A 57671-nucleotide genomic window follows, 5' to 3' on the forward strand; every position below is an offset into this window, starting at 1 on the left:
CCGCCCAGGTCGCGTCCACCAGCTCGTCGACGCTCACCCAGGCGCCCGCGTGCCGCAGCAGCGTCGCCAGCACGGTGACCGGCTTGCCCGGCCCGAGCTCGAGCGCCGCGCCGTCGCGGCCACGCGCCGTCACCGGCCCCAGCACCTGGAAGAGCACCGTTTCCCCCTCGCGGTCCGGGCCGTCCGGCCCGTTGTGCCACCACCGTGCCGCGGCCCGCATGAGGTTTCGATGACATGATCGGCCGGTGAGCCGGGTGCTGGTGGTGGAGGACGACGAGGACCTGCGCACGGCCGTCGCGGTCGAGCTGCGGGCGGCCGGGTTCGACGTCGACGAGGCCGGCGACGTCGCGAGCGCCGACACGGCGTTCGCCCGCGACGCCTACGACTGCGCGGTGTTCGACCGCAAGCTGCCCGACGGCGATTCGCTCGGCTACGTCGCCGAGCGACGGCGAACCGGCTGGACGGTCCCGGTGCTGTTCCTGACCGGCCACGCCGGGGTCGCGGACCGCGTCGCCGGGTTCGAGAGCGGCGCCGACGACTACCTCGGCAAGCCGTTCGCGGTCGCCGAGCTGACCGCCCGGGTGCACGCGCTCTGCCGCCGTCCGGCCACCCGGCCGCCGCTGCTGCGGGTGGCCGACCTCGAGGTCGACACCGCCCGCCACGAAGCTCGCCGCGGCGGCACGACGCTGGCGTTGAGCGCCCGCGAGTTCGCCGTCCTGGAGTTCCTGATCTCGCGGCCCGGCCGGGCCGTCGCCCGCGCCGACCTGGTCGAACACTGCTGGGACACCGCGGCCGACCCGATGTCCAACGTCGTCGACGTCGTCATCCGCCGGATCCGCCGCAAGCTCGGCGAGCCGGACCTCGTGCACGCCGTCCGCGGGCTCGGCTACCGGCTCGGGGCGCCGGCGTGAGCGCGACGTCCGCGGCCCGGCTGCGCCGCCTGCGCTGGCTGCTCGTCTGGCTGTTCACCGGCCTCAACGCGGTCGGCTTGATCCTCTACTGCTGGCTGCTGGTCCGCGACGACGGCCGCAGCCGCGACCTCGCCCTGGACGCCCAGCTCCAGCGCGTCACCTCGACCGTCACCCGGCTGATCCACTACGACGGCGCGATCGTCACCGCCGACGTCGCGCGCGACCCGATGAACGCCGGCTGCCCGCAGTTCGCCGTGCTGCCCGGCGCCGACGTCCGGTTCACCGGCTACCAGTCGGCCCGCACCTGCGTCGCGGTCGACAACGCGACGCTGACCGGGCTCGCGCGCCAGGCCACCGAGTCCGGCACGCTGCTGAGCGGCACGGTCCAGGGCGGCGACGGGCTGGTCCGGGTGTGCGCGCAGCCGTTCCTCGAGCCGGGCGGCCGGTACGTCGGCGCGGTCGTGGCCACCCTTGACGCCCAGGAATCGGCCGACGCGCACGACGAGCGCGTGCTGCTGCTGATCGGCGGGTGCGTGCTGCTCGTCGGCGTCGCCGGGGTCGCGGGGTACCTGATCGCCGGGCGGGCGTTGCGGCCGGCCACGAAAGCCCTGGCGCAGCAGGAAATCCTCATCGCCGAGACCGCGCACGACCTGCGGACGCCGGTCGCGGCGCTGCGCGCGCTGGCCGAGACGGCGTTGCGCAACCCCGCGCACAGCGCCGACCTGCTGCCGCGCACCGTGCGGCTGGCCGGGCGGATGGGCGAGATCATCGACGGCCTGCTCGTCCGCGCCCGGCTGTCGGCGGGCGCCGACCAGCTCGCCGTCCGGCGCGTCCGGCTCGACGAGCTCGTCGCCGGCGTCGTCCGCGAAACCCCGGCCGAGGGCGGCGAAGTCACGCTCACCGCGGCCCCCACCGAGATCGACGCCGACCCGGTCCTCGTGCAGCGGGCCATCGCGAACCTGCTCGACAACGCCCTGCGCTACGGCCACGAGCCCGGCGCGCGGGCGGTCGTGCACATCACCGTGGCCGGCGGCCGGGTCACCGTCGCCGACCACGGCCCCGGCGTCGACGCGGCCCGCGCGGAAGCGGCGTTCGAGCAGTTCACCGGCGAGGGCTCGTCGAGCGGGCTCGGGCTGTCGATCGTGCGGTGGGTCGCCCAGGCCCACGGCGGCGAGCTGCGCGTCTACAACGCCGAACAGGGCGGCGCGATCTTCGAGCTGGTGCTGCCGCTCAGCGCACCGTGAACGGCGCCCACGGCGGCAGGCTCAGCGGGCCGTCGCCGGTGTCGTAGGCCAGGTAGGCGAAGTAGCGGCCGGGCGCCGGAAACGCCGTCGTGACCACAAAATCGGCCGCCGACGGCGTCAGCGGGAAGTCCGGGCGGGCCGGGAAGTCGTGGAACGCGCCGCGGTCGTCGCGGACCTTCACCACGAGCGTCCGCAGCCGGACCGAGCGATCGCCCGCGACGCGCACGCGGGCGGTGACCGGCTGCCCGGCGGCGGGCGTGGCCGGCTCCAGCGTCACCGAGCCGACGACCGTCAGCGGGCCGTCCGGCGCGGCCGCGGGCAGCACCGGGTCCTCGGCGGCGCGGGCGAGCGCGAAGGTCAGCAGCCCGGTCAGCACCGGCACGGCCAGCAGCCCGGCCACCGCCGTGACCGGCCGGTTCGCCGCCATCCGGACCCCCTCGGTGTACGCGGAATGGACCAGGACTGTATCCGATGGCTTACGCTGAGCGGGTGCAGGGAAGTGGCGTGAAGGGTGGCGCGCCGCGGGGGGCCGGCCGTGGTTTGCGGTCGAGACTGCCCGTGGCGCTGGTCGCGATCGGCGGGGTCGCGGTGGTGACGCTGGCGCTCACGGGAGCCGTGAGCCCGACCTCCGGTCTGTCGTTTTCGCCGTCCGGGCACTGGGTGGTCAACCCCGGGCTCGGGCTCGTGCTGCACGTCAACGGCGCTTCGCGCAGCGTCGACGCGAAGGCCGCGGTGCCCGGCCTCGCACCGGGGGATTCCGTGGTGCAAGGGGATTCCAGCGGGTACGTCGTCGGGCCGTCGCAGGCGACGCAGTTCGGCAAATCCGACCTCGCGGTGACCGGCAGCACCCCGCTCCCGGTCACCGGGGAACACCCGGTGCTGCTCGAAACCGACGGCGGGCCCTACCTCGTCTTCCGCGACGCCGGCAGCGTCGTGCGGCTCGGTGACACCATGACCGTCGTCCCCGCGGGCGGGAAGCTCGGCGATCCGGTGGCCGCGAAGGACGGCACGGTGTGGGTCAACCGCGTCGACACCGGCTCGGTCTGCGACCTGCCGAAGGCCGCCGACCAGCTCGCCTGCCCCGCCGCGGCGCCGCCCGGGCACGCCGGCGCCCTCACCCTGGTGGGGGAAAAGCCGGTCTTCGTCGACACCACGGCCGGCACGTTCAGCGCGGTCGGTCCCGGCGGTCTCGAACCGGCCGTCGCGCTCGGCGTCGACGTCCCGCCCGGCGCGCGCGTCGCGGGCTCGGACGCGCAGGGACGCGTCGCGATCTTCGACCCCTCGGCCAACCGGCTGCACCTGGTCGACACGGCCGCGCTGACCCGCGACCGGCCGGGCGTCCCGCCGATCACCGTCGACGTCCCGCCGGGTGACTACGCGACCCCGGCCGCCACCGGCGACACCGTCGCGCTGCTCGACAAGCACGGCCGGACGCTGCGCACCTACGGCGCCGACGGCCGCGGCCGCGACGTCACGCCGATCCCGGCCGAGCCGGGCGATCCGCGGCTCAGCAAGGGCGAGGACCAGCGACTCTACATCGACGGCGACGCCGGCAAGCACGTCGTGGTCGTCGACCCGGACGGCTCGGCCGCCGACGTCCCGGTCGTCGCGGACCCGCCGAAACAGGCGCCGCCGGTCGCACCGCCGCCGGTCACGCCGACCCCGCCGCCTCCGTCGCCGTCCTCCGGGCGGCCGGATCCGCCGCGGCCGCCCGCGCCCCCGAAGCCGGCTTCGACGCGGCCCGCGGCCCCGCCTTCGCGAACCACACCACCGGCGCCGCCCGCGCCGCCTGCCTCGCCGCCGGTGGTCGCCGCGCCCGCGACGCCGCCGGGCGTGCCGGGCGGGCTGTCCGCCTCGGTCAGCGGATCGACCGCGGCGGTCCGCTGGTCGGCCGCGGCTCCGAACGGCGCCGCCGTCACCGCGTACCACGTGAGCTGGGCCCGCACGGACGGCTCGGGCGCGGGCTCGCTCGACACGGCCGGCCGCTCCGCGTCCATTCCGGGCCTGGTCGCGGGCGCGACCTACCGCGTCCAGGTCGCGGCGCAGAACAGCGCCGGGCGGGGCGCGGCGGCGTCGACGACGTTCACGCGGGCGGCGCCGAAACCGTCGATCAAGATCAGTCGCGGGACCCGTCCCCAAGGTGATGAGCGAGACTGCGACCAGCCGGAGGACACCCCCTCCTGCGCGTGGATGCACGTCGTGCTGACCGGGTTCCAGCCCAACACGAGCTACCACGTCCAGCCGAACGCGAGCAACAGCGGTTACGACAACCCAGGCCTCACGAAGAGCACGGACGAAAACGGATCCATGACCTTGAACGCGTTCTACTACTACGGCGTCGGCAACACGGTGTGGGTGACGGTCGGCTCGGTCAGCTCCAACCGCCTCGTCTGGCGGGCGTCTTGAGCACTCGCGCCGCCGAGGTCTACCGCGCGATCGCCGACAACGTCAGCCAGGTCGTGCGCGGCAAGCCGGAGCTGATCCGGCTGACCGTCGCCGCGTTGTTCGCCGAAGGGCACCTGCTGCTGGAGGACGTCCCGGGCGTCGGCAAGACGACGCTGGCGCAGTGCCTCGCGCGCAGCGTCGGCGGGACCTGGCACCGCATCCAGTTCACGCCGGACCTGATGCCCGGCGACATCACCGGCGTGACGGTCTACCGGCAGAAGGACGAGGACTTCGTCTTCCACCCCGGCGGGGTGTTCGCGAACGTCGTCGTCGCCGACGAGATCAACCGCGGTACGCCGAAGACGCAGTCGGCGCTGCTGGAGGTGATGAGCGAGCAGCGGGTCACCGTCGACGCCGTCGGGCACGACGTGCCGCGCCCGTTCCTCGTGGTGGCGACGCAGAACCCGATCGAGATGGAGGGCACCTACCGGCTGCCCGAGGCCCAGCTCGACCGGTTCCTGATGCGGCTGACCGTCGGCTACCCCGACCTCGCCTCGGAGGTCCTGGTGATCATGAGCGAGGCGGCCGGGGTGAGCCCGCGCGACTTGCCCGCGGTCGTCGACCTGCCGACCGTGACGGCGGCGATCGCCGAGGTCCGGGCGTCCCACGTGGACCGGGGGGTGTGCGAGTACGCGGCGCGCCTCGCGGCGGCCACCCGCGGTCACCCGGCCGTGCGGTTCGGCGCCAGCCCGCGCGGCAGCATCGCGCTGGTCCGCGCCGGGCAGGGGCTGGCGGCCACCGCCGGCCGCGCGTACGTCACCCCGGACGACATCAAGGACGTCGCGATCCCGGTGCTCGCGCACCGGCTGGTGCTCACCGCCGAGGCCGAACTGGGCCGGCGTGGTGCCGACGAGATCGTGCGCGAGGTGCTCGACGCCGTCCCGGCACCCGGGCCGCTGCCCGTCGCCGCGCGGTGAACGTGCGGCTCACGCCGCGTGGCGTGGCCTTCCTCGTCGTCTCGCTGCTGCTCTTCGGCGGCGGCCAGTGGGGTGGGTACCCGCTGCTGCGGGCGCTCGGCGCGGCCGGCCTCGGCGCGGTCGCGGCGGCGATCGCGCTGACCGCGCGCCGGGTCCGGGTCGACGTCACGCGGGCGGTGCACCCGGACCGCGTCGAACGGGGTGAACCCGCGCTGGCCCGGCTGACCGCGACGGCGCCCGGCCGGCGGCAGAGCGGGTGCTACGCCACCGACCGGGCCGGCCGGTTCCGGCGGACCGTGCGGATCCCGCCGCTGCACCCCGGCGTCAGCCGGACCCTGCACTACGAGCTGCCGACGTCGGTGCGCGGGCGCCAGACCGTCGGCCCGCTGAGCCTGCACCGGGCGGACCCGTTCGGGCTGGCGCGCAACCGCGTCGCGACCGGCGAGACCGCGACGTTGTGGGTGCACCCGCGCCGGTACGCGGCCAAGGCGCCGTCCGCGGGCCATCCGCGTCACCACCACGAAGGCGTCACCTCCGACGACTCCCTGCGCGGCTCGACCGACCTGCAGGAGATCCGCGAGTACCAGCCCGGTGACGAGGTGCGGCACCTGTACTGGAAGGCCACGGCGCGCACCGGCCGGCTGATGGTGCGCGACTACGCCGACCCGGAGCAGCCGCGGTTCACCCTGCTGCTCGACACCCGCCGGGACGTCTTCGGGCCGGAGGTGTTCGAGGAAGCCGTCGACCTCGCGGCGTCGCTGCTGGTGGCCGCCGCGCGGGCCGGCCGGCACACGCGGCTCGTCACGCCCGGTGGCACCGATCGGCCGTCCGCGGGCGGGATGGCCGCGGTGCTGCCCCTGCTGGACGAGCTCTGCGAACTCCGTCAGTCCGAAGTGGACACGGCGTTGGTGCCGGCCGGGCTGCTGCACGGATCGGGCGGCGGCTGCCTCGTGGTCGTCACGGCGACGGCGGACCCGTCGACGCTGGCCGAGCTGCGGCCGCGGTACCGCGCGGCGTACGTCCTCGAACTCGGGCCGCCCGCGCCGCCGCGCGCGGGTTCCGGCGTCCTGGTGTTGCGCGCGGGACAGGCTCGCGAAGCCGTCGCGCGGTGGAACGAGGTCGCGTGACGACCCGGTTGGCCGTGGTGGCGGCCGTCGCCGTCGCGGGCCTGTTGTTCGGGCCGGTGTTCGGCTGGACGCCGCTGCTGCTGCCGGTGCTCGTCACGGCGGCCGTGCTGTTCGGCGTCGCGCAGCTGTGCGAGCTGCGGCCCGGCCTGGCGACCTGGCGACCGGTGCTGGTGGTCGTGGCGGGCCTGCTCGCGGTCGTCGGCACGGTGCTGGTCCCGATGTCCGTTGTGGACATTCTCGGTGCGCTCGGCACCGGCGTCACGCGGTCGTGGCGGCTGGTGCTGCAGTCGACGTGGCCCGCCCGGCCCGAGCCCGCGCTGCTGGTGTTCGTGCCGCTGCTGGTGGTGCTCGCCGGGACCGCGGCGCTGGAACTGCTGGCGCGCCTGCGCCGTCCGCTGCCCGCGCTCGCGCCGAGCGCCGTGGTCCTGGTGCTCAGCCAGCTGTTTTCGGCGGCGTCCGGGCTGACGGCGCTGATCGCCGCGGTCGCGTACTTCGCGTGCGTGCTGACCGCGTGTGTCACCGCGCGGGCCGGCGCGGTGGCGGTCCCGGTGACGGCGTTGGTGGCGGTGGTGCTGGCCGGAAGCCTGCCTTCGGCGGCGGCGTATTCGCTGCAGGAGCAGGAGGTGCCGCGCGTCGACGTCCGCACGGGCAGCCCGCTCGACGAGATCGCCGCCCGGCTCGCGCGGCCCGGCGAGCCGGTGTTCGACGTCCGCGGCGCGAGCCCGGACCGGTGGCCGCTGGTGGTGCTCGACGCCTTCGACGGCGTCGAGTGGACGGCCGGCCACGACTACCGCCGGCTGGGCCGCGAGCTGGCGCCGCCGCCCGCGGTGCCGGTGCGGCGGGACAGCGCGGAGATCAGCGTCCGGCCCGGGCAGGGCCCGTGGCTGCCGTCGCAGCCGCTGCCCGCGGCCGTGACCGGCACCGATCCGCTGGTGGAGGCGGCCGAGGGGTCGCTGCTGGCGCCGGTTCCGGACGCGGCGACGACGTATTCGCTGAGCTGGTGGACGCCGGAGGTCTCGGCCGCGGCCCAGCTGGACGGCGCCGCGCCGGGCGGGCTGGCCGACGTCGGCGCGGTCCCGGACGGCATCCCGGAGCTGGCCGCGCAGGCGGTGCACGGCCTGCGTCCGACGTTCGAGAGCGCGCTGGTCCTGGAACGCTTCTTCCGCGACGGCTACCGCCGCGCGACGGGCACCGCATTGCCCGCCGGCCACGGCTGGCCGCAGCTGAGCGACTTCCTGCTGGTCACGAAGAGAGGAACAAGCGAACAGTTCGCGGCGGCGTACGTCGCGTTGGCGCGCATCCTCGGCATCCCGGCCAGGCTGGTCGTCGGCTACCGCCCCCCGCCGGGCGCGACGACGGTGCACAACGGCGACGTCCTGGCGTGGCCGGAGGTAGCGGTGACGGGCGTGGGCTGGGTCCCCCTGGACCCGAGCGGCTCGGCTTCTTCGGCGACGGGTTTAGCCGCCATGACCGACCGGGCGCGGGCCGCGTTGCCGCCGTCGCAGGAGCTGAAGGACCCCCCGGTGGCCCCGCCGACGGTGCCGAGTTCGCAGGCGGTGGCGTCCGGCTCGTTCCCGTTCGGTGTCTTCTTCGCGGGTCTGGGCCTGCTTCTGGTGCTGTGGCTGGTGGGCGTTCCACTGGCGAAGACGCTGCGGACTTGGCGACGTCGTTCGAGGCAGGGGGCCGGGGCGGTGCGGGGGGCTTGCGAGGAGGTCCGCGACCGGTTGCGGGACCTGCGGGTCCCGCTGCGGCCGGGGATGACGCTCCGGGACTACGCCGGGTTGGTCCCCGCCGCTGGGGGCGGTCTCACGGAGCTGAGTTCCATTGTGGACAGTGCATTGTGGTCTGGTCACCCGGCGGGCGACGAGAGCTCCCGAGCCTGGGCGGCGGTTCGCGCGGTGCGCGCCGGGCTGCGGGGCAGCGGTGTTGTGGCCCGGATACGGGGTGCGCTGAACCCTCGGTCGCTGTTCACGCGGGGTTGACGCTCACCGGCCGCAGGTGGCGCCGCGGAGGGGTTGGGGCTGGCTCTCCACGGTGTGGGTTCCGTCGGTGGCCTGGACCAGGAAGCAGTACTTGCGCCCCGGATCGACGGGGACCCGCAGTGTGCGGTTCCGATCGGCGTACCGGGTTCTCGCCGGTTCACCTTCGGCCGCCACGATGACCGCGAACTCCAGGGTGCCCGTCGCGTGCCAGGTCAGGTCGACGTAGCTGCCGCCATCGGCCGGGGGATCGAGCACCAGAGCCGGACCGCTCGCGCTGCTGGCGGCCGCCGAACTGGGCGCGGGCGGCGCCGGGGGCGGGGTGAGCGGGGCGGGATCGTCACGCAGCAGCACCACGGCCACCACCACGACAACCGCGACCAACGCGGGAACGCCGAGCAACACCCCGAGCCGCCCACTACGCCGAGGCCGCGAGGCCGGCCCGGAGACGGCAACGAGAGAGCGACCCGGCTCATCCCGGTCCCCGGCGAACGACCGGACGGAGTCGCCACGGTCCCCAGTGAACGAACCGGTGAGTGCGCCGCGGTCGCCGCCGGGTGCCCGGCCCGGTTCCGGACCGGATCCGGCGGCTGAGTGGTCGGGTTCGAACTGGTTGCCGTTGAACGAGCGGGTGAGTTCGCCGCGGTCGCCGCCGGGTGCTCGGCCTCGCTCCGGACCGGATCCGGTAGTCGATTGGGTGGAGTCGGCTCGGTCGCCACTGAACGAACCGGTGTGTGCACCACGGTCGCCGCCGGGCGCCCGGCCCGGTTCCGGACCGGATCCGGCGGTCGGGTAGTCGGATCCGAACCGGTCGCCATTGAACGAACCGGTGTGTGCGCCATGGTCGCCGGTGGGTGCTTGGCCTCGTTCTGGACCGGATCCGGTGGTCGGGTGGGTGGAGTCGGCTCGGTCGTCGGTAAAGGAACCGGTGTGTGCGCCACGGTCGCCGGTCGGTCTGGCAGGTACCTGGCCCGGTTCCCCGCCGAACCCGACGGGCGTGCGGCCGAAGTCGGGCTCCTCGCCCGCGGCCGAGCGGCCGAGTGCGGGCTGATCCCCGGCGAATGAGCGCCCCGGCCCGGCAAGCGGGCCGCCGCCCGGCCTGGGAGCCGCTGTGTCGCCCGGCGTCTGCGTCACCGGGGTGCCCGGCGTCGAAGCCTGGTCCGCCGCCAACTCTGCCAAGCGCCCGGCGACATACGCGGCGTCGATCGGACGGTTCGCCGGATCGGGCGAAAGCAATCCCGTCACCAGGTTCTCCAGCCCCGGCGGCAGGTCCGGCCGTCCGATCGGCGCCGGAAAGCCGTGCAGGATCCGTAGTACGTGGTCCGGCGAGCCGTCGCCGGGGAACGGTGGCCGGCCCGTTGCCGCGTAGTACAGCAGTGCTCCCAAGCCGTACAGGTCTGTGCGCTCGTCGGTGATCGCGTCGCGGACCGTTTCCGGGGCGCGGAATCCCAGCGCCGATGTCTCGCCGCCGAACGCTGTTCGCAGGGCCAGGCCCGCGTCCGTCAGGACCGGTTCGCCGTCCGGGCGGAAGAGGACGTTCCCGGGGGTGAGACCGCCGTGGACTACGCCCGCCGTGTGGATGGTCGCCAGAGCCGTGGCCAAGGCCTCGCCCAGGGCCGTTGTGTCCGCCGCGTCCAGGGGGTCCAGGTCCGCCAGGGACTGCGAACACAACGGCAGCCGCAACACCGCGCGGCCATCCGGCAACGCGTCGATGTCCGGGAGCAGTACGGAAGTGCTCCGCAGCCGGGCCAGTTCGCGCTCCAGCGCACTCCGCGTCGGGCGGTCCAGCGGGCCGGGGAAGATCTTCAGTGCGAACGCCGTGTCCCCCTCGACACCCGCGTACACCTCGGCGACCGGTCCGGTCCCGACCAGCACCAGGTCGTCGAACGGCGTGTCGATCGTCATCGCGAGCGTGGTCCCCCGGGGTCGTGCGAAAGTTTCCCCCGAATTCTCCCACGGCGACCCTCGTGCGCCATACCGTCCACAGTGGTCGATCAAGAGTCCGGTTTGTCGGGTATGCAGACCTCGGAAAACGCGGTTTCGAGGTAGCAATCTGCACTTTTCTGGCTTCTTCTTGCCCTTCTGGACAACACATTCGAGTTAACGGGGACACCGGAAGTGGCCCCTGTGAGGTCCATGTATGCTCCGGTGTCGCTTGACCGGGTGATCAGTCACCCGAATTGGTGGCCGTCGTGATCGGGGCTTGGTCTCACGCGGTCATTGACTTCGTGATTCGGGCTTGGATAGGAGATTTATGCAGGTCAGGTCAGGACTCGTGCGTGGCGGGATCGCGGCTCTCGCCGCGGCCGCCGCTGTCATGGTCGGCGCTCCGGCCGCCCTCGCCGACGACGGTGCCGCTCACGGCCGGGTCGACGGAAACAGTGGCACCGTCGGTTACCGGCTCAACCTCGGGAAGGGCGGCGACTACATCGCCGAGCTGTTCTCGATGAAGCTGTCCGACGGCAGCACCCTCAAGCTCTACTGCGTGCAGATCACCGTCGGCCTGCGGACCGACGTCGACATGGTCGAGCGCCCGTGGAACAAGTACCCCGCCAAGGGCCCGTTCAACGAGAACAGCCCGAAGATCAACTGGGTCCTGCACCACGGCTACCCGGGCACCGGCCTCGACGCGCTCGGCAGCGCGCTGGGCAAGGCGGGCGTCACCGTTCACGGCGGCGTCTCCGAGCGTGAGGCCATCGCCGCGACGCAGGCCGCGGTGTGGCACTTCAGCGACGGCGTGAACCTCGACGCCACCAAGCCGCTGGCCGAGGAGAACTCGGCCGACGCCAACGCCGACGTCGCCGCGCTGTACGGCTACCTGACCGGTGACCAGAACAAGGGTCTCGCCGCGCAGCCGAAGCCGACGCTGAACGTCGCCGCGGACAAGACCGAAGGCACCGCGGGCAGCAAGATCGGCCCGTTCTCGGTCGCGACCTCCGGTGACATCACCGCGCTGACCAGCCAGCTGCCCGACGGCGTCAAGATCACCGACGCCGACGGCAAGGAGCTGAAGGCTTCGGACGTCAAGGACGGCACCAAGCTCTACGTCGACATCCCGGCCGGCACCAAGCCGGGCAAGGGCGCCTTCGAGCTCAAGGCCAGCGGCGAGCTGGACACGGGCCGTCTGTTCGTCTCCGAGAACTACGCGCGGCAGCCGGCCCAGTCGCTGATCGTCGCCGACTCGGAGAAGACCGAGGTGACCGCGAACGCGGCCGCCAGCTGGACCGAGGCCGGCGCGCCGGCCACGAGCCCCGCGCCGACCACCCCGGCCGGTTCCCCGGGCGGTGGCGGCGAGCTCGCCAACACCGGTGTCGACGCGGCCGTGCCGTTCACCGTCGGCGGCCTGCTGCTCGGTGGCGGCGCGCTGATGCTGCTGGTGAGCCGTCGCCGCAGCCGTGCGTGAGCTGAACTGATCTGAACTGATCTGAACGAAACGGGGCCGGTCCACAGTGGACCGGCCCCGTTTTCGCACCCGACGAACGGATTGCGACCTTCGGGGCGAAAGCGGCGAACCGTGCACGCAGTGGTCTAGACTTTTCCGCCGACCGGCGAAGGGACGAGATCATGCGCGGTACGACCGTTCCGCCCGGGACGCCGTGTCCCTCGCCGCGCGCGGGGGAGCTGCCGGTGCACCGGCTGGAGCTGCCGGCGCCGCACGCGGTGCCGTTCGCCGTCGGGACGTTCGACACGATCGGGCCGCTGTCACGCGCGGAGTTCCCGCACCGGCACACCTTCCACGAGCTCGTGCACGTCACCGGCGGCACCGGGACGCACGTCGTCGACCTGGCCCGCTGGCCGCTGCGGCCGCCGCACCTCGGCGTCATCGCCGCCGGGCAGGTGCACCACTGGGCCGGCGTCCGGGGCCTGTCCGGGCACGTCGTGCTCTTCACCGACGACTTCCTGCTCGACTACCCGGCCGACCGCGAGCTCCTGCGACGGCTGGGCGAACGGCCGTGGCTGGAGCTGGACGACCGCGCCGACGCCGACGTCACGCGGCTCGTCACCGAGCTGGAGGCGGAACACCGCCGCGGCGCGGACTCGGTGGTGCGGGCGCTGCTGCACGTCCTGGTCGTGCGCGTGGGACGCCTTCCCGGGACGCCGGACGCGCCGCCCGTGCGCGCCGGGGCGGTGGCGGCGGAGTTCGCCCGGCTCACCGGACGCGCCGACCTCGGGCTGTGGTCGGTGCACGCGCACGCCGAACGCATCGGCGTCACCCCGGGGTACCTCACGGAAGCGGTCAAGGCCGCGACCGGCCGCACGGCCGCGCAGCTCGTGCGGGAGGCGCGGGTCCGGGAGGCCAAGCGGTTCCTGCTCCGCACGGACCTGACCGTCCGGCAGGTCGCGAGCCGCGTCGGGTTCGCCGATCCGGCGTACTTCTGCCGGTTCTTCCGGCGGGAGACCGGGCTGAGCCCAGGCGACTTCCGCCGCACCGGCGAGAAGCACCACGACTGACGGCGCCAGTCCATCGTCGGCGGCCCGGGGCGCTCCTACCGTCGAAAGCATGGACGAAGAGACCAAGCTGAGCCGCAAGACGGTGCTGCGGGCCGCATTGGCCGCCGGCGTCGCGGCGCCCGTCGCGCTGCTCGGCGGCCCCGCGCTCGCCCGTACCGCGGCCGTGGGCGGCTAGGCGCCGGAGCTGACGCCGTCGTGCCACGACGACGACGATCCGACGCCCGAACAGACCGAAGGTCCGTACTTCAAGCCGAACTCGCCGGAACGGACCTCGCTCGTCACGCCGGGCACCCAGGGCACGCGGCTGACCGTGACGGGCTACGTCTTCGGGCTCGCGTGCCTGCCGGTGAACCGCGCGCTGCTGGACTTCTGGCAGGCGGACGTCAACGGCGCCTACGACAACACCGGCTTCACCTTCCGCGGCCACCAGTACACCAACGCCCAGGGCGCGTTCACGCTGTCGACGATCGTGCCCGGCCTCTACCCGGGCCGCACCCGGCACATCCACGTGAAGGTCCAGGCGCCGGGCCGGCCGATCCTGACCACGCAGCTGTACTTCCCGAACGAGCCGCGCAACAACACCGACACGATCTTCGACGCGCGGCTGCTGATGACCGTGCGGGACAACGGGAACGCGAAGGAGGCCGCGTTCGACTTCGTGCTGAACGTGCCGCAGACGCCGACCACCACCGGCACGCCGCCCCCGACCACGTCGACGCCGCCCGGCGGCACGACCTGGGCGGCGGGCACGAACTACGCGGCCGGCGCCCGCGTCACCTACAGCGGCCGGGATTACGTGTGCTTACAGGGGCACACGGCCCAGCCGGGCTGGGAGCCACCGAACGTCCCCGCGTTGTGGCGGACGGCCTGAGGCTCCCAGCGTGGGGTCGTGAGTGTTTAGGGCGGTTCTAACCGCCCTAAACACTCACGACCGGGGTCAGCAGTAGAGGTTGGCGCCGGGGTCGACGCCGAGGACCGAGCTGATCGAGCGGTACTTGGAGACGCGGCTCTCGACCTGGGCCGGGTTGCCGCCGTTGCACTCGATCGAGCCGTTGATGCTGCGGATCGTCTCGCCGAAGCCGCGGCCGTTGACGATCGCGTTGTGCGGCGTCATCGTGCCCGGGCCGGTCTGGGTGTTCCAGTACCAGAGGCCGGTCTTCCACGCGACGGCCGAGTTCTGCTCGACCTGCCAGGGGTTGCCGAGCAGGTCGATGCCCAGGGCGTCGCCCGCGGCCTTGTAGTTGAAGTTCCAGCTGAGCTGGATCGGGCCGCGGCCGTAGTACGCGGCCTGGCCGGCCGGGCAGCCGTAGGACTGGCTGGTGTCGCAGTAGTGCGGGTAGTTGGCCGTGTTCTGTTCGACGATGTAGACGAGGCCGCCGGTCTCGTGGTCGACGTTCGCCAGGAACGCGGCCGCCTCCTGCTTCTTCACCGTGTCACTGCCCGTGTTCGCGAAGCCGGGGTAGGCGGACAGCGCCGCGGTCAGGCCGCTGTAGGAGTAGAAACCGTTGCGGCCCGGGAAGATCTGGTTGAACTGCGCTTCGCTGACGACGAACGAGCCCGGGTTGCCGGGGTTCGTGCCGCCGCCGTCGCAGCTGTAGGGCTCCCAGTACCAGGTGCTGATGATCGGGTCGTAACCCGGGTTCGCGTTCTTGGCGCGGTAGTAGCCGCCGTTGGTGTACTTGACGATCGCACCGACGTCGTACCACTGGCCCGCGACCCAGTTGGGCGCGTTGCAGGTCGTCCCGCCACCGCCGCCGTCACAGCTGTAGGGCTCCCAGTACCAGGTGCTAATGATCGGGTCGTAACCCGGATTCGCGTTCTTGGCGCGGTAGTAACTGCCGTTGGTGTACTTGACGATCGCACCGACGTCGTACCACTGGCCGGCGACCCAGTTGGGCCCGCTGCACGCCGCGGCGGCGGCCTGCGGGGCGGCGGTGGACAACGCGGGCACACCGAGCACGAGCGCGGCTGCGGCCGCAAAAGCGGAAATCACCGCGACAAGACGTCTTCTCAAGGCTCGCTCACTCCTTCGGCCACGACAGGGTCCGGACGTGGGGAGGCGTCCGGGTGTCGAAGAGGGGGTGCTCATCCGGCCGGGAAGAACGTGACACCAGTCACTAGAGCAGATTGGTCTAGTCCAGTCAAGAAACCTGGCCCGCGCGGGCAACGGGTCTGCGCGAACGGCCCTGGCATGATGCGGCCATGACCGGACATGTCACGCGCGCCGCCGCGGGCAGCGACGTCGGACGCCGCTACTCCGCCAACTTCGATGTCGTGCACCTGACCGAGGATCCGTTGCTCGCGGTGGTCGCCGACGGAATGGGCGACGGCGAAGGCAGCCGGATGGCCGGACGGACCGCGGTCGACGTCTTCGTTGCGGGCGCAGGTGATTCCGCGGACTCGTTGCGGGAGGCGGTCGCTTCGGCGCAACGGCAGGTGAGCGAGTCCGGCCGGCGGATCGGCGGCCTGGCCGGGTGCACGCTCACCGCGCTCGTCGAGTCCGGCGGCGGGTACTGGCTCGTCCAGATCGGCGACTCGCGCGCGTACCGGCTGCGCGAGGGCCTGCTGGAGCTGCTCACCACCGACCACACGATGGCCTGGCTCGGCGCGGTCAACGGCTGGTACGCGTTCGACTCGCCCCAGGCGTCGGCCGCGCGGTACCAGCTGACGCGCTACATCGGGCACCCCGCGCACCCGGAGCCGGACGTGCTCAGCCTCGCGCTGCGCCCGGGCGACGTCCTGCTGTTGTGCAGCGACGGCGTCGCCGAGCAGGTGCCCTACGAGCGGATCCGCGAGATCCTCGGGCGGCCGGTCGAGCCGGCCGAGCAGGTCCGGCGGCTGCTGGCCGTCGCGGAGGCGGCGGGCGGCCAGGACAACGCGACGGCGGTCGTCGTCCAGGTGTCCTAGCTCGCGCTTGTCACAGCGATCGCGGTAAGCCGAACGCGGGCAGCACGGTGTTCTCGAAGCGGGTCATGGCGCTGATCCGGTCGCCCGCGAGCGTGAGGACGTACAGGCCGGTGCCGTGCCGAACGCCGGTGGCGTCGCGCAGGTAGGCCCCGAACGCCGGCTGGCCGTTGGCGCGGGTGGGCACGAGGTGGAACCGCCGGCCCGCGCCGAAGAGGTCGGCGCAGAAGCCGGCCACGACGTCCCGGCCCTGGTATTCGAGCGGCAGCGGCGGCATGGACATGAACACGTCGTCGGTCAGCAGGGTCACCAGCGCGCCGACGTCGGCGGCCTCCCAGGCGTGGACGAAGTCCGCCAAGATCGCGTTCTCGGCAGGGGAACCGGCCGCGGGAGGCGGGTCGTCGGAGGCGGGCTGGTGACGCCGCAGACCGGCGCGCGCTCGCTTGAGCGCGCTCTTGACCGAGTCCACGGTCGTGTCCAGCATCCCGGCCACCTCGCTCGCGGGGAACCCGAGGACGTCGCGCAGGACAAGGACGGCAAGCTGGCGCGGCGGCAGGACCTGGAGCGCGGTCACGAAGGCCAGCGACACGGATTCCGCCCGCTCGTAACGAGCTTCCGGGTCGAGGAGGGCGTCGGGATACGGCTCGAGCCAGACGACCTCGCCGAGGCGCGTCGGTTCCGGCGGTTCGACGCCGGGGATGTCCCATTCCTTCGCCGGGCGCCTGCTCGCCGCGCGAAGCGTGCTCAGGCACCGGTTGGTGGCGATCCGGTAGAGCCAGGTGCGGAGCGAGGCGCGGCCGTCGAAGCCGCCGAGCCCCCGCCAGGCGGCCAGCAGGGTGTCCTGGAGCGCGTCTTCGGCGTCCTGGAACGACCCGAGCAGCCGGTAGCAGTGCACCTGCAGCTCCCGGTGGTGCGGCTCGGTCAGCGCCCGGAACGCGTCGCCGTCCCCGGCCCGGGCCCTGCTCAGCCGGTCGGTGCTGGTCGGTTCCACACTCGCCACCCTTCGTCCGTTCATCTTGTACGGACGCCGCCCGCGTGCAGAAGGGGGCGCTCGGCGACCGCCCCCTTTCCCGGTTTCGCGGCGTCTCTCCGGTGGCCGACAACACGACGAAGGAGATCCGCCATGGGGAAGATCGTCATCAGCGAGAACGTGTCGCTCGACGGGGTCGTCCAGGACCCGGTCGGCACGGAGGGGTTCCGGTTCGCCGGCTGGTTCGACCGGCTGGGCGGCGAGGACCGCGAAGCGTGGGCCGCGGTCGAATACGAGGAGGCGCTGGGCACCGAGGCGCTGCTGCTCGGGCGGCGGACCTACGAATGGTTCCTCGCGCAGGGGTGGGCGACCCGCGACGGCGCCTGGGCGGACCGGCTGCGGGCCGTGCCCAAGCACGTCGTGTCCTCGACGCCCGGAGACCTCGAGTGGAACTCGACGGTCCTGAAGGGCGACCTGGTGGACGCGGTCTCGCGGCTGAAGCAGGAGGTGGCCGGGGACGTCGTCCTCTACGGCAGCGGCCGGGTCGCGCACGCGCTGATCGAGCACGACCTGGTCGACGAGCTGCGGCTGATGGTCTGCCCGTTCGCGCTCGGGGAGGGCGAGCGCCTGTTCGGCGGGACCGGTGCCGTGAAACCGGTGCGGCTGGTCGGGAACCGCACCGTCGGCACGGGCATCGTCCGACTTACCTACCGGCCTGTCCGCAACGCCTAGTGCGGTTGCCGGACACGCCCCTCGACGTGTCCGGCAAGTCCGCGGTCAGCGCGTTTGCGGGATCCGCACCTTCGCCGGCGGCGCGAGCAGCAGCAGCCGCTGCAGCCGGGCGCGGCCCAGCCGGTGGAGCATCTCCCCGAGCTCCTCCGGCGCGATGCAGCTCTCGAGGTCGATCCGCGTCACGTGGATGACGCGGTCGATCTCCGTGACCGGGAGCCGTGCGCCGAACTCCCCGGTCAGCCACACCCCGACCTCGTCGACGACGTTGTCCGCCCGGTGGCTTCGTACGGTCATCGCTTTCCTCGTTTCGGCTCGCTGAGTACCCAGGTCGAGGCCGGGAAATGCCGGCCTGACGCGGGTTCGACGACCGAGTGCGGGAGCCATGACGCCGAACGGCGAAATTGGTCGCGAGAAAGCTTTCCGTGTTCGAGCGGGTGGGATGCGTGACGACCCGCGTCACTCACATGGGCGGAACTCCGACCCCAGTTGTCGGCCGATCGGGTGGAAATCCGGGGAACGTCCCCGATCGGCCGTACGTCCCAGGACGCTGGAGAGGTCTGGTGGGGTGCGGGTGTTCCCTTGCGGGACGCGGAAACGGAGACACGATCGATGGGCCGGTACGACCGGACCGACCTCGGGGCCTACAGCCTGGGCCTGCTCGACGACGCCGAGACGGCGCGGGTCGAGCGGCACCTGGCGTCGTGCCCGGACTGCCGCCAGGAGGTCCGGGAGTTCGAGTCCGTCCGCATCATGCTGGACAGCCTGGGGAAGTCCACTTAGGACACTCGTCGGAAACTGTCGGTGCCCGCCGCTAGCTTGCGGACGTGACCGATGACCAGTTCCTGAGCCCGACCCGGGCCACCTACGCCATTGTCGCCGAGAACTACGGCGAGTTCGTGCCACCGGTGCGCGACGACATCGAGGACCGCGCGCTGCTGGCCGCGTTCGCCGACCTGGTCCGCGGCGGCCCGGTCGCCGACCTCGGCTGCGGCACGGGCCTGGTGACGGCGTACCTGGCGTCGCTCGGCGTCGACGTCTCCGGCATCGACCTGACGCCGGAAATGCTCGCGGTCGCCCGCCGCAACTACCCGGAGCTGCGGTTTTCCGAGGGCTCGCTGCTGGAACTCGATCTCCCGGACGGCGGTCTCGCCGGGGCGGTGGCGTGGTATTCGATCATCCACACCCCGCCGTCGCGGCTCCCGGTGGTGGCGTCGGAGCTGTTCCGGGTGGTGCGCCCGGGCGGGCACCTGCAGCTGGGGTTTCACGTCGGCGACCGGCGTCACCACCTGTCGCGCGGGTACGGGCACGAAGGGTTTTCGCTGGACGTCTACTGGCTGCCGGTGGACGAGGTCAGCGACCTGCTGAGCGGCGCGGGCTTCGAGATCCTGACCAAGGTGGTCCGCAACCCGGCGGCGCGGGTGCCGCAGGGGAGGGTGCTGGCCCGCAGACCCGCCTGACGCGCGGGTCAGGTCAAAGTCCGTGAATGCCACATTGAGGGACCTAGTGTCCCTCAATGTGGCATTCACGGACTTCGGAAGTGCGGGTCAGCGGGTCGCGGCGGCCTTGAGGGTGCGCAGCACCGGTGCCGTCTCCAGGGTCCGGATCTCCTCCAGTGAGCCCAGGCGTTCGGTCAGGTACCGGTGCAACGCCGCCGCGTCGGGGCACAGTGCGTGGGCCACCAGGTTCGCCGGGCCCGTCGTGGCCAGGACCACCGCCAGTTCCGGGTGGGTCGCCAGCGCCTTCCCGACGCGCTCGACGTGCGCCGGCGCCACCGACATCCACAGCAGCGCCTGCGTCGTCGCGCCGAGGACCGTGGGGCTGATCTCCAGGTCGAAGAACATCGTGCCGCCGGCCTGGAGGTCCGCCAGGCGGCGGGCGACCGTCGCGGGGGACCAGCCCGTGGCCGTGGCCAGCTCGGCCAGGCCCGTCCGGCCGTCGTGCTGCAACGCGGCCATCAGGGCGTCGTCGTCGGGCGTCAACGGCTTGCCGTCGCCCGCGTGGGCCGGCGTCAGCGCCTCGATCTGGGCCGGGGACAACGTGGCCGTCCGGCCCGACCACGCCGTCGGGCCGCCGAAGTAGCGGTGCAGGACCTGGTGCGCCGACACCGCCGTGATGCTCGCCGTGCGCGGGATGTCGCGCAGCAGCAGCGCGTGCGCGCCCACCGGGGTCTGGACGTTCACGCAGATCTCCGTGCTCCCGGACATCAGCTTGATCCACGCCGTGTCGGCGCGCCGCGCGAGCTGGTGGGCGAGGTCCTGCGCGGTGTGCGGGGTCGCCGTCAGCCGGACCATCCACTCGGCGTGCCCGGCGCGGTGCGGGTCCGGCAGGCCGACCACCCGCAGCGCCGCCTCCGCGCGGAGACGGCGGTAGCGCCGCGCGACGGTCTGCGCCGACACCCCGAGGACGTCGCCGATCTTCGTGAACGGCGCCCGGCCGTCGAGCTGCAGCGCGTGCACGAGGGCGTAGTCGACCTCATCCAAGGCGGTGGTCATATTTCTCAGTCAAGCGCACCCGGTGGCAGAAATCAGCCAAGTCGGAGCAGTACCTGGAACCAATCGACGCCCGAACTGCACAGTGGGCCCCATGCTGACCAAGACCCGCTGGGCCGCGCTCGCCGTGCTGCTCACCGCCGAGGCGATGAACCTGCTCGACGCCACGATCGTCCAGGTCGCCGGCCCGGTGATCCACGCGCACCTGCCCGGCCCCGCCGCCGACGTCCCGTGGTTCAGCGCGGCCTACACCCTGCCGTTCGCGGTCTTCCTGATCACCGGCGGCCGCCTCGGCGACGTCCTCGGCCGCGCCAAGGTCTTCAAGCTCGGCGTGACGGCCTTCGTGCTCGCCTCCCTCGCCTGCGCGGCCGCTCCCGGAGCGGGCTTCCTGATCGGCGCCCGCGCGGTGCAGGGCGCGGCGGCGGCGTTGATCATCCCGCAGACCGTCGGCCTGATCCGCGCGCTCTTCGACGGCGACCAACTCGCGAAGGCCCTCGGCACCATCGGCCCGGTGATGGGCCTGTCCGCCGTCTCCGGCCCGCTGCTCGGCGGCCTGCTGACGCAGGCGGTGTCGTGGCGGGCGGTGTTCCTCGTCAACGTCCCGCTCGGCCTCGCGGTGCTGGTCGCGGCGAGGCTCCTCCGGGAGGACCGCGCCGAGACGCGGCCGAAGCTCGACGTCGCCGGCACCGTGCTCGTCGTCGCGGGCACCGGACTGCTGGTGTACCCGCTGATCCAGCCCGGCGCGACGCCGTTGCTGGCCGCCGGGGCCGTGATCCTCGTGGCGTTCGGCTTCCACCAGCGCCGGACGCGCGCGCCGCTGGTCGAGCCGAGCCTGTTCGCCCACCGCGGTTTCCCGGCCGCGCTCGCCGGGTCGCTGTTGTTCTTCGCCGTGATGACCGGGCTGATGCAGGTGGTGCCGATGCAGCTGCAGCTCGGGCTCGGCGTGGACGTCCGCACCGCCGGGCTGACGCTGTTGCCGCTGTCGGCCGGGCTCGCCGTGTCGTCGTGGTTCGCCGGGACGTGGCTGGTGCCGAGGTTCGGCGCGCGCGTGATGTACATCGGGCTGGCGCTGCTGCTGGCCGGGCTGCTCCTCGCCCTCGGTGGTTACCCGTGGCCGCTGCTCGGCGCGATGGCGTTGTGCGGCTTGGGGATGGGGACGTTCACCGTGCCGTTCTTCAGCACCGCGCTGCACCGCGTCCGGCCGCACGAGACGGGCTCGGCCGCCGGGTTGCTCAACGCCGTGCAGCAGCTGGGCGGCACGCTCGGCGTCGCGTTGCTGGGCGGGCTCTACCTGAGCAGCGGGACGGCGACCGCGGCGCTCGGCCTCGCGGCCGGGCTCACCGTGGCGGCCGCGGTCGCCGTTGCACCGATGCTTAGTAGTCGTCCCGTCCGGTGAACTGCTGCTCCAGCAGCTCGGCCGCGCCCGCGACGAGTTCCAGCGGGTCGATGAACTCGTTGATGTCCAGGTTGATCAAGGGCAGTGAGTGCCGCAGCACGATGTGGTCGCCCATCACCGCGACCCCGCCGACGATGGTCGACTCGCCGACTTCGGTGAGCACCGAGAGGAGGTCGACCTCGTCGTGCCGGGCGAACGGCGTCGCGATCTGCACCCAGTCCTCGCGCTGGTCCAGGATCTCCCGGGCGATCACCATGATCTGGGCGCGGTTCTCGGTGTCCGGCTCGTCGCCGAAGATCAGCCGGATGCGGATCTCGTCGGGCTCGTCGCGCACCACCCGGTAGGCCTGCCTGATGTACGCGACCAGGTCGCCCCACTCCGCCATCAGACGGCTCCGATCCGGTCGAGGTCGGCGAGCACGTCCGCCGGCAGCTCCAGGTCCGCGGCCGCGAGGTTCTCGCGCAGGTGCTCCGGCGACGACGTGCCCGGGATCAGCAGCATCGACGGCGACCGCTGCAGCAGCCACGCGAGCGCGACCTGCATCGGCGTCACGCCGAGGCGGGCGGCGCAGTCGTCGAGCAGCCCCGACTGCAGCGGGCTGAAGCCGCCGAGCGGGAAGTACGGCACGAAGGCGATCCCTTCGGCGGCGCACTTGTCCACGAGCGGGTCGTTTTCGCGGTGCGCCAGGTTGTACTGGTTCTGGACGCACACGACCGGCGCGATCGCCTTGGCCTCGTCGAGCTGCTCCGCGGTCACGTGGCTGACGCCGAGGTGCCGGATCAGCCCCTTCTCCTGCAGGTCCGCGAGCACCCCGAACGGCTCGGCCAGCGACATCGCCACGGGGTAGCCGCCGGTAGCGTCGCTCAGCCGCAGGTTGACGACGTCGAGCGCGTCGAGGCCCAGGTTCCGCAGGTTGTCGTGCACCGCCTGGGTCAGCTCGCCGGCCGACAGCGCGGCCGGCCACCCCTTGTCCTCGCTGCGGCGCGCGCCGACCTTCGTGACCAGGTGGACGGCTTCGGGGTACGGGTGCAGGGCTTCCTTGATCACGGCGTTCACGGTGTGCGGGCCGTAGTAGTCGCTGGTGTCGATGTGCGTGACACCCGCTTCGACGGCCTCGCGCAGCACGGCGACCGCGGTGTCGTGGTCCTTCGGCGGTCCCCACACGCCGGGGCCGGCCAGCTGCATCGCGCCGTAGCCCATCCGGGTCACGGAAAGTTCGCCGCCGAGAAGGAAAGTACCGCCGGGATCGGACATGTCACTCCTTGCTGTAGGTGCCGCGAAGGAGTCTAGGGAGGATCCGGCTCAGCCGCAGACACCCTTGCCGCGCAGCACCCGCGTCACCGACTGCTGGACGCGCGTCTTCGGCAGCTCGCCCGATGCGACAGCTTTCTCCAGCCGGTCCAGCACCTCGCCGATCCGGCCGCCGGAGGACCACAACGCCTGGTCCGCGCCGGCCTCCAGGGCCTTCAGGACGGCGTCCGGCAACGAATACTGCGCCGTGATGGCCTTCATCGCGCCGAGGTCGTCGGTCAGGATCGGCCCGGTGAAGCGGAATTCGCCGCGCAGCAACTGGTACGCGGGCGGCGAAAGTGACGCCGGGACGCCGTTCGTCAAGTCCGGCACGTCGAGGTGGCCGACCATCACGGCGACCGGGCCGTAGTCGGCGATGTTCCGGTAGGGCGCGAGGTCGACGGTGCGCAGCTGCGCGAGCGGCGGCGTGACGACGGTGCCCTTGTGGGAGTCGCCCGAGCCGTGGCCGTGGCCGGGGAAGTGCTTCAGCACCGGCTGGACACCCGCGTCGCGCAAGCCCGCGGCGAACGCCGTGGCGTACGTCTTCACGCGGGCCGGGTCGGGGCTGAAGGACCGGTCGCCGATCACGTCGTCGTCCGGGGCGTCCGTGACGTCGGTGTCGGGCGCGAAGTCCACCGTGACGCCGCGGGCCTTGAGCTGACGGCCGCGTTCGGCGGCGATGCCGCGGACCTGCTCCGGCGTCTTCGTCTTCGCCAGCTCGCGCGCGGACGGCATGTCGCCGTCGAGATCGTCGATGCGCTGGACGCGGCCGCCCTCTTCGTCGACCGAAACGGCCACCGGGAGCTTCGCGACGCCCTGCACCGCGTCAAGTGAGTGATCTTTCAACAACGCTGTTGCGTTACCCCCGATGAAGATCCCGCCGACCTGGTTTTCGCGCACCAGCGCGACCGTCGAGGCCGGGTTGTCCCCGGTCACGCCGACGACGACCATCTGCGCGACCTGCCGGCGGACGTCGAGGCTCTTCACCAGCGACGCGCAGTCGCCGGGACGCGCGAGACCCGAGGTCGGCGCGGGTGCGGAGGTCGCGGCGGGTGCGGGCGGAGCCGCGGAAGGCGGCGTCCGCGGGATCGCCAAACCGGACACGATCCGCGGTTGCAGGCCGATGACCAGCAGACTCACGACCACGACGCACAGGGCCACCCCCAGGGCAGCCAGACTTCGGCGGTTCATCGGTCCCTTCACTCGTCGGCGGGCCCCACGACGGTAGTCGACGCCCCTTCTTCGCCGTGTGAAGGACCGTGAAGAGGGCCGTGAAGAAGACTCTGAAGAAGCGGCACTACGCCGTTAGAGAATTCGTGAAGGCGGTCTCACCAGACTGGGCGGCGTCAAGAAAATCGATGACGGTTACCAGGAGGCACGATGGACCAGGTGCGCGTGGCGGCGTGGGCGTCCGACCCGATCGCCCTGACCGGGCTGATCAACCACCTGCGATCCCGTCCCGAGCTGCTGGTCGTGCCGCGAGCCCGCCGTGGTGAGGCCGCCGTGCTGGTGTTCGCCGCGAACCAGGTCGACCGGGACGTCATCGCCGCGCTGCGCGCCGCGGCCGCCGAGTCGCCGGCCGCGATCGTGCTGGTCGCCGGGCACGTCGACCCGGCGCACCTGAGCCTGCTCGCCGACTGCCACGTCTCCGCCGTGCTGCCGCGGACCGCGCTCGACCGCGTCACCGACAGCGTGCTCGCCGCCGCGCGGGGCCGGACGACGTCGCTGCGCGACCAGGTCGAGGCGCTGGCCCACGAAGGTGCCGGGGCGTCGCTGACGCCGCGCGAGGTGGATGTGCTTCGCTTGATGGCGGAAGGCTGGGACACTGCCGAGATCGCGGGCAAGCTGTGCTACTCCGAGCGGACCGTGAAGAACGTCATCTACGCCATGACCAACCGGCTCAACTTGCGCAACCGGCCGCACGCGGTCGCGTACGCCGTGCGCGCGGGTGTGATCTGAGGGAAGCTCACGCACGTGGGAACGATCGTCCGCCGGACCGCCGCGGCGGCTGCCGCGCTGGCCCTGCTCGCCGCCTGCAGCCCGAGCGACGCCGGGGGCAAGACCAAGCTCACCATCGCGACCTTCGGTGAGTTCGGCTACGCGCCGCTGATCGCGGAGTACGAGAAGCTGCACCCGGACGTCGAGGTGCAGAACCGCGTCACCGACTTCGACACCCACCACAAGGGTCTCGCGACCCAGCTCGCCACCGGCCACGGGGCCGCCGACGTCGTCGCGATCGAAGAGCAGTACATCCCGCAGTACCGGAAGGCGAAGGACAAGTTCGCCGACCTCGCCCAGTTCGGCGCGCGGGACCTGCAGAACCAGTGGGCGCCATGGAAGTGGGCGCAGGGGACGGACGGCGACTACGTCCTGGGCCTCGGCACCGACATGGGCAGCCTCGCCCTCTGCTACCGGCGTGACCTGTTCCAGGCGGCCGGGCTGCCGACGGACCGGGACGCGGTCGCGAGGCTGATGCCCGACTGGACCGCCTACGCCGCGACCGCGCAGCGGTTCACCGACAAGACCCCCGACGTCAAGTTCGCGGACTCCGCGGGCACCGTCTACACGGCGATGCTGAACCAGGCGCCGGAGAACTACTTCGCGGCGAAGGACGACTCCTACATCGGCGGCACGAACCCGACCGTGCGCAACGCCTTCTTCCTCTCGGGCGGCATCGCCGCGAAGGGCCAGACGGCCGCCGCGACGACGTTCACCCAGGCCTGGAACGTGGCCATCAAGCAGGGCTCGTTCGCCACGATCGCGTGTCCCGCGTGGATGCTCAGCCAGATCAAGCAGGCCGGCGGCGACGGCAACAAGGGCAAGTGGGACGTCACCACCGTGCCCGGCGCCAGCGGCAACCAGGGCGGCTCGTTCCTGACCGTGCCGAAGCAGAGCGAGCACCCGCAGCAGGCGTACGACCTGGCCCGCTGGCTGACCGCGCCGGAGCAGCAGAAGAAGCTGTTCCTCTCCGACGGCATCCTGCCCAGCGAACCCGCCGTCTACAAGGACCCGCAGGTCGTCGCGCACACCGACCCGTACTTCGACGACGCGCCGACCGGCAAGATCTTCGCCGCGTCGGCCGACTCCCTGCGGCCCAACTACCGGGGCCTGCACGACGCCGACGTCCGGCCGGAGTTCGGCCGCGCGCTCGGGCGGATCGAGGACAGGACCGAGAACGTCGACCAGGCCTGGGCGGACGCCGTCCAGCAGGCTCAAGCAGCACTGAAGTAGCTCCGCGTGCAGCACCGGCTCGCCCGTTTCGACCGCAAGGTCACGCCGTTGCTGCTCATCGCGCCCTTCTTCGGGCTGTTCGTCGTCTTCGGCGCGTTCCCGCTGCTCTACACGATCTGGGTGTCGCTGCACGACTGGAACCTGCTCGACGGCGACCAGGGCTACCTCGGGCTCGCCAACTACGGCGAGCTGCTCACCGACCCTCGCTTCTACAACGCGCTGGCCAACACGGTCGGCATCTTCGTGCTCGCCGCCGTCCCGGAGTTCCTGCTGGCGCTGGGGATCGCGGCGCTGCTCGACCGGCCGCTGCGGGCCGCGACCTGGTGGCGCACCGGGATCCTGCTGCCGAACGTCGTGTCGGTGGTCGCCGTGGGGCTCGTGTTCGGGCAGCTGTTCAGCCGCGACTACGGCGTCGTCAACGAGGTCCTCGGCTGGTTCGGCGTCGCCCCGGTCAACTGGCAGGCGAGCACCTGGTCGTCGCACGTCGCGGTGGCGTCGATGGTGCTGTGGCGCTGGACCGGCTACAACGCGCTGATCTACCTGTCGGCGATGCAGGCCGTGCCCGCGGACCTGTACGAGGCCGCCGCGCTCGACGGCGCGTCGCGCTGGCGGACGTTCTGGTCGATCACCGTGCCGGGCATCCGGCCCGCGCTCGCCTTCACCGCCATCGCCGGCACCGTCAACGGCCTGCAGCTGTTCGCCGAGCCGCAGCTGTTCGACTCCGGCGGCTCCGGCGGTACCGGCGGCAACGACCGCCAGTTCCAGACGGTGACGATGTACTTGTACGAGAAGGGCTTCACGCACTTCGACGCCGGTTACGCGGCCGCGCTGACCTGGGTGCTGTTCGTCGTCTGCGTGCTGTTCGCGCTGGTCAACTACCGGCTGGTGCGCCGGTTCGTGAGGTCGGCGTGACGGCCCGGCGGCGGCCGGGCGCCTGGGTCTACGCCCTGCTGATCGGCGTGCTCGGCGCGTCCATGTTCCCGCTGTACTGGTCGTTCGTGGTGTCCACAAGGGACAACTCGGCGATCGGGGAGACGTCGCCGCTGCTCCTGCCGGGCGGGCACCTCTTCGAGAACGTGCGCCGGGTCTTCGACACCGTCGACTTCTGGCTCGCGATCGGCAACTCGCTGATCGTCTCGGGCACGGTGATGGTGTCGAACGTTGTTCTGGCCAGCCTGGCCGGGTTCGCCTTCGCGCGGCTGCGGTTCCCCGGCCGCAACACGCTGTTCCTGCTCGTCGTCGGCTCGGCGATGGTGCCGGCACAGCTCGGCGTGATCCCGCTCTACCTCGTCGTCGGCGACCTCGGCTGGTACGGCCGGCTCGAAGCGGTGATCGTGCCCGGGCTGGTCAGCGCGTTCAGCGTGTTCTGGATGCGGCAGGCCTGCGAGAACGCGATCAGCGCCGACCTCGTCGACGCGGCGACCGTCGACGGCTGCTCGATCCTGCGCACCTACTGGCACGTCGCGGTGCCGTCATTGCGCCCGCAGGCCGCGGTGCTCGCGATGCTGACGTTCATGGCGACGTGGAACGACTACTTCTGGCCGCTGGTGGTACTCGACCCCAACGAGACACCGACCGTGCAGGTCGCGCTGTCGCAGCTGGCCAGCGGGTACTACACCGACTACGCGCTGATGCTGACCGGGGCGACCGTGGGCGTGCTGCCCGTCATCGTGGCGTTCCTGCTGCTCGGCCGGTACGTCGTCCGGGGGATCCTGAGAGGGGCGCCAGTGTGACGGAGTTTCCGGCGGGTTTCCGGTGGGGCGCGGCGACCGCGTCCTACCAGGTCGAGGGCGGCGTCACCGAAGGCGGCCGCGGACCGTCCATCTGGGACACCTTCGCGGCCACCGAGGGCAAGGTCCTCGACGGCGCGTCCGGCGAGGTCGCCTGCGACCACTACCACCGCTACCCCGAGGACGTCGGCCTGCTGGCCGGCCTGGGCCTCGGGGCGTACCGCTTCTCGGTGGCGTGGCCGCGGATCATGCCCGACGGAGTGACGACGTCGGCTGCCGGTCTGGCGTTCTACGACCGGCTGGTCGACGAGCTGCTGAGCCGCGACGTCACGCCGGTGCTGACGCTCTACCACTGGGACCTGCCGCAGGCGCTGGAGGACGCGGGCGGCTGGCCGTCGCGCGACACGGCGTTCCGGTTCGCGGAGTACGCGGCGGTGGTCCACGACGCGCTCGGCGACCGCGTCGACCAGTGGACGACGATCAACGAGCCGTTCTGCGCGGCCTTCCTGGGTTACGGCAGCGGCGTGCACGCGCCGGGCGTCCAGGACCACGACACGGCGTTGGTCGCGGCGCACCACCTGCTGCTCGGCCACGGCCTGGCGACCCGCGCGTTGACGGAGCAGGCGCGGCCGGGCCACGAGTTCTCGCTGGCGCTGAACTTCGCCCCGGCCATCGCGGACGGCTCGTCACCGGCCCACGTCGAAGCGGCGCGGAAGTTCGACGGCATCCACAACCGGTTCTTCCTGGACCCGGTGCTGGGCAAGGGCTACCCCGCGGACGTCGTGGCGGACGTCGCGCACCACGGCGGCCGCTTCGCCGCGGCGGTCCGGGACGGCGACACGGACACCATCGCGGCGGCCGTCGACTGGCTCGGGGTCAACTACTACGCCCCGGCGCGAGTGACGCCGCTCGCGGACCCGTCGGCGCCCAGCAACTGCCCGTTGCCGGGGCTGCGAGGCCTGGACGTGCTCCCGGCTCGTCCGCCGCTGACGGCGTTCGGCTGGGAGCAGTCACCCGAGACGCTGACTTCCCTGCTGAGCTGGATTTCCACCCGCTCCGGCGGGCTGCCGCTGGTGGTGGCGGAGAACGGCGCGTCCTTTGTGGACAAAGTCGTCGACGGCCGGGTCCACGACGCTGCCCGCGTCGCGTACCTCGACTCCCACGTCCGCGCGGTCCACGCCGCGATCGTTGGTGGCGCGGACGTGCGCGGCTACTTCGCGTGGTCCCTGCTGGACAACTTCGAGTGGGCGATGGGCTACTCACAACGCTTCGGCCTGGTCCACGTCGACTTCGAAACGCAGGTCCGGACGGTCAAGGACTCCGGGCACTTCCTGGGGCGGATCGCCACGGCCAACGCTCTGCCAGACTTGTCGTGAGTGTTTAGGGCGGTTAGAACCGCCCTAAACACTCACGACAAGCCGCGGCAGACTCAGGAACGCCGGCGGAAAGCGTCCGCCACCCCAGACCGCGACGGCGTCTCCAGCTTGCCCAGCAACCGAGCCACGTGGGCCTGCACTGTCCGGCGGGGCAGCGACAGCTCCGCCGCGATGTCCGGGTTCGAGCGGCCCTCCGCGACCAGGCTGGCGATGCGGACCTCGATCGGCGTGAGGGACTCCCAGCCGTGGCCCGGGCGGATCGGTGAGAACAGCGCCCCGCGGCGGACGCCCAGGCGGCGCAGGCGCGTCTCCGCGCGGCGCAGGTCCCAGCGGGCCGACAACGCCGTGTACAGCTCGGCCGCCTCCTCGTACGCCGCCTGGGCCGCGTCCAGCCGGCCCGCGCGAGCCAGCAGCACGGCCGCGTCCTCCAGCGCCGACGCCAGTTCCGGGCGGCGGCCGACCGAACGGAAGTGCTCCGCCGTGTCGAGCACCGGGCTCGGGTCCTCCTCGATCAGGCCGCGGCACCACGACGCCGCGGCGAGCGCCCGCGCCGGCCGGCGTTCCTTCGCCGCCTCCTCGTCGCAGACGTCCAGCGCCCGCACCGCGCGGTCGCGGTCGTCCTGCTCCATCGCCAGCCGGACGAAGGCCGGGAGCCACTGGTGGCGCAGCATCATCTGCGCGTACGTCGGGTTCAGGATCGGCTCGAGGATCTGCAGCGCCCGCACCCGGTCGCCGCGCTGCTCGGCCGCGAGGGCGTCGGCGACCAGCAGGAAGTCGAAGCTCTCGCGCTCGGCGCCGGTCGCCGGGGCGTATTCCTCCGCCGCGTCCAGGTGCGCTGCCGCCTGCGCGCGGTCGTCGCGCCTTCCCGCGATCAGCGCCGCGACGCCGTGCAGGAGCAACGCCGCCGGGCCGGGTTCGCGCAGGCCGTAGAACGTGATCGCCGGGCCGTCCTCGGTGACCGTGTCCAGCTCGACCAGCGCCTCGTCCCAGCTCCCGTCCCAGTACCGGTGCACCGCGACGGAAACCTGCAGCCCGACCGGCATCGCGTGCCGCGCCGCGACGTCGCCCGCCGTGCGCAGCGCTTCGCCCGCCTCGGCGAGCCGGTCGAGGTTCTGCAGCGTGAAGACGCGGTTGTCGAGCAGGTCGAGGTGCAGGTCGGCCAGCTCGTGCTCGTCGCCGACGGCCTCGATCGCCGCGTCGATGTGCTCGAGCGCGCTGTCGTGCTCGCGGCGCACCGAGTCCACCAGCCACAACGACTGCAGCGCGTGCGCGGTGAGGTAGCGGTCGCCGCCGGCCTGCTCCTTCGTCTCGCGCGCCGCCTTCTCCGCTGTGTCCAAATCGGACAGATCGCCGCGGCGGAAGTTCGCCAGCAGCTGCCGGTGCCGGACGCGCCAGAGCTCCGGAACGGCCGGGTCGTCGGCCGACGCGCCGAGCGTCGCGACCGCGCCGTCGGTGTCGCCGCGGCGGTGCCGCAGGGCCGCGAGCACGTGCCGCATCTCCTCGACGGCGTCGGGCTCGGTGGCGACCTCGAGTGCTTGCTGCGCCAGGGATTCCGGGTTGCGCTCCAGCCGGAACAGCACCTTGACCAGCGCGACGAGCAGGACCTCCCGGCGTGGGTCGTCGCTCGCGCCGTCGGCCAGCGCGCGTTCGAGCAGCTCGACGGCGATCAGCGGCGCCCGGTTCGAGACGGCCGCGTGGTGCCCGGCCAGCCAGTCGAGCACCCATTCGTCCACTGTGGCCGGTGCGGCCACCAGCTGCTCGGCGACCCGCTTGACCGGGGCGCCGATCCGGGCCAGCGCCTCGGCCGCCTGCCGGTGCAGCGCCGCGCGCGTCCCGGGCAGCAGCCGGTTGTACAACGCCTGCCGCAGCAAGGGGTGCCGGAACGCGAGCTGCGTGCCGGTGTCGATGAGCACGTTCGCCGCGACGGCTTCTTCCAGCGGCTCCAGCAGGTCCGACGGCCGGGAGCCGAGCACCGCGGCGATGTCCCCGACGGCGAACTCCATGCCCAGCAACGCGCCCCAGCGCAGCACCTCCTGCGTCCGCGCGGGCAGGAAGTCGAGCCGCCGGTCGACCGCGGCGACCAGCGACCGCGGTGCCTCGAACTCCTCGGGATCGTCGACGTCGGCCTCGCCGCCGGTCACCTCGACCGCGCCGGCGCGCAGCAGGACGTCGACCATCTCCTTGACGTACAACGGGTTTCCCGCACCACGGGCGGCCAGCTCACGCAGGCCGGGCCCGGGTACCGCGCCGATCTGGTCCTCGATGAGGCGGCCGACGTCGTCGCCGCTCAACGGCGTGAGGTCGAGCACCACGCCGTCGCGCGCCTGGACGCCGCGGCGCAGCTGGGCGAGCTCGGCGCGGTCCGGCGCCGGCCGGGTCGCGGCCACCAGCAGCAGGGGGAGCTGCCGCGTCGCCGCGCAGAGCCGGTGCCAGACCAGCACGGACGCCTCGTCGGCCCACTGCAGGTCGTCGACCACCAGCACCTGCGGCGTCTGCGCGCAGAGCTCGTCGACCAGGACCAGCAGCCGGTCGACGGCGCCGAGCACCGGGTCGGCCGGGCCCCAGCTGCGCCGCACCGGGCCCTCGCCCGCAAGCTCCTTCGCCACCCGCGCGCGCCGCGGGTCGGGGGAGTGCGCGTCGATCTCCAGGCACTCCATCATGACCTGCAGCGGGAACCGGGTGCTCAGCTCGTCGGCGGCCGCCCACAGCAGCTGGAAACCCGGGCCGCCGGTCAGCGAGTCGGCGAGCAGCTCGGACTTGCCGATCCCGGCTTCGCCCTCGATCCAGACGGCGCGGCCGCGGCCGGCCCGGACGTCGGTGACGAGCTCCGCGAGCCGTGCGGTTTCTGTCTCCCGGCCGAAAAGCCGGTGCCGCGGCGCCGGAACGGGCGCGGGCGGCGCGACCACCGCGGGCGCGTCGAGGGCCGGGTCCTGGGCGAGGATCTGCTGCTGGAGCCGCTGCAACGCCGGCCCGGGCTCGACGCCCAGCTCGCCGATCAACGTCGTGCGGGCGTCGCGGAAGACGTCGAGGGCGTCACCGTGGCGGCCGCTGCGGTAGAGGGCGAGCATGAGCGACTCGCGCAGGGACTCCCGCAGCGGGTTCTCCCCGGCCAGCACGGCCAGCTCGGGCGCCAGGTCGAGGTGGCCGCCGAGCGCGAGCAGGGCCTCGGCCCGCTGTTCCAGCGTGGCCAGCCGCAGCTCGGCGAGGTATTCGCGGTGCCGCTCGGCGAACCCGCCCGGGACACCGGAGAGCGCTTCGCCCTGCCAGAGCGCCAAGGCCGCGTCCAGTTCGGTGACGGCGGCCCGCGGGTCGCCCTGCTCGAGGTGCCGCTGCGCGCGTTCGCGGTGACGCTCGAACACGGCCGCGTCGAGCGCGTCGTCGTCGAGCAGCAGGGAGTACCCGGCCGTTTCCGACACCAGGACGCTCGACGCCGACCAGCGCGAGCGGTCCGGTTCCAGTGCCCGGCGCAGGCCGGAGACGTAGGTGTGGACGCTGCCTTCGACGCTCGCGGGCGCGGAATCGCCCCAGACGCCGGCGATCAGCTCGGCACGCGGGACGGGACGGCCGGCGTTGACCGCGAGCACGGCGAAGATCGCGCGCTGACGAGCGGGGCCGAGGCCGATCTCGGCCGTCCCGCGCCAGGCCCGCAGCGGGCCGAGCACGCCCACTCGCAGACCGGTGTCCGCATCCCCTGGCATGTCGTTCCGTTCTCGGTACCGACTTCTCCGTCGACTTTACCGACGTGGCAACACCCGATCGGGTTGACCTACTCCGGGGAGCTTACTGACCTGGCAAGCCCGTGATCACGCCCCGGCGGCCGGAAAGCCGCGAGCGGTCGCCACCGGCGTATGCCCTGGTGGACGGCCCAGGCCAGGGCCCTGACCGCCCCGTGACGGAAGGGTCGACACGCGTGATTGGCGAGTCGACACGCGTGTCTGGAAGGTCGACACGGCGAACGCCCGTGTCGACCCTTCAATCACGCGTGTCGGCTCCGCAATCACGCGTGCCGGCGTGCTGATCACGCCTGGCGGGACATCGATGACGTCGTTGTCACTCGCCGGCGGCACGGGAGCGGACCGAGTTGGCCCGCCGGATCCCGAACGGCTGCATCCGGGCCTCCGCGCGCCGGACGTCCCAGACCGCGCCGATGCCCGTGTAGATCGTCAGCGCGGCGCGGAACGCCGTGCGGGCGTCGTCCAGGCGGTCCGACTCGGCCAGCAGGATCGCCGCGTCCTCGGTCGCCTTGGCCTGCTTGAGCAGCCGGCCCGCCGCGCGGTAGTGCTCCGCCGCCGTCAGGACCGGTTCCGGGTCGCCCGTCACCAAGCCCCGGCAGTGCGCGGCCGCGGCCGCGTGCGCGGGCGGGACGTCGCCCTCGGGTTCGAGCAGCCGCAACGCCTGGTGCGCGTGCTGCTGGTCGCCGAGCTGTCCGGCGAGCCGGACGAGGTCGGGCAGCCACTGGTGCCGCGCGGCCGGCGGGTAGTTCTCCTCCAGCAGCGGCAGCAGCGCCGCCAAGGCTTCTTCGGGCCGGCCGTCTTGCTCGGCCAGCAGCGACCGCGCCGCGAGCAGGAAGTCGCCGCCGTCGGGTTCGAGACCCTTCGGGAACTGCTGCCGGCTGGCCGCTTCGAGGTGCGTCCGGGCCTGCCCCGGCTCACCGCGGTGCCCGGCGATCAGCGCGCCGACGCCGTGCACGAGCAGCGCCGAACCCGGGCTGCGCAACACGTAGGAAGCGGTTTCCGCGCCGTCGCGGATCACCGCGTCCAGCTCGGCCAGCGCCTCCGGCCAGCGGCCGAGCCAGTAGTAGTGCACCGCGCCGGCCAGGTGCATCTCGCCCGGCACCGCGCGGGTCGCGGCGAGCCGGCGGGCGGCGTCGAGCGGCTCGGCGGCTTCGTCGAGGCTGTCGAGGTTCGGCACGGACAGCGCCGCGTCGTCCAGCGGGTGCAGCCCGGCGGGCACCAGCACCGCGCCAGGGTCGTCGCCCAGCCGTTCCAGCGTGGTCAGCAGCGACTCGTGCCGCCCGCGCCACATCTCCGGGACGTCCACGTCGTCGAGGGTCCGCTTCACCTCGGCCGTCGCCTCGGCGAAGTCGCCGCGGCGGTAGTAGATGTAGGCCAGGATCCAGCGCATCTCGGCCGCGCGCCTGCTGTCGGACGTCCGCGCGACGACCGAGCGCGCTTCGGCCTCGGGTTCGCGCCCGAGCCAGAACAGCAGCCGGGCCAGCGTCGCGGTGAGCGTCTCCCGCGCTTCCTGCTGCAGCGCCCCCTGCGTGACGGCGTGACGCAGCAGATCTACGGCGACGCGCGGGGTTTCGGTCGCGACCGTGCCGATGTTCTCCAGCAGCCAGCCGACGACCCACGGGTCGACCTGGGCCGGCGCCGCGGCGAGCTGCTCGGCGACGCGGTCCGCGGGCGCGCCCGCCGTCGCGAAGGCCTCGGCCAGCTGCCGGTGCAACGCGACGCGCATCGCCGCGGGGGTCTTTTCGTAGAGCACGCGGCGCAGCAACGGGTGCCGGAACGCCACCCGGTCACCGGACTCGACGAGCACGCCGGAGGTGATCGCCTCGTCGACCGCGCCCACGAGCGACGTCGGCGGCCGCTCGGTGGCGACCGCGATGTCGGACAACGAGAACTCGCGGCCCAGCAGCGCGGCCCAGCGCAGGGTGTCGCGCGTGCCGCTGGAGAGGAAGCTCAGGTACAGCGTGATCCGCGACCCCAGCGGGGACGGGATGTTCTGGCACGAGTTGCCGTCCAGGTGCGCGTGCACGCCGTCGAGCACGATCATCGACTGCGCCAGCAGCGTCTCGACGACTTCGCGGACGTAGCGCGGGTTCCCGGCCGCGTACGACACCAGCAGCTGCAGCCCGGGCCCCGGCGGCGCGCCCACCAGCTCGGTGGCGAGCTCGAGCGTGGCGCTCTCGGCGAGCGGCGGCAGCGTGAGCACGGTGGTGGTGTCGGCGTCCAGCTCGCCGCGCAGGTCGTCGAGCGCGGACAGCCGCGGCACCGGCCGGCACGCGCCGACGAGCAGCAGCGGCAGGTCCCGCGTCTCCCGGCTCAGGTACCGCCAGACGCGCAACGTCGAGTCGTCCGCCCACTGCAGGTCGTCGACCGCGAGCACCAGCGGCGCCTCCGCGCACAGCTCGCGGACGAGGCCGAGCAGGCCGTCGACCGGGTCTTCGCCGGGCTGCTCGGAGAGGCGGACGGCGAGGTCCGAGCGGCGCTCGTCGGTGGCCCGCGGGTGCACGCCCAGCGCGTCGAGCAACGGCCGCAGCGCGAACCGCTGATCCAGCGCGTCGGCGGCGGCGAAAGCGGGCTTCACGTCGGCTTCCTGCGCCGTGGCGAGCACTTCGGCCAGCAGCGCGGTCCGGCCGCTGCCCGGTTCGCCTTCCAGCCACAGCGACCGGCCGGTCCCGTCGAGCAGGTCGGCGACGGCCTCGCGCAGCAGCGCCAGCTCGGCGTCCCGGCCGACGAAGACGTCCGTGCGGTCCGGAAGTGACGCGACCGGGAACCGTGTCACGCGGGCGGGCGGCGCCGGCCTCGGGGCCGGCGGCTCGGCGGGCTTGTCCAGCAGTTCTTCGTACAGCCGCCGCAGCGCCGGGCCCGGCTCGGTGCCCGACGACTCGACCAGCCTGTCGCGGACGTCGACGTACACCGCGATCGCCTCGGTCCGCCGGTCGGACCGGGCCAGCGCGCGCATGAGCAGGCCGCGCAGCGTCTCGCGGAAGGGGTGCTCGCGGGTCAGCGCGGTCAGCTCGGCGACGAGCTCGTGGTGCCCGCCGGACTCCAGCACGATCTCGGCGCGGCGTTCGATCGTCGCCAGCCGCACCTCGCCGAGCCGGGCGCGCTGGGCGGCCGCGAACGGCCCGGGCAGCCCGGACAGCGGGACGCCGTGCCAGAGGCCCAGGGCCTCGTCGAGGGTTTCGCGCGCGCCGCGCAGGTCGCCGGCGGACTGCCGGCGCTGGGCCTGCTCGCGCAGGGCCTCGAAGTGGTGGACGTCGATCGCCTCGGCGTCCAGGCAGAGGGAGTAGCCGGACCCGATCGACGCGAGCAGCTGCGGGCCCTCACCCTTGGCACCCTTGGCGCGGCCGGGCTCGAGCGAGCGCCGCAGCCCGGAGACGTAGGTGTAGATCGAACCCTGCGCGCTCTGCGGGGGCGCCTCGCCCCAGACGGCGTCGATCAGCTCCTCGCGCGAGACCGTGCGGTTGGGGTTCATCGCCAGTGCGGCGAGGACCGTGCGCCGGTGCGCGGAGCCGAGGTCGAGCTCGGTGTCGCCTCGCCAAGCTTGTACGGGACCCAGCAATCGGAGTCTCGGTGCGGCGCTGTCCGCAGCCGACATCGGTCTCCCTTCGTGCGCTGACGTATCGTCACGCGCCGGATGCCTGAGGTGAGCATACGCGGCGGTCGTGAACCCGCAGGCAAGGATGGCGGACATTCGGGCAACGGCTACCGGGCGGGGTTTCGTTCGGCTGCCCGGTAGGCCACCCTCGGGTGCCGGACACGTGAGGAGCCGCGAATGAGTTCAGCCGCGCCGACGGACGACATGAAGGGCGCCGCTGTGCGTTTCGCGTCCGCCATCGAGGCCGCGAACTCCCAGCTCCGCGACGTCAACAGCGAGATGGCGACCCTGCAGGCGGCGTGGCGCGGCGAGGCCGCGGTGCGCTTCGGCCAGGCGATGAACGACTGGGAGCAGGAGTTCGACGTGATCCTCACCCGGCTCGCGTGGCTGCTGGAGGCCACCGGCGGCCGGGTCCCCCGGCAGCGGTCCGGCGGGCCGGGCGGGACATGACCGTGTCCCGCCAGCGGTTCGACTTCACCCTCGCCGACCTGGTGCTCGACCGGATGGGGTCGATCACCGGCGGCCTCGGCGACCTGCTGGCCGAGCTGGAGTCCACTGTGGAGCCGGGGCTGGCCGGCTGGACCGACGAGGCGCGAGAGCGGTACCTGCGGGCCAAGAGCGACTGGGCCCGGGCGGCCGAGCGGATGCCGGACTGCGTCGACCGCGCGCGGGAGGCGTTCGGCGAGCTGGCCCGCGGCTACGACGAGGCCGGTTCTTAAGCCGTCTTCACGGGCCTTCGGGCCGGCGTGAAGACGGAATAGGGAGGGCGTGAAGACCCACAGGTCATGCTCGGGGCATGAAGCCCGTCGAAGTGACCGTCCTCGCCTCGGACCCGATCACGCACGCCGGCGCGGTGAGCCTGCTGGAGTCCCATCCGGACGTCCGGATCACCGACCTGGTGCCCGACGTGCTGCTGGTGATGGAGGAGCACGTCACCGAGGCGGTGCTGGGCGAGATCCGGGCGGCCAAGGCCTCGCACGTCGTGCTGGTCGTGGAGCACTTCCGCGAGAGCGACCTGATGTCGGTGCTGGAGAGCGGCGTCGTGGCGATCCTGCCGCGCCGCGACACGGGCGGGTCCGAGCTGGTCACGGCGGTGATGGCGGCAGGCGACGGCACGGCGAACCTGCCGCCGCGGCTGCAGGGGGCGCTGCTTTCGCAGGTCCAGCGCATGCGCCGGGACGTCCTCGAGCCGAACGGGCTCACCCTCTCCGGGCTGGCCGCCCGCGAGTGCGACGTGCTGCGCCTGGTCGCCGAGGGCTTCGGCACCGAGGAAATCGCCGCGAAGCTGTGTTATTCCGAGCGGACCGTGAAGAACGTCCTCTACGGCCTGATGACCCGCTGCGGGCTCAACAACCGCGCCCACGCCGTCGCCTACGCGCTGCGTGCGGGCGCAATCTGAGCGAGTTTCGCCTAGGGTCGCGATCATGGTGTCGACCGCAGCAGAGATCGCGGCCTCGGTGCGGGCCGGGACGCTCGATCCGGTACAGGTGACCAAGGAAGCCCTCGACCGGATCGCCGCCACCGACGGCGTGGTCGGCGCGTTCCGCCGGGTGCGCGTCGAGGAGGCGCTGGCGGAGGCCGCCGAGGTCGCCGCGCGGCCCGATCTGGCGTCGCTGCCGCTTGCGGGGGTGCCTGTCGCGGTCAAGGACGTCACGGCGATCACCGGCGAGTTCGCATCGCACGGTTCGGTGGCGGGCCCGTCGTCAGCGGCTCTCGAAGACGGCGTGATCGCGGCCCGGCTGCGCGCGGCCGGCGCGGTGCTCGTCGGGCTGACGCGCGTGCCGGAGCTGTGCGTCTGGCCGATGAGCGACACCCCGGAAGGCATCGCCCGCAACCCCTGGGAGCCGACGTACGCCGCGGGCGGCTCGTCCGGCGGCAGCGCGGCGGCGGTGGCGTCCGGCCTGGTCCCGCTGGCCCACGGCACCGACGGCCTGGGCTCGATCCGCCTCCCGGCGGCGATGTGCGGGCTGGTAGGCCTGAAGCCGGGCGCGGACCGGCTGGCCGAGGGCGGCTGGTTCGGCATGTCGGTACACGGCCCCCTGGCCACGACGGTCGCCGACGCGGCGGTCCTGCTGTCAGTACTGGCCGCGGACCCTGCACTGGCGACAGTCTCTACACCCGGCGCGCTGCGCATCGGGACGTCGACGACGGTGCCGGTCCTCCACTCGCCGGTACCCCGCGAGCTGGTCGCGGCAGTCACCCAGGCGGCGGACCTGCTTGCGGCGGCCGGGCACACGGTCGCGCCGGGCGCGCCGAAGTACCCCGTGTCGGCGCTCCTGGGCATCTCGGCCCGCTGGTGCGCCGGCCCGGCCGAACAGGCCCAGGACTTCAACTTCTCCCGCCTGCAACGCCGGACCCGCACGCACGTCCGCTTGGGCCAGCTGTTCCAGAAGGCGGGCTTCATCCGCGAGCGCACGAAGCAGCGCTGGGTAGCGCGGGCGGAGGAGTTCTTCGCGGACCACGACGTCCTGATGACGCCGACGCTGTCCCACTGGCCGGCGAAAGCGGGCCGCTGGCACGAGCGCAGGTGGGCGTCGAACGTGGTGCCGTCGCTGCGCTTGGCGGGCTTCACGGGCTTGTGGAACTTGGCGGGCTACCCGGCGATCTCGGTCCCGGTGAGCCGGGCGTCGACGTCAGGCTTGCCGACGTCGGTCCAGCTGGTGGCGAGGCCGGGAGGGGAGTCGTTGCTGCTGGGCCTGGCAGCCCAACTGGAGGCGGCGAACCCCTGGCCCCGAACCACCCGCGGCTGACTTCCGACTTGAGCTGATCCCGTCGGGCTTGTCCAAAGCCAGGACGGGGGGCTTGTCCACAACCACGACGGCTTGTGGACAAACCCGGCCGTCGGCGTGCGGAGGAGCCGGAACTGTCGGTGCCCACGGCTAGCGTGGAATCGGGGGCTGCTCAGGCAGGAAGGCGCCGCCGACCCAGGGGCTGCCGCTGGGGCGCAAGGGTGCGATACCGACTGGGCCCGCGCAGCCGAAAGGCCGCGCCACCGACCTCGGCAGCGCGGCCTTCACGGCACTTCAAGACTTCAGGAGCTGGGCTTGCTCGCCGCGGGCGTCAGCGGCTTCGCGGCGCCATTCCCGTTCCCGTTCACCGGCTTGGTCGCCGGGCCGTGCTGCTTCGCCGGGGCGTTGTTGCCCGGCTTCGCCGCCGCCGGGGCCTGCTTGGCCGCCGCCGGGGGCTGCTTCACCGCCGGTGCCTGCTTCACCGGAACCGGCACCGGCGCCTTCGTCGCGCCCGAAGGCTTGGCCGGCGTCGGCTGGACCACCGGGACCACCGGTGCGGCCGGGGTAGTGGGGGACTCGGCCGGGGAGTCGCCGCCCACCAGGCGGGACGCCTGGGGGATCACGGCCTCCTCCGGCAGGGTCGCCAGCTGCGTCTCGCTGCGGTTGAGGATGTCCTCCGCCGCCGCCAGGCTCTTGCGGGCCTGCTCGCGGATCTCCGCCAGCCGCTCGACCTTGCGGTTGGCCGCCGTCGTGCGCTGGGCGGCCTGGGTCGTCGCCTCGTCGAGGCGGCGCTTGGCCTCGCCCGTGGCCTCGTCGAGGCGGCGCTTCGCCTCCGCCGTCGCTTCCGCGAGCCGGCGCTCGGCCTGGTTCTTGCTCGCCGTGCGCTGGTCGGCGACGTGCTTCTCCAGCGCCGCCTTCTGGGCCGTCTGGGACGCCTCGAACTCGCGCTCGAGCTTGCGACGCTTGCGCTCCGCCTCGTTGTCGAGCAGTTCCCGCCGCTGGGCCGCCTCGACGGTGAGCCGCTGCACCTCCGCGCGCGTCTCGGAAAGCGCGTTCTCGTGCTCCGAATGGAGCAGATCGGCCTGCTTGTCCAGTTCCGTGACGAGCCGCGTGTAGCGCTCACGCAGCTTCGTCGACGCCTCGGTCGAGCCCGCCCACGTCTTCTCCGCGGCGGCCTCGGCGCGCTTGACGATCTCGTCCGCGCGGGCCTGCGCGAGCGTCACCGTCCGCTGCATCCGCTCGTCGAGGTCCTCGAGCCGCTCCGGCGGTTTCTTCAGCTCCTCGACGCGCGCTTCGAGCTGCCCGACCTGCTGCCGGACGGACTCCAGCTCGCGCGCGACCGCGGCGGTCTGCGCCACCGCGGCGTCACGGTCGCTGACGACCCGGCGCAGCTGCGCCTCGACGTGGTCGAGGTACTGGCGCACCTCGTTCCGGTCGAAGCCGTGCCAGGCCTGGGTGTACTCACGACGGAGGGGGAGCAGGCCGTTGAGGGCGCTTGCGGCATTCTCGCGCTCAGGAACCATGGGCCCGACCGTACCCGGGCACGCTGCGCTTCCGCCGTCCGGCTTAACAAATCACCAACACGTGTCGTGGCCTTGGCGGCGCGTCGCCGGAACGGCCGTACCCGGGAAACGCAGAGTCACCAGTGGAAGATCACCAGTGAAAGCCGCGGGACAGCCGGGCCAGCGCCGTCGCCGCGCGGGAGAGGTGTTTCTCGCCACGTCCGATCTTGAGCCCGCCCGAACCGCCCGCCGCGGTCGAATCCGGGAAGATCCGGAAACCCTGGTACGCGACGGCGTCGGTGAGGCCCGGCGTGAGCGTGTAGGCCAGCCCGATCGCCTGCCCGGCCGGCGTCCCGATGTGCTTCGGCCGCTCGAGGAGCGCCTTCATCACCATGTCCGCGGCCTGCTCCGGCGACTTCGTCGGGAACGCGTCGTAGATCTTCGTCGGCCGGATCATCGGCGTCCGCACGAGCGGCATGTGGATCGTGGTGAAGGTGATCCCGTCGCCGTGCGTCTCGGTCGCCGCGATGCGCGAGAAGTAGTCGAGCGCCGCCTTCGACGCCGCGTACGCCGAGAAGCGCGGCGCGATGCCCTGCACGCCGATCGACGACACGTTGACGATGTGCCCGAACTTCCGCTCGGACATGTGCGGCAGCACCGCGAGGATCAGCCGGACGGCGCCGAAGTAGTTGATGGCCATCGCGCGCTCGTAGTCGTGCATCCGGTCGTAGGACAGCCTGATCGACCGGCGGATCGACCGGCCGGCGTTGTTGACCAGCATGTCGATCCGGCCGTGCTCGGCGAGCATCGCGTCGACGGCCTTGTGCACCGAGTCCTCGTCGGTCAGGTCGGCCGGGTACACCGACGCCGTGCCGCCGGCCGCGATGATCTCGTCGCGCACCTCTTCCAGCTCGTGCTGGCGCCGCGCCACGAGCAGCGGGATCCCGCCCGCCGCGGCGACCTTCAGCGCCGTCGCGCGGCCGATGCCCGACGACGCGCCGGTGATGATCACGCGCCGGCCGTCCAGCTCGCCGCGCGGCCCGTGCTTGCGCGCGCGGAACGGGTCGAGGTGCTCGCGCCAGTAGCGCCACAGCGTCGCCGCGTAGTCCTCCAGCGGCGGCACCTCGACGCGGCCAGCGAGGGCCTTGCGCGTCGCGGTCGAGGAGAACACCGACGGGAACGCCATCGTCTCCAGCAGCACCGGCGGGATGCCGAGGCGCTCGAGCACGGCGTCGCGCGCGATGGTGAAGCCGGGGATGTGCTCGGACAGCTTGACCAGCCCGACGATGCCCCGCGAGAGGCGCTCGTTGAGCTGCACCGTGATCGTCGGGGCACCCGCGGCCTTCGCGAAGGCGTTGTACACCGAGACGACCGGCTGCGGTTCGGGGTTGACCAGGTGGAAGGCCTGGCCGTCGAGGCCCGGGCGGATCACCAGCTCCAGCAGCGCCTTGGCGACGTAGTCGACCGGGACGACGTTCGTGTCGCCGAGGTCGGGCCCGAAGATCGGCAGGTCCGGCAGCCCGGCGAGGCGGCTGATCGCGGGGAAGAGGTAGTACGGGCCGTCGACCTTGTCCATCTCGCCGGTGACGGAGTCGCCGACGACGACGGCGGGCCGGTACACCCGCCACGGCACGCTGTCCTGCTCGCGGACGATCTTCTCGGCCTCGAACTTGGTCCGGTGGTACGGCGTGACCAGCCGCTGGCCGGCGTCGAACATCTCCTCGGTGAAGACGCCGTCGTGATCACCCGCGACCGCCACCGACGAGACGTGGTTCAGGCAGCCGGCGCGCAGGTCCGCGGCGAGGTCGACGACGGCGCGCGTGCCGTCCACATTGGCCTTGACGCTGGCTTCGTCGTCGGCGGTGAGGTCGTAGAGCGCGGCCAGGTGCACGACGTGGTCGACGTGCCCGCGCAGCTCGTCGCGGTCCGTTTCGGACACTCCGAGCAGCGGTTCGCCGAGGTCGCCGGTGACCAGCGTGACGCGGTCGGAGTGCGGCCACTGGTCGACGAGCGCGGCCAGCTTGGCCCGCGAGGAGGCCCGCACGACCAGCGCCACGCGGTCGTCGTCGGGGCGGGAGAGCAGCAGCCGGGTGAACTGGCGCCCGATCAGTCCGGTCGCCCCGGTCACCAAGAACGTCGCCATCGTCGTCGCCTCACCTCTCGCCGCACACGCTGCCTGCCCCTGGGCATTGTGCTGCATCCGGGCGTCAGTGACCACCGTGGCACCACGTGATGTTACCCACGAGTAACTTAGGCCGGGTCCGCGATGACGACGCGGTTCTCCTCGTAGCCGTCCGAACCGCCGACCCAGCGGCCGCCGCAGGTGACCAGGACGACCCGGTGCGGGCCGGACTGGCCGAACAGCTCGTCGGCGCGGGCGGCCAGGTCGTTCTTGTGCACGGTGACCAGCTGGGAGACGGTGTAGCGCCAGGTCTTGCCCGCGCCGTCCACAATGGACACCTGGCCGCCGATGCGGTCGGTCCACAGCTCCGCGAACGGCCCGGTCGCGCCGCGCCAGTTGACGTGGCCGGCGAACACGCTCGCCCCGCCCGCCGCGGCCAGCTCGGCGCCCCACCAGGTCGCCTGGCCGAGGTCGGCGGGGATCGGCAGCTCGGCACCCGGCCCGAGTTCCTTGCGCACCAACGTCGCCGTGCCGCCGCCGGGCAGCCGGACGGTGCCCGGCTGCTGCGGCGCGGGCACCCGCGGGGTCTCCGCCGCCGGAGCCGCCGCGGTCGTCGTCGGCGGCGCAGGAGGCGGCGGTTGCGCAGAAGAAGGCGGCTTCGAAGTTGCAGGCGCCCCGCCCGGCGACCGCCCGGCCGCGGGGGCGGGCAGCGCCGTCCCCGCGACGACGGTCGTCGACGGCGGCGCGTCGATCACGCCGGTGGCGACCTGCACCGCCAGCACCGTCACCGCGCCCGCTGCGAAACCGGCCAGCAGCCGGGCTTTGCCTGCCATCCCGTTACCCGCGCGACGCCCGCCGAGCGGCGAAGCCGACCAGCGCGGAACCCAGCAGGGCGAGCAGGCCGAGCCCGGCCACGCCCAGCCCCGAGTAGCTCGTCTCGACCGTGCCGTGGGCCAGCGCGACCGGCTGGTCGCCCGCCGGGATGGCGTGCGGCACCTCGTTCGGCTTGTTCGACACGGTCAGCGCGAGGGTCTTGCCCGGCTCGATCTTCCCGCAGGCCGACGGCGGGTTCTGCGGGTCGTAGGCGTTCGTGTAACCCGGCGGCGGGCTGACCTCGACCACGCAGATGTCCTGCGGCGCCCGCAGGTTCTCGACGGTGACCCCGCCGGTCTTCCCGTCGGTGGTGACGACGGCGGGCTTGCCGTCGGCGCCGGTCAGCGGCTTGCCGTCCTGGCCCAGGGCGGCCGACGTCTTGTCCGTGCCGGTGATCCGCAGGACCGCGCCGCCGACGCCCTTGCCGCTGTTCGCGTCGACCTTGGTCACCTGCACCACGCCCGGCTTCGCGACGTTGACGACGCCCTGGGCGGTCAGTTCCTTCTCGCCGCCGGTCGAGACGACCCGCTGGACGCCGGTGTTGACCGGCGCGCGCACGTACGGCCGGTCGGCGGGGGCGGTGAGGGACGCGGCCAGCTCGGGCTTGTCCCCGGTCGGCGTCAGCTTGACCTTCACCGTGCCGTCCGCGCCGGTGTTGACCGTGACGTCCTTGGCCGCGGCCTGCGGGCTCGCGTTGCCCGCGGCCGTGGCGGCCTTCTGTTCGCCGAGCGTCGCGGCGGTCGCCGTCAGCTTCACCGGGACGTCGGCGACGCCCTTGCCCTTGGCGTTCTTGACCGTCACCGTCCACTCGCCGGCGGTGCCGGCGTGCTGGTCGTCCTTCGGCGTCGTGACCGACGCGGTCCACGGGCCGCGGTTGGTCTCGGCCTCGGTCGTCAGCCTGCTCACGGCGGCGACGGCGGCCGCGGGCAGCTTGCTCAGGTGGAAGTCCGCGTCGTAACCGATCTTGTCGGCGGTCAGCGACGGGTCGAGGTCGGCGGCCGAGCGCGGCGCCGCCGTCCAGGAGTGCAGCAGGTGCGCGAGCGCCGCGGCTTCCTCGGGCTTCTTCGTGTCGCCGTAGCGCAGCAGCAGGTACGAGATGTTGGCCGCCTGGTCCGCGGGCAGCTTCGTGCCCCACTTCGTCAGCAGCTCGTCGCCGGGCTTGTACTCCTCGTCGGTGTTCGGGGCCTTGAGCTGGAAGCTCACGCAGAACACCTGCTGCCCGCCGACGATGTAGGAGCCCAGCCAGTTGCGGCTCGGCGTCGGTTTCATCGGCTGCCCGGGCTTGACCTCGTAGCCGATGCCCTCCTGGGACGCCGCCGACGCCGCCGGGGCCCCGACCGTCACCGAGAGGGTGCCGAGCAGGGCGGCCGCGACCAGGCCGGTGAGCGCGCGTCGACCCGCGCGCGGGCGTGCAGACCACCCCATGGTGTTTCGACTCCTTCGACGGTCCCGCGCCGACGTCGGGGTGTCGTCGCAGGTCACACGTTTGATCAAGTCCCAGGTGCGCTTTCGGTGAAGATCCGAACACGCCAAGTGAGGGTCGCTCGAACGGGTTGGGGATGTCTAGCGTCCATCGGGTGCCTGTCGGCGAACGGTCGTGACGTCGGTCGCATACGGTGTGCGCGAGGACCGCTGACCAGGTGTCGAGTAAAGTCGTCTTTACTCGACGGGAACCGCGCGTCCCCGACGGTCGTTGGACCCGATGCAGCGTTGATTCACGCAGCTTGATTGACAAAGCAGCAGATCCAGGAGGATCAGGTGCGTTCCAGTAGCAACCCGGCGTTCCGCAACCTGCCAAAGGGCGGAACGCAGACTCACGGCCAGTACGGCCCCCCGGTGGGCTTCAACCAGCCCCAGGGCGGCGTGCCCGGGTACGGCCCGGGACAGGTCTCCTCCGGCGAGGGCGACCGCCCGATGACGGTCGACGACGTCGTCGTCAAGACGGGCATGAGCCTCGGCACCACGCTGCTCGTCGGGATCGTCACGGCGATCTGGGCGCAGAACCAGCTGGCCGACACCGGCCGGCTGTCCGGCGCGCTCATCGGGGCGATGCTCGGCGGCCTGGTCGTCGGGCTCGTCATCTCGCTGGTGATCATTTTCAAACAGAAGGCGAGCGCGCCGCTCACGCTCGTCTACTCGGCCGCCGAAGGCCTGTTCCTCGGCGCGCTGAGCGGCGTGTTCGAGGTGATCTACCCGGGCATCGCGCTGCAGGCGATCGTCGGCACCATGGGTGTCTTCATCGGCATGCTGGTGGTCTACAAGACCGGCGCGGTCAAGGTGACGCCGAAGCTGACCAAGTGGATCGTCGGCGCCGTCGTCGGTGTCGCGATCCTGATGCTGTTCAACCTGATCAGTGCGCTGGCCTTCGGCTTCAACCCGCTGCGTGACGGCGGCCCGATCGCCATCATCTTCAGCATCGTCTGCATCGGCATCGCGGCCTTCAGCTTCCTGCTCGACTTCGACCAGGCGGACCGGATGATCCGCGAGGGCATGCCGTCGAAGTGGGCCTGGTACGTCGCCTTCGGCCTGATGACCACCCTGGTCTGGCTGTACCTGGAGATCCTGCGACTGCTGTCGTACCTCCGCGAGTAAGCTGGCTCACCGTCCTGCAGTGAAGGCGCTCCGTAATCGACGGGGCGCCTTTTCTGTCGGTAAATGTCTCATCCGTGGACCCCGCTGCGGACGCTGATCACCCTGCGTGTTTGATGTGCCGGTCAGTTCTCTTTCACATGTGTGAGGTTCACAGTGAGCGTTCCCCCTCCGGCCCCCGGGGGCCAGCAGCCGGTGGGTCAGCCCGATCCCTATGGGCCGCCTCCCGGCGGCCAGCAGCAGCAGTACGGCCAGCCGCAGTACGGCACGCCGCCGCAGGGCCAGCCGCAGCCGCAGTACGGCACGCCGCCCCAGGGCCAGCCGGTCCAGGGGCAGCCCGGCCAGTACGGCCCGCCGCCGGGTCAGCCCGGCCCGTACGGCCCGCCGCCCGGCCAGCCCGGTTACCCGCCCGCGCCGCCGGTTCCGCCGAAGAAGTCGAAGGCGCTCTGGATCCGCCTCGCCATCGTCGCGGTGATCGTGATCGTCGGCGGCACGCTGGCGATCATCAACTTCGCCACGTCGCCGGCCAGCTCGAACGCCGGTGACTGCCTGTCGGTCACCGAGTTCACCTCGGGTGGCGACGAGCCGAGCAAGGCCGACTGCAACGACCCGAGCGCGAACGTGAAGATCGCCAAGAAGCTGGACAGCTCCAGTGACTCCTGCCCGGGCGGCAGCGACGCGGCGTACGACACCTACACCGTCAGTGGCCGCAGCTCCTACAAGCTGTGCCTGATGATCAACGCCAAGCAGGGCGACTGCCTGACGAACTTCACCTCGAAGACGCAGGGCTACAAGAAGGTCCCGTGCTCCGACCCGTCGAAGGACGGCGAGCTCGTCAAGGTCGTCAGTGGCCAGGCCGACCAGAGCGTCTGCGAGGGGACCGACGCCACGCGCGTCGCGGTCTACCCGGAGCCGGCGACGACGATGTGCGTCAAGACGAACGAGTAACACCGCAAGACCGGAGAAGGCCCCTTCGCCTCGGCGAGGGGGCCTTCTCGGCGTTCAGGGGCTACTGGATTGCTCCATTCGTCCCACACTGTGCGACGGGCTGCGACGGACCCGGCCCGGTCCTAGCTTTGATCGTCCTGCTCCGCCGATCCGAGCCTGGAGTACTGGTGGCGACGACCGAATCCCCCGTCGGTGACAAGAAGTTCCTCGAGTTCCCCACCTCCTGCGCCGCGCCCGTGCCGCGGCCGGAGGAACCCGTCCGCGTCGTCCCGCTGGCCGTCGCCGGCGTCCTGGCGGTGGGCCTGACCTGGTACGTCTGGGCGAGCTACGGCGCCAAGTTCGGCGTCCTGCTGCTGCTCGGCCTGGGCCTCGGGCTCGCGCTGTTCCACTCGCGGTTCGGCTTCACGTCGGCGTGGCGGCAGCTGATCGCCGTCGGCAACGGCCAGGGCCTGCGGGCCCACACCGTCCTGCTCGGCACGGCCGCGACGCTCATCGCGCTGATCGCGGGCACCGGCAGTGGGCTGTTCGGCAGCAAGCCGGCGCCGACGGCCGGCCCGCTCGGGCTCGCCCTCTTCGTCGGCGCGACGCTCTTCGCGATCGGCATGCAGCTCGGCGGCGCCTGCGCGTCCGGCACGTTGTTCGCGGTCGGGTCGGGCCAGTCGGCCATCGTGCTGACGCTGGGCGGGTTCATCACCGGCTCGGTGCTCTACACCTGGGCGTACCCGGTGCTGAGCGGCTGGCCGGAGTTCAAGGGTGTGCTGCTGGCCGACCACGTCGGCTGGTTCGGCTCGTGGGCGATCACCATCGCCGTGCTCGCCGGGATCGTGGTGGTCACCCGCGCGGTGCAGAAGCGCCGCACGCCGCCGCCGGTGGACGCCGTGCCGACCGCGCGTGGTTTCGCGCGCGTCTTCCGCGGCTCGTGGCCGATGCTCGCCGGCGCGCTCGTGCTCGGCGTGCTGGCCGGCGCGGTGTTCCTGGTCTCGGGCGGGATCTGGGGCGTCACCAGCGCGTTCTCGTTGTGGGGCGCGAAGATCCTGCAGGTGTTCGGGCTGCACCCGGAGAGCTGGGCGTTCTGGCAGCAGAAGGCGAACGCGACGTCGCTGGCCAGCCCGATCTGGAAGGACAAGAACAGCCTCACCGACGTCGGGATCATGATCGGCGCGGCGGTGGCCGCCGCGGCCGCGGGCGCGTGGAAGATCCACAGCTCGATCCCGTGGCGCACGGCGGTCGCGGCGATCCTCGGCGGGATCATGATGGGCGTCGGCGCGCGGATGGCGGGCGGCTGCAACATCGGCGCGTACCTCGGCGGCATCTCCACCGGCAGCCTGCACGGCTGGCTGTGGGGCGTCTTCGCGCTCGGCGGCACCTGGATCGGGCTGAAGCTGCGGCCGCTGTTCGGGCTCGCGAACCCGGTTCCGACCGACAGCATCTGCTGAGACGTTTTTGTCGGTGGCCCCCGGTAGTCTCGCGGACGAAACCACTACCTGGGGGAATTGTTCCTGATGTCAACGCAAAGTACGGCCGCCGCGCCGCAGGGTGACGCGCTCGACGCGGGGGTGCTGAAGGTCGCGTCCGTGGTGGTGCTGGGCGCCATCATGGCGATCCTCGACACCACGGTCGTCAACGTGGCGCTGCAGAAGCTCACGATCGAGTTCTCGACGTCGTTCGACGTCATCCAGTGGGTCGCCACCGGCTACCTGCTCGCGCTCGCCACGGTGATCCCGATCACGGGCTGGGCGTCGGACCGCTTCGGCACCAAGCGGCTCTACATGGTCGCGATCGTGCTGTTCCTGGCCGGCTCGATGCTCGCGGGCCTGGCGTGGAACATCGAGACGCTGATCGGATTCCGCGTCCTGCAGGGCTTCGGCGGCGGCATGCTGATGCCCTGCGGCATGACGATCCTGACCCGCGCGGCGGGTCCACAGCGGATCGGGCGCGTGATGGCGGTGCTGGGCGTGCCGATGCTGCTGGGCCCGATCGGCGGCCCGATCCTCGGCGGCTGGCTGGTCGACGCCGTGAGCTGGCGCTGGATCTTCTTCATCAACGTGCCGATCGGCGTCGTCACGCTGCTGCTGTCGTGGCGGCTGCTGCCGAAGGACGAGCCGGAGGCGGCGTCCCGCTTCGACTTCGCGGGCATGCTCATGGTGTCGCCGGGGCTCGCCGCGCTGATCTTCGGCGTCTCGAAGATCCCGTCCGCGGGCGGCGTCACGGCCGTCGAGGTCTGGCTGCCGGCGCTGGGCGGCCTGGCGCTGCTGGTGGCGTTCGTGCTGCGCGCGCTGCGCGTGGCCAATCCGCTGGTCGACCTGCGGCTGTTCAAGAACCGCGCGTTCACCTCGGCGATGGTGACGATGTCGCTGTTCTTCGTCGCGTTCCTCGGCGGGATGATGCTGCTGCCGACGTACTTCCTGCTGGTGCGCGGCGAGACGACGCTGCACGCCGGGCTGCTGCTGGCCCCGCAGGGCTTCGGCGCGATGATCACGATGCCGATCGCCGGCCGGCTCGCCGACAAGGTCGGGGTGCGCAAGATCGTGCTGCCGGGCATGGTGCTGCTGGTCGGCTCGATGGCGATGCTGACCCAGGTCACCGCGACCACGCCGTACTTGGTGCTGCTGTCGGCGCTGTTCGTGATGGGCCTGGGCATGGGCTGCACGATGATGCCGATCACGACGTCCGCGCTGCAGACGTTGCAGCCCAAGGACATGGCCCGCGCGTCCACAGCCACGAACATCGTCCAGCAGACCGCGGGCGCGATCGGCTCGGCGGTGATGGCGACGATCCTGGCGGCCCTGCTGGCGGGCAAGTTCGGCGTCCCGACGGCCCAGGGTCAGCTCGCGGCCACGGCGGCGATCATGAACCCGGCCACCCACGAGGCGGCCACCGGCCTGGCCGCGGACGCCTTCTCGACGACGTTCGTCTGGTCCCTGGTCCTGGTGGTCCTCTGCGTGATCCCGGCACTCTTCCTCCCGAAGTCCCGCCCGACCGCCCCGGCGGTCCCGGAAGGCGAGGAGCTGACCCCACCAGTAATGCTCCACTGACCGAGTCACGCGCCCAATCACGCGAGTCACGCGCCCAATCACGCGAGATGCGCGCCCAATCACGCGAGCCGACCTTCTGGGTACGCGACCCGACTCTCTGGGCACGCGAGCCGACCCCCGGTGCGCGGGGGTCGGCTGGGTCACGTCGGTGGGTTGTGATCGCGGGGCCGACACGGCCCCGTCGTCCGGGTTCGCCGTGTCGACCCTCTGATCACGCGAGTTGACCTCCCGATCACGCGTGTCGGCGTCCGGATCACACCTCCGGACGCGCCGAAGGCCACCACCGAGACTTCCGGTGGTGGCCTTCGGCCGTTCAACGACTCAGGAGAGGCGTTCGATGATCAGCGCCATGCCCTGGCCGCCGCCCACGCACATCGTCTCCAGGCCGAACTGCTTGTCGTGGTGCTGCAGGGAGTTGATCAGCGTCGACGTGATGCGTGCGCCTGTCATGCCGAACGGGTGGCCCACCGCGATCGCGCCGCCGTTGACGTTCAGGCGGTCCAGGTCGATGCCCAGGTCGCGGTACGACGGGATGACCTGCGCGGCGAACGCCTCGTTGATCTCCACCAGGTCGATGTCGCCGATCGACAGGCCCGCGCGGGACAGCGCCTGCTTGGACGCCTCGACCGGGCCGTAGCCCATGATCTCCGGCGACAGGCCCGTCACGCCCGTCGACACGATCCGCGCCAGCGGCGTCAGGCCCAGCTCACGCGCCTTCGTGTCGGACATGACGACGAGTGCCGCCGCGCCGTCGTTCAGCGCGCAGCAGTTGCCCGCCGTGACGCGGCCGTCCGGGCGGAACACCGGCTTCAGCCCCGAGACGCCCTCCACCGTGACGCCCGCGCGGGGGCCGTCGTCCTTCGAGACGACCGTGCCGTCCGGGAGCGTCACCGGGGTGATGTCCTTGGCCCAGAAGCCGTCCGCGATGGCCTTCTCGGCCAGGTTCTGCGAGCGGACGCCGAACTCGTCCATGTCCTCGCGCGTGACGCCCTTCTGCCGCGCCAGGTTCTCCGCGGTCTGGCCCATCGCGATGTAGACGTCGGGGACGTCCCCGGCGGTGCGCGGGTCCGTCCAGCTGTCGGTGCCGGACTCCGCCGTCGACGCCGTCCGCTTCTCGGCGTCGGCGAACAGCGGGTTGTGCGTGTCCGGCCAGGAGTCCGAGCTGCCCCGCGAGAAGCGCGACACGGTCTCGACGCCGGCCGAGATGAAGACGTCGCCCTCGCCGGCCTTGATCGCGTGGAACGCCATCCGGGTCGTCTGCAGGCTGGACGAGCAGTAGCGCGTGATGGTGCAGCCGGGCAGGTGGTCGTAGCCGAGCTCGACGGCGACCGCGCGGCCCATGTTGAACCCGGACTCGCCGCCCGGCAGGCCGCAGCCCAGCATCAGGTCGTCGATGTCGGTGGGGTCGAGCTGCGGCACCTTGGCCAGTGCCGCCTGGATCATCTGCACGGTCAGGTCGTCGGGTCGCATGCTGACCAGCGAGCCCTTGTTGGCGCGCCCGATCGGCGAGCGCGCGGTGGAGACGATGACGGCTTCAGGCATGACGTGACACATCCTCGTATCGCGAGCTAAGCGTGCTAAGCGGTTGCTCACCATAGTGCCGTGAACCACGCCCGGGACAAAGCCGAACGCGACCAAGGCAACAGCCGAGCTGGCAGGATCACCCGGGTGGGGACCGAGGCGCGGGTGCTGGGCACGAGGACGATCCTGCTCTGGGGCGCGGGCCTGCTGCTGCTCGCCGGGCTGGCGGCGACGCTGTTGCTGTCGCTGCTCGGCGGGGGCCGGCCCGAGGACTCCGCCCGGCTGGACGCGCTGCGCACCGCGGCCAACATCGTCGTCGGCACCGGGGGTGCGGCCGCGCTGCTGCTGGCCGCCCGGCGGCAGCGCTCCGCCGAGCTGGACCTGGTGCAGAAGGACCACGACGCCACCGAACGCCGGGTCACCGAGATGTACAGCAAGGCCGCCGACCAGCTCGGCAGCGAGAAGGCGCCGGTCCGGCTCGCCGGGCTCTACGCCCTCGAACGGCTCGCCGGCGGGTACGCGCCGCACCGGCAGACCATCGTCAACGTGCTCTGCGCGTACCTGCGGATGCCGTTCAAGCACAACTCGAAGAACGCCGAGGAGCTGCAGGTCCGCAAGACCGCGCAGCGCATCCTGATGCTGCACCTGCGCGCCGGGTCCGTCGAACAGCCGAACGAAGGGTTCTGGCCGGACGTCGACCTCGACTTCTCCGGGGCGACGCTCGTCGGGCTGAACCTCACGCACTGTTCGATCCGGTCGATCGTCTGCTACGAGACGACGTTCCTCGAACTCGTGTCCTTCCGCGGCACCGAATTCCGCACCAAAGCCGACTTCAACAAAGCGGCTTTCAAGGACCGTGTCGATTTCCGTGGCACCGTTTTCGGCGGCGACCGTGACTCCTTCAACGGCGCCGTCTTCGCAGGTCCGGTCGATTTCGGGACGAAGACCGCGGCCCGGCTCGCCGGCGCCGAGGCGCAGCGCGGCTTCGCCAGGACCTGGCCCCCGGACTGGGAAGAACGCCCGATCGCCGACCGGCCGAACCGCGCGCGATTGACTCGAAAGGACGCACCGCCGGATGCCGGCACCCGATAGGATCGGTTTCGGAAAGAGCTTCGTCATTCCGAAACCCGGGGGAGGTGAGCCGGATGGTCGAACATCGAGGCACTTGCTGGGCCTTCCTGCCTTCTCTGATGGGTCGCGACCGCGCGCACGGCGCCGGGCGGGACCTCCGGGACGGGATGACGGCTCAGCGTGCGGCGACCCTCGGGTCTGTGAATCGGCACCGGTAGCGGCTTGGTGGCTTAGCGACACGCCGGCGCCGGAACGGCCCGACCTCGCGCACAACGCCCGTCACTTCCGACGCGCACCCGGAGACCGCCCGGAGGCCTTGCCACGTGCTGAGTGGACAACGCCACCGGTAGGCCGTTTAGGCTGACGGCGTGGAGTACGCAGAGCACATCGCAGACCTCGTGGGCAACACCCCGCTGGTCAAGCTGAACTCGTTGACCAAGGGGCTCAAGCCGCTCGTGCTGGCCAAGGTCGAGTACCTGAACCCGGGTGGCTCGGTCAAGGACCGGATCGCGCTGCGGATGATCGAAGCGGCCGAGAAGTCCGGCGCCCTGCGCCCCGGCGGCACGATCGTCGAGCCGACGTCCGGCAACACCGGCGTCGGGCTGGCCATGGTCGCCCAGCGCAAGGGCTACAAGTGCGTCTTCGTCTGCCCGGACAAGGTCAGCGAAGACAAGCGCAACGTGCTCAAGGCGTACGGCGCTCGCGTCGTGGTGTGCCCGACGGCGGTCGCGCCCGAGCACCCGGACTCCTACTACAACGTCTCCGACCGCCTGGTCCGCGAGATCGACGGCGCCTGGAAGCCCAACCAGTACGCCAACCCGCAGAACCCGGAGAGCCACTACCTCTCGACCGGCCCGGAGCTGTGGAAGCAGACCGACGGGAAGATCACCCACTTCGTCGCGGGTGTCGGCACCGGCGGCACCATCTCCGGCACCGGCAAGTACCTCAAGGAGGTCAGCGACGGCGCCGTCCAGGTCGTCGGCGCCGACCCCGAGGGCTCGGTCTACTCCGGCGGCAGCGGCCGTCCCTACCTGGTCGAAGGCGTCGGCGAGGACTTCTGGCCGGACACCTACGACCGCCAGGTCGCCGACGAGATCATCCCGATCTCCGACGCCGACTCGTTCCAGGTCACCCGCCGCCTCGCGCTCGAAGAGGGCCTGCTGGTCGGTGGCTCGTGCGGGATGGCGGTCGCGGCCGCGCTGAAGCTCGCCGAACGCCTCACCGAGGACGACGTCGTGGTCGTGCTGCTGCCCGACGGCGGCCGCGGCTACCTGACGAAGGTCTTCAACGACACCTGGATGTCCTCCTACGGCTTCCTGCCGCCGGACTCCTCGGGCGCGACGGTCGCCGACGTGCTGACGAAGAAGAGCGGTCAGCTGCCGGCCCTGGTGCACTCGCACCCGAACGAGACGGTCGCCGAGGCCATCGCGATCCTGGCCGAGTTCAGCGTCAGCCAGATGCCCGTGGTCAGCGCGGAGCCGCCGGTGATGGCGGCCGAGGTCGTCGGCGCGGTCAACGAGCGCGACCTGCTCGAAGCGCTGTTCACCGGCAAGGCCCAGCTGGCCGACCGGCTCGACCGGCACATGTCCCCGCCGTTGCCGACGATCGGCGGCGGTGAGCAGGTGGGTTCCGCGATGACGGCGCTCGAGGGGGCCGACGGCGCTCTCGTGCTGGTCGACGGCAAGCCGGCCGGCGTCGTCACACGGCACGACCTGCTGGGTTTCCTGGCCGGTCGGTGACCAGAAGCCGAAGAAGGTCTTAATCGGCGGACCCGGCTGGGGCGTTACGAGCGCCCTGCCGGGTGATCCGATAGCGTGGGCGCAAATAGAACACTTTCGCGTCCTCGTCAAGGGGGTTCAAGACCCACATGAGTGCACCGCAGCCACCGAACCAGCCGTGGGGTGGCAACCAGCCACCTCAGGGCCCGCCGAGTGGCCCCCATCCGCAGCAGGACAACCCGTTCGGTAGTCCGGAGCCGACGCAGGTCGTGCAGCCACAAGGCGGTTCCCCGTTCGGGGAGACGCCGGAACCGACGCAGGTCGTCCAGCCCGCCCAGCCGGGTGAGGGCGGGGCGGGCGCGACCCAGGCGCTGCCGCCGGTCGACGCGAACGCGACGCAGTGGGTGAACCCGGCCGGCGGTGACGCCCCGGTCGCGGACTCCACGCAGCTGGTCCCGCCGGGATCCCAGCCGCCGCCGGCGATCCCGTACAACCCGCCGCCGAGCGCGGCCGACAACCCGGCCGCGGCGTTCGGCCAGCAGCAGGGTGGGTACGGCCAGCCGGGTGGTTACGGGCAGCAGCAGCCGGGCGGCTTCGGCCAGCCGGGCCAGCCGCCGCAGGGCTTCGGCGGGCCGCCCGGGTTCGGTGGTCCCCAGCAGCAGCAGTTCGGGGGTCCGCCGCAGCAGCAGTTCGGCGCGTCGCCGGCCGGCGGCGGCAACCCGCTGTTCGGCTACATCGCGGCCGGTCTGCTCGCGATCTTCGGCCTGCTCGCGGTGGTGTTCTTCTTCGTCGACATGTTCGACAGCGACTTCACCACGTACTCCGACGCCGTCGGCAAGGTCACCGATCAGCAGATCCAGGCGGCCAAGGACGCCGGGCAGTACATCTCGCCCGGCGCGTTGACCATCTACTACATCCTGGTGCTGGTCGGCGGTCTGGCCGCGCTGGGCGCCGCCGTGTTCACGTTCCTGAAGAACAAGATCGCCTCGTTCCTGGCGGTCGGTGGCGGCGCGGTGCTGCTGATCTTCGCGATCCTGATCATGATCGAGCTGAGCATCGACGTGCCGGACGGCGCGACGATCAAGTTCGGCAACGGCCAGGCGCTCTACCTCGTCGCCGGGATCTTCGTGCTGGCGATCGGCGTGCTGGGGCTCCTCCCGGCGACCAAGCAGTTCGTCGGCCTCGGTGACGGCGCGGCCGCGTCGACCGGTCCGCAGGGCTTCGGCGGTCCGCCCGCGGGCTTCGGTGGCCCGCAGCAGGGCTTCGACGGTCCGCCGCAAGGCTTCGGTGGCCTGCAGCAGCAGCCCGGGTTCGGCCAGCCGGGGCAGCCCGGACCGCCGCCGCAGGGCTTCGGCCAGCCGCCGCAGGGTTACGGCCCGCCTCCGGGCTACGGCCAGCCGGGCGGCCCCAACCCGGCCAGTGGCGGCTTCCCGCAGCCGCAGGGTGGCGGGTTCCCGCCGCCGCACCAGCAGCCGCAGCAGCCGGGTGGCTTCGGCCAGCCGGGTCAGCCGCCGCACGGCTACCCGCAGCAACCGGGCCAGCAGCCGGGTCAGCCGCCGCAGGGCTGGGGCCAGCCGCCGCAGCAGCAGGGCCCGCCCAGCGGAGGGTTCGGTCAGCCGCCGCAGCAGTGGTGAGTGAACACCGTTTTCGTGCCCCGGAGCCATTTCGGCTCCGGGGCACGCTGCATTTATAGCGAGGCGTGCAATTGTCCGAATAGGACAAGCGGTCGGTGAATCGCGCGCCGTGATCGCGTGACAGGATTTCTGCCTCTAGCGCAGGAAAATGATCTTGGGTTCCGCCGTCCGGCCGAATTCCGATATTTTTTAGGACTACTTCCCCAGGTGCAGACTAGGCTGAGCGCCGATGTTCGTGTTCTGTCGATGGGGGATTCGTGGCCGGTCCGCTCGGTTACCCGGTAGCTCATTCGCATTCGTATTCATCCGCTAGGCCGTCCGGAGTAACGGCCGTTCTCGCCGGATTGCTCGGTTTGCCGGCCGCCGTTGCCGCCGGATTCGTGCCGGTCAAGATCTTTCTCGACATGCCCGCCGAATTCAGTCTCGGCATGCTGCCCGCGTTGGTGCTGGTCGATCTGGGCGCGTTCCTCCTCGCCGGGCTCGTGCTGTTGCTCGGCTCGCTGGCGACGTTGTTCCGCGCGACCGCGGGGGCGGTCCTGCTCGGGCTCGGCGCGCTGCTGGCGATCGGTGCCCTGCTGACCGAGCCGCTGTCGGCCGGGGTGCCGCTGTCGCGGTTCGTCGACGCGATGTTCACCCACGGCGGCCTCGCCATGGTCGACCGGGTCGGCCTCGCCGGGCTCTCGGTGTTCGTGCTGGTACTGGCCTTCCTGCCGCCGACGTTCCGCTACCTGCGCTACCGCGCGCCCACGCTGCCCGTGTTCACCGGCCAGGGCGCTTACACGTCCGAGAGCTGGTGATCGCGCGGTCACCCGCCGTGGCCCTATCCTCGGCGCGTGATCTTCTCCGCGCTCACCTCCGCCACCGGCCGGACGGCGCGGGCCGCCGCGGCCCTCGCCGTCCTCGGCGGGCTGCTCTACCTGGCCGGCCTGCTCCTCGACGTCGTCGCGCTGGTCCGGTTCCCGGGTGACGCGCCCCGCACGGCCGTCCACGCGGCGGTCGACCTGCTCCTCACGGCGGTGCTGCTGCCCGGCGGCGTCTTGCTGATGCGCCACGACCCGCTGGGCCGCCTCGGCTGCATCGCGGGCAGCGCGACGGCGATCGTCGCGACGCTGACGTCGCTGCTGCTGGCAGCGACCGGGCTGGCGTACGTCGACCTCGGCGGCCCCGGTGACCTGGCGGCCGGCGGGGTGCTGGCGCTGGTCCTGGTGCTGCCCCCGGCCCTCGCGACGCTGGCCCTTTCGGCGGCGGCGCCGACCGCCCGCTGGTGCGGCCTCCCGGTCTCTGGACGTGAGTGACGAGAGCCATCCCACCTGCCGGGAATGTACGGCCCGGGCCGTACGCTGAAGGGATGGTGGACGACTACTCCGAACTGGGCTTCGAGACCCGCGCGATCCACGCCGGTCAGAA

49 protein-coding genes and 1 pseudogene (2 of these 50 cut by a window edge) are annotated in these 57671 nt (G+C 72.2%); 33 read left to right on the plus strand and 17 right to left on the minus strand.

The features are described 5' to 3' along the window. Positions 1–220, minus strand: the start of a protein-coding gene (locus tag OG570_RS17835) for an AfsR/SARP family transcriptional regulator (RefSeq protein WP_326957778.1). It extends 1475 nt beyond the left edge of the window; only the first 220 of its 1695 coding nucleotides appear in the window; its start codon is at positions 218–220; the stop codon falls past the left edge of the window. Positions 221–245: 25 nt separating this feature from the next. On the opposite strand from OG570_RS17835, the gene OG570_RS17840 reads away from it, so the two are divergent. Together OG570_RS17840 and OG570_RS17845 are read left to right on the plus strand one after the other, a co-directional pair. After that, on the plus strand, positions 246–911 hold the full coding sequence (locus OG570_RS17840) for a response regulator transcription factor (RefSeq protein WP_326957780.1): 666 nt from the start codon (positions 246–248) through the stop codon (positions 909–911). Continuing rightward, positions 908–2155 carry a sensor histidine kinase gene (locus OG570_RS17845; protein ID WP_247057808.1) on the plus strand — a complete coding sequence of 416 codons (1248 nt, stop codon included), beginning with the start codon at positions 908–910 and terminating at the stop codon, positions 2153–2155. Before OG570_RS17840 ends, OG570_RS17845 begins: the two co-directional genes overlap by 4 nt. Here OG570_RS17845 and OG570_RS17850 read toward each other — a convergent pair. Beyond that, the gene (locus tag OG570_RS17850; protein WP_326944409.1) at positions 2142–2582 is read right to left on the minus strand and encodes a hypothetical protein; all 441 of its coding nucleotides are present in this window, start codon (positions 2580–2582) and stop codon (positions 2142–2144) included. The genes OG570_RS17845 and OG570_RS17850 overlap by 14 nt on opposite strands. A 131-nt stretch (positions 2583–2713) precedes the next feature. Here OG570_RS17850 and OG570_RS17855 point away from each other — a divergent pair, with 131 nt between their 5' ends. Genes OG570_RS17855 through OG570_RS17870 form a run of 4 tightly spaced genes read left to right on the plus strand, consistent with a single transcriptional unit; the run spans position 2714 to position 8626 of the window. Then, on the plus strand, positions 2714–4561 hold the full coding sequence (locus OG570_RS17855; RefSeq protein WP_326957783.1) for a fibronectin type III domain-containing protein: 1848 nt from the start codon (positions 2714–2716) through the stop codon (positions 4559–4561). After that, complete coding sequence (locus OG570_RS17860) at positions 4558–5517, plus strand: AAA family ATPase (RefSeq protein WP_326944407.1); 960 nt, start codon at positions 4558–4560, stop codon at positions 5515–5517. Before OG570_RS17855 ends, OG570_RS17860 begins: the two co-directional genes overlap by 4 nt. A gap of 23 nt (positions 5518–5540) precedes the next feature. Further along, positions 5541–6644 (plus strand): DUF58 domain-containing protein, encoded by a 1104-nt coding sequence (locus tag OG570_RS17865; protein ID WP_326957785.1) that lies wholly within the window; start codon positions 5541–5543, stop codon positions 6642–6644. Further along, a complete protein-coding gene (locus OG570_RS17870) occupies positions 6641–8626 on the plus strand; it encodes a transglutaminase family protein (RefSeq protein ID WP_326957787.1) in 1986 nt (661 codons plus the stop codon). The genes OG570_RS17865 and OG570_RS17870 overlap by 4 nt, the downstream gene beginning before the upstream one ends. Positions 8627–8629: 3 nt before the next feature. On the opposite strand, the gene OG570_RS17875 is transcribed toward OG570_RS17870, so the two are convergent. Continuing rightward, on the minus strand, positions 8630–10528 hold the full coding sequence (locus OG570_RS17875) for a serine/threonine protein kinase (RefSeq protein ID WP_326957789.1): 1899 nt from the start codon (positions 10526–10528) through the stop codon (positions 8630–8632). Positions 10529–10877: 349 nt separating this feature from the next. Between OG570_RS17875 and OG570_RS17880 the strand changes: the two genes are divergently transcribed. The 3 genes and pseudogenes from OG570_RS17880 to OG570_RS17890 all read left to right on the plus strand — a co-directional run bounded on the left by OG570_RS17880 (position 10878) and on the right by OG570_RS17890 (position 13946). After that, complete coding sequence (locus tag OG570_RS17880; RefSeq protein WP_442788277.1) at positions 10878–12026, plus strand: thioester domain-containing protein; 1149 nt, start codon at positions 10878–10880, stop codon at positions 12024–12026. 161 nt (positions 12027–12187) lie between these two features. Next, positions 12188–13075: a helix-turn-helix transcriptional regulator gene (locus tag OG570_RS17885; protein WP_247057794.1), complete on the plus strand. Its 888-nt coding sequence runs from the start codon at positions 12188–12190 to the stop codon at positions 13073–13075. A 49-nt stretch (positions 13076–13124) separates the two neighbouring features. Next, positions 13125–13946: pseudogene (locus OG570_RS17890) on the plus strand (dioxygenase family protein). 66 nt (positions 13947–14012) lie between these two features. Here OG570_RS17890 and OG570_RS17895 read toward each other — a convergent pair. Beyond that, positions 14013–15035, minus strand: a complete 1023-nt coding sequence (locus OG570_RS17895) for a chitinase (protein ID WP_326960062.1) — start codon at positions 15033–15035, stop codon at positions 14013–14015. Positions 15036–15277: 242 nt separating this feature from the next. On the opposite strand from OG570_RS17895, the gene OG570_RS17900 reads away from it, so the two are divergent. Continuing rightward, positions 15278–15982, plus strand: a complete 705-nt coding sequence (locus OG570_RS17900; RefSeq protein WP_326944401.1) for a PP2C family protein-serine/threonine phosphatase — start codon at positions 15278–15280, stop codon at positions 15980–15982. 10 nt (positions 15983–15992) lie between these two features. Here the strand turns inward: OG570_RS17900 and OG570_RS17905 are convergent, their stop codons facing one another. Next, positions 15993–16994 (minus strand): sigma-70 family RNA polymerase sigma factor, encoded by a 1002-nt coding sequence (locus OG570_RS17905; RefSeq protein ID WP_442788278.1) that lies wholly within the window; start codon positions 16992–16994, stop codon positions 15993–15995. A gap of 108 nt (positions 16995–17102) precedes the next feature. On the opposite strand from OG570_RS17905, the gene OG570_RS17910 reads away from it, so the two are divergent. Then, complete coding sequence (locus OG570_RS17910) at positions 17103–17681, plus strand: dihydrofolate reductase family protein (protein WP_326957796.1); 579 nt, start codon at positions 17103–17105, stop codon at positions 17679–17681. Positions 17682–17726: 45 nt separating this feature from the next. Here the strand turns inward: OG570_RS17910 and OG570_RS17915 are convergent, their stop codons facing one another. Beyond that, positions 17727–17975 (minus strand): hypothetical protein, encoded by a 249-nt coding sequence (locus tag OG570_RS17915; protein ID WP_247057786.1) that lies wholly within the window; start codon positions 17973–17975, stop codon positions 17727–17729. A gap of 315 nt (positions 17976–18290) precedes the next feature. Between OG570_RS17915 and OG570_RS17920 the strand changes: the two genes are divergently transcribed. Beyond that, on the plus strand, positions 18291–18461 hold the full coding sequence (locus OG570_RS17920; protein ID WP_247057784.1) for a zf-HC2 domain-containing protein: 171 nt from the start codon (positions 18291–18293) through the stop codon (positions 18459–18461). 44 nt (positions 18462–18505) lie between these two features. Then, complete coding sequence (locus OG570_RS17925; protein ID WP_326957798.1) at positions 18506–19138, plus strand: class I SAM-dependent DNA methyltransferase; 633 nt, start codon at positions 18506–18508, stop codon at positions 19136–19138. Between the two features lie 87 nt (positions 19139–19225). On the opposite strand, the gene OG570_RS17930 is transcribed toward OG570_RS17925, so the two are convergent. Next, positions 19226–20173 (minus strand): Lrp/AsnC family transcriptional regulator, encoded by a 948-nt coding sequence (locus OG570_RS17930; RefSeq protein WP_326957800.1) that lies wholly within the window; start codon positions 20171–20173, stop codon positions 19226–19228. A gap of 91 nt (positions 20174–20264) precedes the next feature. Between OG570_RS17930 and OG570_RS17935 the strand changes: the two genes are divergently transcribed. Continuing rightward, on the plus strand, positions 20265–21566 hold the full coding sequence (locus OG570_RS17935) for an MFS transporter (RefSeq protein ID WP_326957802.1): 1302 nt from the start codon (positions 20265–20267) through the stop codon (positions 21564–21566). Here OG570_RS17935 and OG570_RS17940 read toward each other — a convergent pair. The 3 genes from OG570_RS17940 to OG570_RS17950 are packed head-to-tail and all read right to left on the minus strand — an operon-like array spanning position 21544 to position 24047. After that, the gene (locus OG570_RS17940; RefSeq protein WP_247057777.1) at positions 21544–21951 is read right to left on the minus strand and encodes a hypothetical protein; all 408 of its coding nucleotides are present in this window, start codon (positions 21949–21951) and stop codon (positions 21544–21546) included. The genes OG570_RS17935 and OG570_RS17940 overlap by 23 nt on opposite strands. Next, a complete protein-coding gene (locus OG570_RS17945) occupies positions 21951–22820 on the minus strand; it encodes an oxidoreductase (protein WP_326957804.1) in 870 nt (289 codons plus the stop codon). Before OG570_RS17945 ends, OG570_RS17940 begins: the two co-directional genes overlap by 1 nt. Before the next feature lie 48 nt (positions 22821–22868). Continuing rightward, entirely contained in the window at positions 22869–24047 is a 1179-nt protein-coding gene (locus OG570_RS17950) for a glycoside hydrolase family 3 N-terminal domain-containing protein (RefSeq protein WP_326957806.1), read from the minus strand. Between the two features lie 189 nt (positions 24048–24236). Between OG570_RS17950 and OG570_RS17955 the strand changes: the two genes are divergently transcribed. The 5 genes from OG570_RS17955 to OG570_RS17975 are packed head-to-tail and all read left to right on the plus strand — an operon-like array spanning position 24237 to position 29193. Next, positions 24237–24815, plus strand: coding sequence for a helix-turn-helix transcriptional regulator (locus OG570_RS17955; RefSeq protein ID WP_247057771.1), 579 nt, complete (start codon positions 24237–24239; stop codon positions 24813–24815). A gap of 15 nt (positions 24816–24830) precedes the next feature. Beyond that, the gene (locus tag OG570_RS17960) at positions 24831–26087 is read left to right on the plus strand and encodes an extracellular solute-binding protein (protein WP_326957808.1); all 1257 of its coding nucleotides are present in this window, start codon (positions 24831–24833) and stop codon (positions 26085–26087) included. 6 nt (positions 26088–26093) lie between these two features. Next, complete coding sequence (locus tag OG570_RS17965; protein ID WP_247057767.1) at positions 26094–26999, plus strand: carbohydrate ABC transporter permease; 906 nt, start codon at positions 26094–26096, stop codon at positions 26997–26999. Then, entirely contained in the window at positions 26996–27820 is an 825-nt protein-coding gene (locus tag OG570_RS17970) for a carbohydrate ABC transporter permease (protein ID WP_326957810.1), read from the plus strand. The genes OG570_RS17965 and OG570_RS17970 overlap by 4 nt, the downstream gene beginning before the upstream one ends. Further along, entirely contained in the window at positions 27817–29193 is a 1377-nt protein-coding gene (locus OG570_RS17975) for a GH1 family beta-glucosidase (RefSeq protein ID WP_326957811.1), read from the plus strand. Before OG570_RS17970 ends, OG570_RS17975 begins: the two co-directional genes overlap by 4 nt. Positions 29194–29246: 53 nt before the next feature. Here the strand turns inward: OG570_RS17975 and OG570_RS17980 are convergent, their stop codons facing one another. Together OG570_RS17980 and OG570_RS17985 are read right to left on the minus strand one after the other, a co-directional pair. Next, complete coding sequence (locus OG570_RS17980) at positions 29247–32891, minus strand: BTAD domain-containing putative transcriptional regulator (protein WP_326957812.1); 3645 nt, start codon at positions 32889–32891, stop codon at positions 29247–29249. A gap of 352 nt (positions 32892–33243) precedes the next feature. After that, positions 33244–36522 carry a BTAD domain-containing putative transcriptional regulator gene (locus OG570_RS17985; protein WP_326957814.1) on the minus strand — a complete coding sequence of 1093 codons (3279 nt, stop codon included), beginning with the start codon at positions 36520–36522 and terminating at the stop codon, positions 33244–33246. A gap of 177 nt (positions 36523–36699) precedes the next feature. Here OG570_RS17985 and OG570_RS17990 point away from each other — a divergent pair, with 177 nt between their 5' ends. The 4 genes from OG570_RS17990 to OG570_RS18005 all read left to right on the plus strand — a co-directional run bounded on the left by OG570_RS17990 (position 36700) and on the right by OG570_RS18005 (position 39272). Further along, the gene (locus tag OG570_RS17990) at positions 36700–36972 is read left to right on the plus strand and encodes a WXG100 family type VII secretion target (RefSeq protein ID WP_326957817.1); all 273 of its coding nucleotides are present in this window, start codon (positions 36700–36702) and stop codon (positions 36970–36972) included. Continuing rightward, positions 36969–37241: a WXG100 family type VII secretion target gene (locus OG570_RS17995; protein WP_247057754.1), complete on the plus strand. Its 273-nt coding sequence runs from the start codon at positions 36969–36971 to the stop codon at positions 37239–37241. Before OG570_RS17990 ends, OG570_RS17995 begins: the two co-directional genes overlap by 4 nt. 77 nt (positions 37242–37318) lie before the next feature. Then, on the plus strand, positions 37319–37921 hold the full coding sequence (locus OG570_RS18000; RefSeq protein ID WP_247057751.1) for a helix-turn-helix transcriptional regulator: 603 nt from the start codon (positions 37319–37321) through the stop codon (positions 37919–37921). Between the two features lie 25 nt (positions 37922–37946). Next, positions 37947–39272 carry an amidase family protein gene (locus OG570_RS18005; RefSeq protein ID WP_326957819.1) on the plus strand — a complete coding sequence of 442 codons (1326 nt, stop codon included), beginning with the start codon at positions 37947–37949 and terminating at the stop codon, positions 39270–39272. Between the two features lie 281 nt (positions 39273–39553). On the opposite strand, the gene OG570_RS18010 is transcribed toward OG570_RS18005, so the two are convergent. From OG570_RS18010 to OG570_RS18025, 4 genes are all read right to left on the minus strand, one after another. Next, positions 39554–40774: a cell division protein DivIVA gene (locus tag OG570_RS18010; RefSeq protein ID WP_326957821.1), complete on the minus strand. Its 1221-nt coding sequence runs from the start codon at positions 40772–40774 to the stop codon at positions 39554–39556. 130 nt (positions 40775–40904) lie between these two features. Then, positions 40905–42896 (minus strand): SDR family oxidoreductase, encoded by a 1992-nt coding sequence (locus tag OG570_RS18015; RefSeq protein ID WP_247057745.1) that lies wholly within the window; start codon positions 42894–42896, stop codon positions 40905–40907. A gap of 107 nt (positions 42897–43003) precedes the next feature. After that, on the minus strand, positions 43004–43708 hold the full coding sequence (locus OG570_RS18020) for a class F sortase (RefSeq protein WP_326957822.1): 705 nt from the start codon (positions 43706–43708) through the stop codon (positions 43004–43006). 4 nt (positions 43709–43712) lie between these two features. Further along, entirely contained in the window at positions 43713–45173 is a 1461-nt protein-coding gene (locus OG570_RS18025; protein WP_326957824.1) for a hypothetical protein, read from the minus strand. 333 nt (positions 45174–45506) lie between these two features. Here OG570_RS18025 and OG570_RS18030 point away from each other — a divergent pair, with 333 nt between their 5' ends. The 4 genes from OG570_RS18030 to OG570_RS18045 all read left to right on the plus strand — a co-directional run bounded on the left by OG570_RS18030 (position 45507) and on the right by OG570_RS18045 (position 50320). Further along, positions 45507–46340 (plus strand): Bax inhibitor-1/YccA family protein, encoded by an 834-nt coding sequence (locus OG570_RS18030; RefSeq protein ID WP_326944385.1) that lies wholly within the window; start codon positions 45507–45509, stop codon positions 46338–46340. A gap of 153 nt (positions 46341–46493) precedes the next feature. Next, complete coding sequence (locus OG570_RS18035; RefSeq protein WP_326957826.1) at positions 46494–47285, plus strand: LppU/SCO3897 family protein; 792 nt, start codon at positions 46494–46496, stop codon at positions 47283–47285. Positions 47286–47452: 167 nt separating this feature from the next. Then, positions 47453–48721, plus strand: a complete 1269-nt coding sequence (locus OG570_RS18040; RefSeq protein ID WP_326957828.1) for a YeeE/YedE family protein — start codon at positions 47453–47455, stop codon at positions 48719–48721. Between the two features lie 66 nt (positions 48722–48787). Next, positions 48788–50320, plus strand: a complete 1533-nt coding sequence (locus tag OG570_RS18045) for a DHA2 family efflux MFS transporter permease subunit (RefSeq protein WP_326944382.1) — start codon at positions 48788–48790, stop codon at positions 50318–50320. Between the two features lie 321 nt (positions 50321–50641). On the opposite strand, the gene OG570_RS18050 is transcribed toward OG570_RS18045, so the two are convergent. Next, on the minus strand, positions 50642–51862 hold the full coding sequence (locus tag OG570_RS18050) for an acetyl-CoA C-acetyltransferase (protein ID WP_326957830.1): 1221 nt from the start codon (positions 51860–51862) through the stop codon (positions 50642–50644). Positions 51863–51988: 126 nt separating this feature from the next. On the opposite strand from OG570_RS18050, the gene OG570_RS18055 reads away from it, so the two are divergent. The 6 genes from OG570_RS18055 to OG570_RS18080 all read left to right on the plus strand — a co-directional run. Beyond that, complete coding sequence (locus OG570_RS18055) at positions 51989–52933, plus strand: pentapeptide repeat-containing protein (RefSeq protein ID WP_326957831.1); 945 nt, start codon at positions 51989–51991, stop codon at positions 52931–52933. A 347-nt stretch (positions 52934–53280) separates the two neighbouring features. After that, positions 53281–54651 (plus strand): cystathionine beta-synthase, encoded by a 1371-nt coding sequence (locus OG570_RS18060; protein ID WP_326944379.1) that lies wholly within the window; start codon positions 53281–53283, stop codon positions 54649–54651. Between the two features lie 128 nt (positions 54652–54779). Continuing rightward, positions 54780–56264, plus strand: coding sequence for a hypothetical protein (locus tag OG570_RS18065; protein ID WP_326957832.1), 1485 nt, complete (start codon positions 54780–54782; stop codon positions 56262–56264). Positions 56265–56668: 404 nt separating this feature from the next. Beyond that, entirely contained in the window at positions 56669–57061 is a 393-nt protein-coding gene (locus tag OG570_RS18070; protein WP_326957834.1) for a hypothetical protein, read from the plus strand. 36 nt (positions 57062–57097) lie between these two features. Next, positions 57098–57559: a hypothetical protein gene (locus OG570_RS18075; RefSeq protein ID WP_326957836.1), complete on the plus strand. Its 462-nt coding sequence runs from the start codon at positions 57098–57100 to the stop codon at positions 57557–57559. 53 nt (positions 57560–57612) lie between these two features. Next, positions 57613–57671, plus strand: partial view of a cystathionine gamma-synthase gene (locus OG570_RS18080; RefSeq protein WP_247057719.1) — the start only. 1099 nt of this gene lie beyond the right edge of the window; only the first 59 of its 1158 coding nucleotides appear in the window; it begins with the start codon at positions 57613–57615; its stop codon lies beyond the right edge, outside the window.

The sequence above is a fragment of the Amycolatopsis sp. NBC_01286 genome, assembly GCF_035982555.1.
Lineage (GTDB): Bacteria > Actinomycetota > Actinomycetes > Mycobacteriales > Pseudonocardiaceae > Amycolatopsis.

What these genes read in the sequence shown, in the direction of transcription:
- OG570_RS17980 (WP_326957812.1), bottom strand. Translation starts at nt 32,891, where the DNA reads ATGCCAGGGGATGCGGACACCGGTCTGCGAGTGGGCGTGCTCGGCCCG.
- OG570_RS17945 (WP_326957804.1), bottom strand. Translation starts at nt 22,820, where the DNA reads ATGTCCGATCCCGGCGGTACTTTCCTTCTCGGCGGCGAACTTTCCGTG.
- OG570_RS18045 (WP_326944382.1), top strand. Translation starts at nt 48,788, where the DNA reads ATGTCAACGCAAAGTACGGCCGCCGCGCCGCAGGGTGACGCGCTCGAC.
- OG570_RS18010 (WP_326957821.1), bottom strand. Translation starts at nt 40,774, where the DNA reads ATGGTTCCTGAGCGCGAGAATGCCGCAAGCGCCCTCAACGGCCTGCTC.
- OG570_RS18020 (WP_326957822.1), bottom strand. Translation starts at nt 43,708, where the DNA reads ATGGCAGGCAAAGCCCGGCTGCTGGCCGGTTTCGCAGCGGGCGCGGTG.
- OG570_RS17940 (WP_247057777.1), bottom strand. Translation starts at nt 21,951, where the DNA reads ATGGCGGAGTGGGGCGACCTGGTCGCGTACATCAGGCAGGCCTACCGG.
- OG570_RS17850 (WP_326944409.1), bottom strand. Translation starts at nt 2,582, where the DNA reads ATGGCGGCGAACCGGCCGGTCACGGCGGTGGCCGGGCTGCTGGCCGTG.
- OG570_RS17905 (WP_442788278.1), bottom strand. Translation starts at nt 16,994, where the DNA reads ATGAACGGACGAAGGGTGGCGAGTGTGGAACCGACCAGCACCGACCGG.
- OG570_RS17885 (WP_247057794.1), top strand. Translation starts at nt 12,188, where the DNA reads ATGCGCGGTACGACCGTTCCGCCCGGGACGCCGTGTCCCTCGCCGCGC.
- OG570_RS17920 (WP_247057784.1), top strand. Translation starts at nt 18,291, where the DNA reads ATGGGCCGGTACGACCGGACCGACCTCGGGGCCTACAGCCTGGGCCTG.
- OG570_RS17955 (WP_247057771.1), top strand. Translation starts at nt 24,237, where the DNA reads ATGGACCAGGTGCGCGTGGCGGCGTGGGCGTCCGACCCGATCGCCCTG.
- OG570_RS18050 (WP_326957830.1), bottom strand. Translation starts at nt 51,862, where the DNA reads ATGCCTGAAGCCGTCATCGTCTCCACCGCGCGCTCGCCGATCGGGCGC.
- OG570_RS18015 (WP_247057745.1), bottom strand. Translation starts at nt 42,896, where the DNA reads ATGGCGACGTTCTTGGTGACCGGGGCGACCGGACTGATCGGGCGCCAG.
- OG570_RS17985 (WP_326957814.1), bottom strand. Translation starts at nt 36,522, where the DNA reads ATGTCGGCTGCGGACAGCGCCGCACCGAGACTCCGATTGCTGGGTCCC.
- OG570_RS18000 (WP_247057751.1), top strand. Translation starts at nt 37,319, where the DNA reads ATGAAGCCCGTCGAAGTGACCGTCCTCGCCTCGGACCCGATCACGCAC.
- OG570_RS17880 (WP_442788277.1), top strand. Translation starts at nt 10,878, where the DNA reads ATGCAGGTCAGGTCAGGACTCGTGCGTGGCGGGATCGCGGCTCTCGCC.
- OG570_RS17875 (WP_326957789.1), bottom strand. Translation starts at nt 10,528, where the DNA reads ATGACGATCGACACGCCGTTCGACGACCTGGTGCTGGTCGGGACCGGA.
- OG570_RS17950 (WP_326957806.1), bottom strand. Translation starts at nt 24,047, where the DNA reads ATGAACCGCCGAAGTCTGGCTGCCCTGGGGGTGGCCCTGTGCGTCGTG.
- OG570_RS17900 (WP_326944401.1), top strand. Translation starts at nt 15,278, where the DNA reads ATGACCGGACATGTCACGCGCGCCGCCGCGGGCAGCGACGTCGGACGC.
- OG570_RS18070 (WP_326957834.1), top strand. Translation starts at nt 56,669, where the DNA reads ATGCCCGCCGAATTCAGTCTCGGCATGCTGCCCGCGTTGGTGCTGGTC.
- OG570_RS17915 (WP_247057786.1), bottom strand. Translation starts at nt 17,975, where the DNA reads ATGACCGTACGAAGCCACCGGGCGGACAACGTCGTCGACGAGGTCGGG.
- OG570_RS18065 (WP_326957832.1), top strand. Translation starts at nt 54,780, where the DNA reads ATGAGTGCACCGCAGCCACCGAACCAGCCGTGGGGTGGCAACCAGCCA.
- OG570_RS18005 (WP_326957819.1), top strand. Translation starts at nt 37,947, where the DNA reads ATGGTGTCGACCGCAGCAGAGATCGCGGCCTCGGTGCGGGCCGGGACG.
- OG570_RS17930 (WP_326957800.1), bottom strand. Translation starts at nt 20,173, where the DNA reads ATGACCACCGCCTTGGATGAGGTCGACTACGCCCTCGTGCACGCGCTG.
- OG570_RS17910 (WP_326957796.1), top strand. Translation starts at nt 17,103, where the DNA reads ATGGGGAAGATCGTCATCAGCGAGAACGTGTCGCTCGACGGGGTCGTC.
- OG570_RS17990 (WP_326957817.1), top strand. Translation starts at nt 36,700, where the DNA reads ATGAGTTCAGCCGCGCCGACGGACGACATGAAGGGCGCCGCTGTGCGT.
- OG570_RS17995 (WP_247057754.1), top strand. Translation starts at nt 36,969, where the DNA reads ATGACCGTGTCCCGCCAGCGGTTCGACTTCACCCTCGCCGACCTGGTG.
- OG570_RS18025 (WP_326957824.1), bottom strand. Translation starts at nt 45,173, where the DNA reads ATGGGGTGGTCTGCACGCCCGCGCGCGGGTCGACGCGCGCTCACCGGC.
- OG570_RS17935 (WP_326957802.1), top strand. Translation starts at nt 20,265, where the DNA reads ATGCTGACCAAGACCCGCTGGGCCGCGCTCGCCGTGCTGCTCACCGCC.